Source organism: Actinomadura sp. CNU-125, from assembly GCF_001942465.1.
Taxonomy (GTDB): domain Bacteria; phylum Actinomycetota; class Actinomycetes; order Streptosporangiales; family Streptosporangiaceae; genus Spirillospora.
The window spans coordinates 1-57,671 of the sequence record NZ_MKJY01000144.1; the positions used below are offsets into that span (position 1 = coordinate 1).

General features: G+C 65.0%; 42 protein-coding genes and 2 pseudogenes. 13 read left to right on the forward strand and 31 right to left on the reverse strand.

Annotated elements, in window-relative coordinates; all coding sequences use genetic code 11:
* Window positions 1-345: 345 nt before the first annotated feature.
* A complete protein-coding gene (locus BJF79_RS18150; RefSeq protein WP_075898982.1) occupies window positions 346-1,158 on the forward strand; it encodes a hypothetical protein in 813 nt (270 codons plus the stop codon).
* Between the two features lie 17 nt (window positions 1,159-1,175).
* Window positions 1,176-1,460: a hypothetical protein gene (locus tag BJF79_RS18155; RefSeq protein WP_075898984.1), complete on the forward strand. Its 285-nt coding sequence runs from the start codon at window positions 1,176-1,178 to the stop codon at window positions 1,458-1,460.
* A 459-nt stretch (window positions 1,461-1,919) separates the two neighbouring features.
* Here the strand turns inward: BJF79_RS18155 and BJF79_RS18160 are convergent, their stop codons facing one another.
* The 3 genes from BJF79_RS18160 to BJF79_RS18170 all read right to left on the reverse strand — a co-directional run bounded on the left by BJF79_RS18160 (window position 1,920) and on the right by BJF79_RS18170 (window position 6,800).
* Window positions 1,920-3,221 (reverse strand): hypothetical protein, encoded by a 1,302-nt coding sequence (locus tag BJF79_RS18160; RefSeq protein WP_143220013.1) that lies wholly within the window; start codon window positions 3,219-3,221, stop codon window positions 1,920-1,922.
* A gap of 259 nt (window positions 3,222-3,480) precedes the next feature.
* Entirely contained in the window at window positions 3,481-4,638 is a 1,158-nt protein-coding gene (locus BJF79_RS18165; protein WP_075898988.1) for an McrC family protein, read from the reverse strand.
* Window positions 4,635-6,800, reverse strand: a complete 2,166-nt coding sequence (locus BJF79_RS18170) for an McrB family protein (RefSeq protein WP_083733551.1) — start codon at window positions 6,798-6,800, stop codon at window positions 4,635-4,637. Before BJF79_RS18170 ends, BJF79_RS18165 begins: the two co-directional genes overlap by 4 nt.
* Window positions 6,801-7,328: 528 nt before the next feature.
* Here BJF79_RS18170 and BJF79_RS18175 point away from each other — a divergent pair.
* Window positions 7,329-8,504, forward strand: a complete 1,176-nt coding sequence (locus tag BJF79_RS18175; RefSeq protein WP_075898992.1) for a tyrosine-type recombinase/integrase — start codon at window positions 7,329-7,331, stop codon at window positions 8,502-8,504.
* A 165-nt stretch (window positions 8,505-8,669) separates the two neighbouring features.
* Here the strand turns inward: BJF79_RS18175 and BJF79_RS18180 are convergent, their stop codons facing one another.
* A complete protein-coding gene (locus tag BJF79_RS18180) occupies window positions 8,670-9,638 on the reverse strand; it encodes an NYN domain-containing protein (RefSeq protein ID WP_262402226.1) in 969 nt (322 codons plus the stop codon).
* Window positions 9,639-10,774: 1,136 nt separating this feature from the next.
* On the opposite strand from BJF79_RS18180, the gene BJF79_RS18185 reads away from it, so the two are divergent.
* The 4 genes from BJF79_RS18185 (at window position 10,775) to BJF79_RS18200 (ending at window position 17,648) form a co-directional block, all read left to right on the forward strand.
* On the forward strand, window positions 10,775-11,161 hold the full coding sequence (locus BJF79_RS18185; protein WP_075898994.1) for a helix-turn-helix domain-containing protein: 387 nt from the start codon (window positions 10,775-10,777) through the stop codon (window positions 11,159-11,161).
* Between the two features lie 42 nt (window positions 11,162-11,203).
* Window positions 11,204-13,210: a class I SAM-dependent DNA methyltransferase gene (locus tag BJF79_RS18190; RefSeq protein WP_075898996.1), complete on the forward strand. Its 2,007-nt coding sequence runs from the start codon at window positions 11,204-11,206 to the stop codon at window positions 13,208-13,210.
* A gap of 77 nt (window positions 13,211-13,287) precedes the next feature.
* A complete protein-coding gene (locus BJF79_RS18195; RefSeq protein WP_158079215.1) occupies window positions 13,288-14,409 on the forward strand; it encodes a restriction endonuclease subunit S in 1,122 nt (373 codons plus the stop codon).
* Window positions 14,406-17,648, forward strand: coding sequence for a type I restriction endonuclease subunit R (locus tag BJF79_RS18200; RefSeq protein WP_262402227.1), 3,243 nt, complete (start codon window positions 14,406-14,408; stop codon window positions 17,646-17,648). The genes BJF79_RS18195 and BJF79_RS18200 overlap by 4 nt, the downstream gene beginning before the upstream one ends.
* 283 nt (window positions 17,649-17,931) lie before the next feature.
* On the opposite strand, the gene BJF79_RS60610 is transcribed toward BJF79_RS18200, so the two are convergent.
* From BJF79_RS60610 to BJF79_RS18225, 5 genes are all read right to left on the reverse strand, one after another.
* The gene (locus tag BJF79_RS60610) at window positions 17,932-18,363 is read right to left on the reverse strand and encodes an ATP-binding cassette domain-containing protein (RefSeq protein WP_262402228.1); all 432 of its coding nucleotides are present in this window, start codon (window positions 18,361-18,363) and stop codon (window positions 17,932-17,934) included.
* Window positions 18,364-18,606: 243 nt separating this feature from the next.
* Complete coding sequence (locus BJF79_RS18210) at window positions 18,607-20,397, reverse strand: IS481 family transposase (RefSeq protein WP_075899002.1); 1,791 nt, start codon at window positions 20,395-20,397, stop codon at window positions 18,607-18,609.
* Between the two features lie 389 nt (window positions 20,398-20,786).
* Entirely contained in the window at window positions 20,787-22,532 is a 1,746-nt protein-coding gene (locus BJF79_RS18215) for an ADP-ribosylglycohydrolase family protein (RefSeq protein ID WP_143220015.1), read from the reverse strand.
* Window positions 22,533-22,545: 13 nt separating this feature from the next.
* Complete coding sequence (locus BJF79_RS18220) at window positions 22,546-23,238, reverse strand: DarT ssDNA thymidine ADP-ribosyltransferase family protein (protein ID WP_075899006.1); 693 nt, start codon at window positions 23,236-23,238, stop codon at window positions 22,546-22,548.
* Window positions 23,235-24,620: a 3'-5' exonuclease gene (locus tag BJF79_RS18225; RefSeq protein WP_143220016.1), complete on the reverse strand. Its 1,386-nt coding sequence runs from the start codon at window positions 24,618-24,620 to the stop codon at window positions 23,235-23,237. The genes BJF79_RS18220 and BJF79_RS18225 overlap by 4 nt, the downstream gene beginning before the upstream one ends.
* 679 nt (window positions 24,621-25,299) lie before the next feature.
* Here BJF79_RS18225 and BJF79_RS18235 point away from each other — a divergent pair.
* From BJF79_RS18235 to BJF79_RS18250, 4 genes and pseudogenes are all read left to right on the forward strand, one after another.
* Complete coding sequence (locus BJF79_RS18235; protein ID WP_075899010.1) at window positions 25,300-25,881, forward strand: tyrosine-type recombinase/integrase; 582 nt, start codon at window positions 25,300-25,302, stop codon at window positions 25,879-25,881.
* A 338-nt stretch (window positions 25,882-26,219) separates the two neighbouring features.
* Window positions 26,220-26,267: pseudogene (locus BJF79_RS67045) on the forward strand (hypothetical protein); the annotation flags it as partial.
* 1,144 nt (window positions 26,268-27,411) lie between these two features.
* The gene (locus BJF79_RS18245) at window positions 27,412-28,107 is read left to right on the forward strand and encodes a glycosyltransferase family 2 protein (protein WP_262402229.1); all 696 of its coding nucleotides are present in this window, start codon (window positions 27,412-27,414) and stop codon (window positions 28,105-28,107) included.
* 360 nt (window positions 28,108-28,467) lie between these two features.
* Window positions 28,468-29,577, forward strand: a complete 1,110-nt coding sequence (locus BJF79_RS18250; protein ID WP_075899062.1) for an ISAs1 family transposase — start codon at window positions 28,468-28,470, stop codon at window positions 29,575-29,577.
* A gap of 807 nt (window positions 29,578-30,384) precedes the next feature.
* On the opposite strand, the gene BJF79_RS18255 is transcribed toward BJF79_RS18250, so the two are convergent.
* The 19 genes from BJF79_RS18255 to BJF79_RS18335 all read right to left on the reverse strand — a co-directional run bounded on the left by BJF79_RS18255 (window position 30,385) and on the right by BJF79_RS18335 (window position 49,334).
* Entirely contained in the window at window positions 30,385-31,194 is an 810-nt protein-coding gene (locus BJF79_RS18255; protein ID WP_075899014.1) for an aminoglycoside phosphotransferase family protein, read from the reverse strand.
* The gene (locus BJF79_RS51095; protein ID WP_158079217.1) at window positions 31,191-32,753 is read right to left on the reverse strand and encodes an AMP-binding protein; all 1,563 of its coding nucleotides are present in this window, start codon (window positions 32,751-32,753) and stop codon (window positions 31,191-31,193) included. Before BJF79_RS51095 ends, BJF79_RS18255 begins: the two co-directional genes overlap by 4 nt.
* Window position 32,754: 1 nt before the next feature.
* Window positions 32,755-34,656: an ATP-binding cassette domain-containing protein gene (locus BJF79_RS18265; protein WP_075899018.1), complete on the reverse strand. Its 1,902-nt coding sequence runs from the start codon at window positions 34,654-34,656 to the stop codon at window positions 32,755-32,757.
* A complete protein-coding gene (locus BJF79_RS18270) occupies window positions 34,653-35,414 on the reverse strand; it encodes an ATP-binding cassette domain-containing protein (RefSeq protein WP_075899020.1) in 762 nt (253 codons plus the stop codon). Before BJF79_RS18270 ends, BJF79_RS18265 begins: the two co-directional genes overlap by 4 nt.
* Window positions 35,411-36,559 carry an ABC transporter ATP-binding protein gene (locus tag BJF79_RS55535; protein WP_075899022.1) on the reverse strand — a complete coding sequence of 383 codons (1,149 nt, stop codon included), beginning with the start codon at window positions 36,557-36,559 and terminating at the stop codon, window positions 35,411-35,413. The genes BJF79_RS18270 and BJF79_RS55535 overlap by 4 nt, the downstream gene beginning before the upstream one ends.
* A gap of 103 nt (window positions 36,560-36,662) precedes the next feature.
* Window positions 36,663-36,860 (reverse strand): hypothetical protein, encoded by a 198-nt coding sequence (locus BJF79_RS60620; protein WP_262402230.1) that lies wholly within the window; start codon window positions 36,858-36,860, stop codon window positions 36,663-36,665.
* A gap of 26 nt (window positions 36,861-36,886) precedes the next feature.
* A complete protein-coding gene (locus BJF79_RS18280; protein ID WP_262402231.1) occupies window positions 36,887-37,828 on the reverse strand; it encodes a DegT/DnrJ/EryC1/StrS family aminotransferase in 942 nt (313 codons plus the stop codon).
* Window positions 37,829-37,874: 46 nt separating this feature from the next.
* The gene (locus BJF79_RS18285) at window positions 37,875-39,110 is read right to left on the reverse strand and encodes a Gfo/Idh/MocA family protein (protein WP_075899024.1); all 1,236 of its coding nucleotides are present in this window, start codon (window positions 39,108-39,110) and stop codon (window positions 37,875-37,877) included.
* Window positions 39,107-39,979, reverse strand: a complete 873-nt coding sequence (locus tag BJF79_RS18290; RefSeq protein WP_075899026.1) for a sugar phosphate isomerase/epimerase family protein — start codon at window positions 39,977-39,979, stop codon at window positions 39,107-39,109. Before BJF79_RS18290 ends, BJF79_RS18285 begins: the two co-directional genes overlap by 4 nt.
* Window positions 39,980-40,154: 175 nt before the next feature.
* Window positions 40,155-41,084, reverse strand: coding sequence for a phytanoyl-CoA dioxygenase family protein (locus BJF79_RS18295; RefSeq protein WP_075899028.1), 930 nt, complete (start codon window positions 41,082-41,084; stop codon window positions 40,155-40,157).
* A complete protein-coding gene (locus BJF79_RS18300; RefSeq protein WP_075899030.1) occupies window positions 41,084-41,827 on the reverse strand; it encodes a hypothetical protein in 744 nt (247 codons plus the stop codon). The genes BJF79_RS18295 and BJF79_RS18300 overlap by 1 nt, the downstream gene beginning before the upstream one ends.
* Window positions 41,824-43,641, reverse strand: a complete 1,818-nt coding sequence (locus BJF79_RS18305) for a B12-binding domain-containing radical SAM protein (RefSeq protein WP_075899032.1) — start codon at window positions 43,639-43,641, stop codon at window positions 41,824-41,826. The genes BJF79_RS18300 and BJF79_RS18305 overlap by 4 nt, the downstream gene beginning before the upstream one ends.
* 155 nt (window positions 43,642-43,796) lie before the next feature.
* Window positions 43,797-44,579 (reverse strand): nucleoside phosphorylase, encoded by a 783-nt coding sequence (locus BJF79_RS18310; protein ID WP_075899064.1) that lies wholly within the window; start codon window positions 44,577-44,579, stop codon window positions 43,797-43,799.
* Between the two features lie 32 nt (window positions 44,580-44,611).
* A complete protein-coding gene (locus BJF79_RS65660; RefSeq protein WP_316043379.1) occupies window positions 44,612-45,106 on the reverse strand; it encodes an aldo/keto reductase in 495 nt (164 codons plus the stop codon).
* Complete coding sequence (locus BJF79_RS65665; protein WP_316043377.1) at window positions 45,049-45,573, reverse strand: aldo/keto reductase; 525 nt, start codon at window positions 45,571-45,573, stop codon at window positions 45,049-45,051. Before BJF79_RS65665 ends, BJF79_RS65660 begins: the two co-directional genes overlap by 58 nt.
* Window positions 45,574-45,589: 16 nt before the next feature.
* On the reverse strand, window positions 45,590-46,399 hold the full coding sequence (locus BJF79_RS18320; RefSeq protein ID WP_075899034.1) for a phosphotransferase: 810 nt from the start codon (window positions 46,397-46,399) through the stop codon (window positions 45,590-45,592).
* Window positions 46,400-46,469: 70 nt separating this feature from the next.
* On the reverse strand, window positions 46,470-47,024 hold the full coding sequence (locus BJF79_RS18325) for a disulfide bond formation protein DsbA (protein ID WP_316043378.1): 555 nt from the start codon (window positions 47,022-47,024) through the stop codon (window positions 46,470-46,472).
* A gap of 156 nt (window positions 47,025-47,180) precedes the next feature.
* Window positions 47,181-48,287, reverse strand: a complete 1,107-nt coding sequence (locus BJF79_RS18330; RefSeq protein WP_075899036.1) for a nucleotidyltransferase family protein — start codon at window positions 48,285-48,287, stop codon at window positions 47,181-47,183.
* Window positions 48,288-48,332: 45 nt separating this feature from the next.
* Window positions 48,333-49,334, reverse strand: coding sequence for a thymidylate synthase (locus BJF79_RS18335; RefSeq protein WP_083733560.1), 1,002 nt, complete (start codon window positions 49,332-49,334; stop codon window positions 48,333-48,335).
* Window positions 49,335-50,132: 798 nt separating this feature from the next.
* Between BJF79_RS18335 and BJF79_RS18340 the strand changes: the two genes are divergently transcribed.
* Window positions 50,133-50,975: a thioesterase family protein gene (locus BJF79_RS18340; protein WP_075899040.1), complete on the forward strand. Its 843-nt coding sequence runs from the start codon at window positions 50,133-50,135 to the stop codon at window positions 50,973-50,975.
* 108 nt (window positions 50,976-51,083) lie between these two features.
* Complete coding sequence (locus BJF79_RS51105) at window positions 51,084-52,172, forward strand: class I SAM-dependent methyltransferase (protein ID WP_083733561.1); 1,089 nt, start codon at window positions 51,084-51,086, stop codon at window positions 52,170-52,172.
* A 110-nt stretch (window positions 52,173-52,282) separates the two neighbouring features.
* Here BJF79_RS51105 and BJF79_RS18350 read toward each other — a convergent pair whose 3' ends face one another.
* The 3 genes and pseudogenes from BJF79_RS18350 to BJF79_RS67050 all read right to left on the reverse strand — a co-directional run bounded on the left by BJF79_RS18350 (window position 52,283) and on the right by BJF79_RS67050 (window position 54,953).
* Window positions 52,283-53,920 carry an IS1634 family transposase gene (locus BJF79_RS18350; RefSeq protein WP_075899044.1) on the reverse strand — a complete coding sequence of 546 codons (1,638 nt, stop codon included), beginning with the start codon at window positions 53,918-53,920 and terminating at the stop codon, window positions 52,283-52,285.
* A gap of 211 nt (window positions 53,921-54,131) precedes the next feature.
* A pseudogene (locus BJF79_RS18355) lies at window positions 54,132-54,592 on the reverse strand (transposase); the annotation flags it as partial.
* Window positions 54,486-54,953, reverse strand: coding sequence for a reverse transcriptase N-terminal domain-containing protein (locus BJF79_RS67050; RefSeq protein WP_410050106.1), 468 nt, complete (start codon window positions 54,951-54,953; stop codon window positions 54,486-54,488). The pseudogene BJF79_RS18355 and the gene BJF79_RS67050, both read right to left, overlap by 107 nt.
* Window positions 54,954-57,671 lie beyond the last annotated feature (2,718 nt).

A 57,671-nucleotide genomic window follows, 5' to 3' on the forward strand; every position in this document is an offset into this window, starting at 1 on the left:
AAACGCGAGCAAGGCGACAAAAACGCCTTCCAGCCCGCACGCCTCGTCGAAGGACAACGCGCCGCCGGATGGCGCGAGGCGCTCAACGAACTCGCCGTCGCCTATCCGGGACGCATCAGATAAAGCCGACTTCACCTTCTACCTGCAAGGTCATTCCACACCTGAGGTTACAAGCTCCGGCCACCCACGAGCGATGCGGCGGCTCAGCCGTTGGTCGGAGACGGCGGCTGTGTCAACCGGTGAGGGCGGTGCGGCGTCTTCACCGAATAGGGACCAGTGCTTTTGGTGGGGTGTAGCGGGGGTTGTGTCGTGTACGGATGGCCAGTTATCGATCCTCCTGCTGAGATGCCTGAACGGTTGCCCCGGCTGGTTGCCGCGCCGGCATGGCTTGCGGGGAATGTTGAGGTCGAGGTCGTCGGGGAGGCCTTTTACCAGGACGCGGTGTATGCCGCTGCGGCCGACTCTGGCGCTGAGGGGTTGCGGACGGCGGTGCTGGTACCGGCGCCCCCGTTCTCGAAATTTCCGACCGCGGTGGCCGTCTACGTTCAGACGCACTTGGTCGGGCACCTGCCGGCCGATGTCAGCGAGCAGGTGCATCGTGCGGTGCTGAACTGCGCGGGCGCTTGGGGCGGACGACTACCGTCGTGCCCGGCGGAGTTCTATGACTACGAGCATGGTCGGCAGGTGGTTCTCCTGCTCGATCCGCAGCCGTTGGGTCTGCCGCATGAGTTGCTGGTTAAGGTGCCGGAGATGGCCAAGACCGTCGCTGGCCTGTTCTGGCTGCTCGACCAGCCCGCGCCGCTCCTGAACGGCCATCACCCGACGGCGCGAGGCCAACTTGAGGCCGTCGAGACCGAATGCGCTGCCGAGACCGCGACGCGCTTCGAAGACCGGTCGCCTCGCGTCTGGCCGAGTCTGGAACGCAGGGCCGGCAGGCTGGTCGGCGACTTGGGTGCGGCGGCGGACCCGTGGGCGGCGCGCGCGTGGCTGGCACTGGCGCGCTGCACCCGGTTCCAGAAGGGACGGCGCGACGACACGCTGCGGGCCTACTTCAACGCGCTGCACCTGGACCGTACCAATACCGACGCCAGGGAGGCGGCAACCTGCGCGCCTTCAGTAGACCGACCCTGCGGGCGGCCCTGGAGAACATGGCGATAAGTCGGAACGATCGGGGATTGGTCGCCGCTCTGGCCGCTGACGCGGGACTGCGCGAGGAGAAGGAGGGCGACCTGGAGAAGGCGATCGTCTCCTACCGCAGAGCCGTCGCCGCTGGCAGCACCGACGCGAAGGTCATCGACCGGCTCACCATCTGGCTTGTCAAGCAAGACCTCTACGCCGAAGCGGCCGCAGCGCTCACCCAAGCCTTGCGCAATCCGGCCGAGGCCGCGACCAGACAAGACCGGCTCCGCAAACGCCTCGAGCGATGCCAGCGCGAACTTTCACGGTCGAGTAAGCCCTGAGCCCCTCTGGTAACGACGATGCCAGTGCGTTGAAAGAACTGCACCCTTTTTCGCATCAGGCTTCAGGCTGAGCGGCGGCTGGCCGAGGCGAAGGAAGGGCCGCTCTTCAGGAACTGCCTCAGGACTCGCCCCGGTTCCACCAACGGCCGGTACAAAACACTCGGCGCGAGTATCCCACCGAGTCGGGTAAAAGCGTGCGCGCTCGGCCGACAGGGCTGCCGGGCAGTAACCGTCGACGTCGCTGATCGGCGTATCGCCGGTGTCCGGGTGATGGCCACTGACGACGTGGGCTGAATCGGCCTACCAGGTGAACATCACCCGGCTCCTGCGCCCTGCTCGTCCTGACCACCAGCCACGTTACCCGGTGACGAATGATCAAAACCTCGAAACCGCCGGCCAAGCAACACGAGCACCCCCGGCCACACCAGCCTCTGACCAGCATTTCAGGATGGCGCTACTTCAGCGAACAGACTCGCCGGGCCCGGCAAGCTCTTCGGTCAGGGTCCGGAGCGATTGAAGACTCGTGGCCGCCTGGTCCATAATTCGGGAGATCCTGTTGGTAGCTGCCGTGAGTTGCCCCAGGCGGTCGTCCAGCTTCTTCTCCGCGTGGGACTGAACCCGAGCGTCGACACCTCCGGCAACGGACGGGATCAGGGTGGCAACAGCGGCGACAGTAGCCACGGGGATCGGGGCGGGGACTCCAGGGACCCGAATCATCCTCGTTCCTGCCAGTTGGCGCGCGGTGCAAAAGGCTCCCGGGGTGGCTCTTACCGCAGGAAGTACCCAGTTCCCGCGCTCGGGCCGGAACAGGGCACGGAGACTCTCCTCAAGCCGGCCGAGCTGGTTATGTACGTCTTCGATCTCAGTGCGGAACCGGTCTGCATACTTGGTGGTCAACTCGGTGTGGGTACAGGCGCCGTCAGGGTCGTTCTCATGATGGGCGAGGGCGACCCGGGCGAGTCCTAGTTGGACCGAAGCCGCATAGACTTTTCCCAGCAGGTCAAGGTACAGCATCGCCCCCTCCACCGCCCCTTCGCTCACCCTCTGCGCCTGGTGTGGGTTTCCCTGCTGCGCGGCATGCTCCAACTTCCTCACCGCATCCGAGAGATGTTCCATGCACTTGTGCCTTGCGTCACCCAGGCTGTTCGTGATGATCGCGAACCTGCTTGCCTCGATGTCGCCTTTGCCGTATTCACGAAGCTGCGCAACCAGATCCTCGACCTGCTCGACTACATTCTTGACAGCCCCCTTCTGGTCGGACTGCAGGTGATCGAAGATGTCGTTCACCGCCTGCCGGATGGCTTTGATGTCCCGGGCCATCTCGGCTGCCTGAACTTGAGTCGCGATCGCACCCAAGATGGCTGCCCCATTCGTCATCACGGCAACACTCGTTGCTGGGCGAATCCGCATCAGACGTGCGAACTGGCCTCCATCGCGGAGATTGGCCTGCACCCATCCCCCTTCCTCGGTGACCGCCTTGAAACCGCTCTTCCACATCGCGTGAGAGGTCGGGTCGAGTTCGACCAGACGGCCGGTCAGACGCTGAGCCTCGATAAACGCCTTGGTGCCAACATCCAGTGTTCGCAGGAGAGACGCCGATTCACTGTGGGTGAGGTCGGAGATCCAGCGCCCCCAGCGTGAACGCTCCGGCCTGGAAGGAGCACCGAAGATGACTGCTTGATCGTCAGTCAATCGGACGACAATCTCTTCGGGCTCTTCCTCGGCGCCATCGCGCCCATCCCACTCGACTGGCTTCGACATGCGGTCGAGTGTAGGCCTATATCCCTATAGGGCAAAGCAAATCAGCATCACCACCTGGCGCGCTGCCGCCGGAAGGGCGATCGGGGTCGCCGGTTGTGGAGATGGCCTGCCCCGCGCCCTGGCGTTGACCTACACCAGCGTGATACGAGGTTTTCCGTCCGTCCCAGGGCGGGTTCACCTAAGAGGGGAAGTATCCCCCGTACAGGCGTAGAAGGGGGCACAATCCTGCAAAGACGACTTTTTTGCAGGTGCCCCCTCATTAGTGTTCGTTCCACATCCTGTGGGCCAGTGCCGCGAGTTGGGCGAGGAGGTCGGCGGGGGATGCGGTGAGGTTGAGGGCTACGGGAGTGATCGTGATGTCGCTGTTGCGGATGTGGCGAGGGGCGAGAGGCGTGGAGCCACTGGCGTACACGAGCCAGCCGCGTTTCAGGGCGAAGATGGTGCAGTAGGCAAGCATCTGCTGGTGGTCGTTGGAGCGGGCGTCGGTCTTGTACTTCGCGTCGGCGACCAGGACGGGGCGGTCGCCGACGAGGTGCAGAAGGTCAGGGCGGAGGGGGACTCGGCGTTCTTCGTCCAGGTAGGTCGGGTATTGGGCCTCGGTGCGGCCGGGGCGGTCACGAAGAGCTTCGATCAGCGCGGTCGTCACGAAGTCCTCGAAGACCGTTGGCATGTTCGCCACGAACGCCGCGATGGGTGTCCGGCCGGGAAGAGTTTCGACGGATTGGTTGCGTAGGACCAGTTCGGCGAGCCGCAGCGCCGCGATGTAGCGGCGGTTCAGCCGTGTCTCGCGCCACGGTGAAATCGGCGCGCTGGGGACTGGCAAGGTGACACCGTCGAGCCGGGAGTCGAGGTGGAGTAGACGTGACCTGGTCTCCCACCGCAGACGGGGTATCGCCGCAGCTCGTCGCAGCGCCGCCCGCAGGATCCGGTTCTCGGTGATGTCCGGAGAGTAGTCGTCGTGTGTGACTTCTATCGGGATCGGCAGCAGCGGTCGCCGGGACCACTGGTCGGCGAGCCGGGGCCGTCCGCGGATGACCGTCAGCGACTCCTCGCGGGTCACGTACCCCTGAAGGATTCCGTCCCGCAATACTCGCGCGGCCTGCCTGCTCAGCGCTTCGGCGACAGCCGCCAGCGGATCGAGGTCGGCGGTGCCCTCGACGTGCTCAATGCGGAAACCGGGGTTCGCGGCGTGGCCCAAGAGGAACAGGAGGCGCGCGACTCCCGTTTTGGGTTCGACGACGACATCGGTTCCGCCCACCCTGACCGCACCGACCATCATCGGCACCGGCCGTATCGACCAGCGGCCGGGACCTGCGGGAGTCGCCTCGACGAGTCCGGACCGGTGGAGGGCACCGGCCGTTTCCGCGTCGAGAGCGGCCGCCACGGCACTGCCGTTCTCGGTCAGGCGTAGTGTCATGGTGTCTCGGCGGCGTTCGCGCGGATCGCGGCCAGCCCGAACCGCTCCCGGACCTGTCGGCGGTCCAAGGTCCCGTAGTAGTGCTCTTCCAAAAGCGGCAGGATTGAGTGCTCCCAGATCCGCTCCAGCCCGCCGGGGCGGTCGGCGCCGGGCGTCATGAGGTAGGACGGGCCGATCCGGTGGTCGCGATCTTCAATCTCGCCGTTGAGCGCGGTCAGGAGGGCCTCCCGGTCGTCTCGGTCGCGCCCGGTTGCCTTCTGCCAGCGGGCGAGAAGCCCGGAGACGGGATCGGTGTCGGGATGCAGTTCGAAGAACGCGAACCGTCTGCGCATGGCCGCGTCGACCAGTGCGATCGACCGGTCGGCCGTGTTCATCGTGGCGATGACGAAGACATTCTCGGGCAGCGTGAACGGCTCGTCCGGGGAGTACTGGAGGTGAATTGCCTCTTCGCGGTACTCCAGCAAGAAGTACAGCTCACCGAAGATCTTCGCCAGATTGCCCCGGTTGATCTCATCGATGATCAGGAAGTGCGCGCCACCGGGATTCTTGCGCGCGTCGACCGCCAGACGGCGCAGCGGGCCGGGCGTCAACGTGAACGCCACGCCCCCGTCCGGGCTCTCGATAGGCCGAAACCCCTCGACGAAGTCCTCGTAAGAGTAGGACGGATGGAACTGCACGAGCCGGATCGCGTCGACCTCGGCGAGGTGCTCGGCGAGTTTCCGGGCGAGGAAGGTCTTGCCGGTCCCGGGCGGGCCGTGCAGGACGATCTGCTGCCGCTCAGCGAGGACCTCGACGAGCTCGGTGATCCAGCCGGGATCGTAAAGGACGTCTTCGGCCAGCCGCGCCGCGGCTTTCTCCGCATCGAGCAGCGGGGCGGTGCCGGCGCCGGACGCAGGGGCCGGGTCGTCGGCGGCGCCTTCGACGAGGTCAAGGAGATGCGCCTCGAAGGAGGTCAGGTCGATGATCGTGCCTGGACGGGACGCGGAGGCAACAAGGTCGCGCCGCACCTCTGTGACGATCTTGGGCGACCATGCGACCGTGCGCGCGAACACGCCACCATGGACCTCGGACGCGATGGTCTCGCCGGTGATCTGTCCGACGTGCAGGACGCCGTGCTCGTAGGTCACGATGAGGTCGTCGACCTTCATGCGATTGCAGAAGATGTCGAACTCGGTCACGAGTTCCAGGCGCTCAACGTAGTTTTCATGCCGGTAAGCCTCTTCGACCGCCGTGCGGATCTCCGCCTTGCCCGTGCCCCGCTCGGGGAGGGCCAGATGTGTGGCGGGGATCGAGACCAGCCCGTCCTCCTGCCATCGCTCGCCGGCTCCGGTGGGCCTGGGGCGGACAAGCCAGGCACGGCGGCCTTCGTCGCGGTGCCGTTGCCACTGCGACCGGTATGGCTCGTTGTAATAGTCGACCGGCGTGCCCGCCTTCTCGTTCTGTCGGATGCGGATCTTCAGCAGGTCGCGGTCGAGGGATACGGCGTCACGACCTGCAGACTCCCCGATCTCGTGCAGGAACGCCTCGCGGATCCACCGCTTGTGGTCCTGATTGGCGATCGGGAAGAACGTGCGAGGGAAAGCCAGGTAGAGCAGCGCGTTGCGGATGCCCGGCTGGTCGATGGGCATCGCGGCGACGACCTCGCGAAACCGCCAGGGCTCGTCCAACGCGGCCTGACGGACTTCTTCCGGCTGCTCCCACCAGTGCGCCAAAAACGACAGCAGCCAGCCGACCTGATTCCAGATCTGGATGAGGAACCCGACACCGCCGTTGAACACCCCGGGCTGACCGAGCGCTTCGTCCAGGTCCGCAGGAAGCGCAGGGGGCCGCTCGGCCCACCCGAGCACCTCCTCGATCCGTCTGCGCTTGGTGTCAGGCTTGAGGTTCGTCAGCGGCACGGCCTGCAGGAACAGCAGCTCTGCGCAGAGGAGAACGGTGGCCCTGGACGCCCCCTCGAGCTGTGCCTTCAGCTTCACCATGAACGAACCGCTGCCCTCATCCGCCTTGTCGATGATCCGGTGCCGCAGGTCAGCGGCCGCCTCCGGTGACCAGGCCGGCTCAGCGATGTCCAGGGCCGACAGCCCCGAGGCCAGCCCGTTCCGAAGAACATGGCGGGCTGCCCGTTCGACCACTGGATCGCCCCACGCCTGCTCGTCGTCCACCGTGCCTCCCACGCGTTGTTAGACCCCCTCCTCGGGATCCAACCACCCCGTCCGATGCGGTGCGGGGAAGACGAGAACTGAGCCTTCGACCGGAGCGCGGGCGCCCACGGTGGCCTCATTCGAGCACGCCGCAGGACGTCGCCCTTGGTGCCCTTCCAAAGCACCACCTTGTCACCGCCCGGCGAGACATGCCAGCGCCGACGCGCCACTCGATCGCGGTGATGCCATGCCCTATGAAGGCTTCACTGGCTTCGCCGCCACTCATTTATGGCGGCAGTTCGTCGCCTCATTGGAGCGGACCATCCTGGGGCGCATGGGACCTTCGAGGAGTGCTGGTGGGGTGTACCGGCGATGCGGTTGCGAGGATCCGCGGACCGGCCGGACGGCAGGGCGCGGCTGCCTGCGGCTGGCGGCGGAGAGCAGCCACGGCAGTTGGTATCTGCGGCTGGAACTCGGCGCCGGGTTGGATGGGCGGCGCCGAAGGGTGCGGCGGGGCGGCTTCCGAACCCGAAAGCCGCCGAGGAGGCGTTGGCGCGGCTGCGCGGCCCGACCGGGAACGCGGTGACGGTGGAGGAGTGGCTGGCGTGGTGGCTGCGGGAGCATCCGGGCGCGGCCTCGACCGTGACCGGGTACGCCGGCCACGTCCGCCTGTACCTGACTCCGCACTTGGGCGAGCTGCTGCTGGGCGAGTTGACCGTGGAGCACGTGCGCGAGATGTTCGCCCGGATCGTCCACGACCACCAGGCGGAAGGACGTCCGATCCGGCAGGCGACGCTGAACCGGATCCGCGCCACGCTGCGCAGCGCACTGAACACCGCCCTGCGGGACGGCCTCATCACCGAGAACCCGGCAGCGTTGCTTGTGCTGCCGACGGCGCGGCGGCCGCGGGCGGTGGTGTGGACGGCCACGCGCGTCGAGCACCGGGAACGCCCCGGAGAGCGTCCGGCGGTCGCGGTCTGGACCGCCGAGCAGACCGCCGCGTTCCTGCACGCCATCGGCGGCCACCGTCTCTACGCCGCCTACCACCTGATCGCACTGTGCGGCCTGCGGCGCGGCGAGGCGGCCGGGCTGCGCTGCGTAGACGTCGACCTCGAACACGGCACCGCGACCATCGCCCAGCAGTTGCAGCGGCGGAACGGCCGCCTGCAGGCGTGCCCGCCCAAGACCGCGCACAGCGCCCGCGTCATCGCGCTGGACCGCACCACCATCGCCGCACTGCGGGCGCACCGCGACCTGCAGCAAGCCGAGGCCGCCGCCTACGGCGACCGATACCGCGACAGCGGGTATGTGTTCACCAACCTCAACGGCGATCTGGTCTCCCCGGGGCGGCTCACGCACGTGTTCCAGCGGATGTTGGCCAAGAACCGGTTGCCCCCGGTCCGGCTGCACGACCTGCGCCACGGCGCGGCCACCCTCGCACTGGCGGCGGGGGTGGAGTTGAAGGTGGTGCAAGAAATGCTCGGGCATTCCAGCATCGTGCTGACCGCCGACACCTACACCTCGGTGCTGCCCAAGGGCGCGCACACCGCTGCCGAGCAGGCGTGCCTGGCCTGCCGCCGCGGCGCCGCGCCAAGCGGGTGCCGGCATCAACCACGGTCACCGACCTCGTCAATCGGGACTTCCGCCGCGACGCCCCGAAGGAGTTGTGGTTCGCCGACATCACCGCATGTGATGACAAGTAACCCCCTCGGACGGGCGCGATGACCAACGCTCGTGAGCCAGTACGCACACGGAGCCACCCCGCCTGCGGGGGAGCAGCGGACCGGCCTCGCTAAGAACAGTCGCGAGGCGGGGGGCCATCCCGCGTGCAGGTGGACCGGAGCCCCGCTTATCGGCGCGCTGCCGTGGACCTTCAGACCCGCTCTGCGCTCAGTACCCCTGCTCCGGGACGCTTGCCACATGGTCCACCGGCGCGTCCAGCCATACCCGGACGACGGCGAGGTCCTCCTCGGAGAACACCGTCTCGCTGGAATCAATGCGCTCCAGGACGTTGCGTACGAACGCCTCCCCGATCTCCTCTGCGGTCGGCGGGGGATTCTGGTGGAGCGGGGAACCACCTCTGGCCGCGCCGTTCATGACGAATCCGATGTGCTGGCGGCTCACCCGCAGGCCGTACTCCGAGAGTCTGTCCCGTGACCAGGCAGTGCACTCGGTCATGTTGAATGTGTGCTCGGATGCGTAATCGGAGAGCGCACCGTAGACAGCGGGCCACCAGTCCTGTGGAAGTCGGGGCAGATTTATCAGGTCGCCGAGACGCTCGATGGGCTCCGGCACCGGCACTTTCTGTGTGCCGCCCTCGGGCGGCTGGTGTCGGCCCGCGTCCCACAGCAGATGCTGGGACATAGTCAGGCCCGGCAGGTTCAGGCTCGACAGCGCCCTGGCGAAGCCGCCGAGACCGAACCAGGTCGGACCGACCGCAGCGGCGCCCAGTTCAGCGCGCACCTGCTGCGCCAGCGACGCGAGGTTGAGCGGTTCGGCGGCGCCGTTGTACTCCCGTGAAACGATCGACCTGAAAGCCTCGTAGGCTCCGGAACTATGGGCGGGAACGGGTTCCGAATGCCCGGTGCTGTCCCCATCCGACGTGAACTCTCCGCTCGGATCGTCGTCGAGGTCAATGGATTCGCCTTGGACGAGCGCTAGGATCTGATGACCATTGAGCACCTGGTCGGCGATCGAGGTGTACGCCGCGGCTGCGTCCAGCGGCGACATGATAAGCGTACGCCGGTCTGCGCGGCGCAGGCGTTGGAGCAGCGGTGTCATGTCGGAGTCGCCCGAGGCGATGATGAACTCGTCACACACTGGCTCCGTCGACAGCGCATCGATCGCGTCGACGACCACCCTGATGTCTGCTCCGTTCTTCGTAGCGTTGTAACGCGGGCAGTCGACGACCTCGAACCGGCCCGCACGAACGCGGCCCGGTAACGGGAGAAGTACCTACGCTCGGTACCCATCGGCACGTAACCACTGGGATTCAGGTAGCACCGCAGCACAAGCCACCGCCGCCGCACTCCAGAACCCGGAATCTCTGATAGCTGCCGCAGCCACGTTCCGGGGTCCGTCGCGAACTGCTCAGCCGCCAGCGGATCCAACTCACGCAGACCGCTGAAAACGTTGTCGAAATCCAAATACAGTGCAGTCCGCATGTGATGCATGGCAGTACCCTAGCGCCCCCTCATCTCCCCAGGGGTGGATTTGTCAAGTTAATTACGTTCTTGAATGGTTTGGTGTGCAGTGGGCGATCGGATGAGGGACCTTCAAAGGTGATCTGGATGGCGTTCATGGTTGCTTTCCGCTGGATCCCTGCATGTGCTGCCCTTGTCGGTGGGCTCCAGACGGGACTACCCCGGCGATGTTGGAGGCCCAGATCGTTGGTTCTCAGCCGGCCTGGAGCGCTGTGCCGCGTGACCGGTGGAACGCTTCCTCGTACTCGCGCGGGGGAGTGAGGCGGCCCGGATCTTCCGGACAAGGATCCTTGGGCCTCTGTCTGGAAGATCCGGGGCACCTCAGTGGCCCCACTAGAATGTTGTCATGGCATGCACGACGGTGTGTGGACTCGGTGGGGCACAACAGCCGCACTTGTCAGGGTGAGCACCCGACGTGTCCGAATTGCGGTAAGCCGACCGCCAACATGAACGACTACTCCGAGCGACACGACAGCGGTTACTGCTCTCCTGTCGCCTCCCCTGATTGCTGAGGTGGCCCGCTATGACGCTTGTTTGTACGTCTTGCGACGAGGTCGTCGAGGACGAGGCTGACTGGCACGACGAATCCGAGTTGTGCAACGCTTGTTTTGAGGTCAGCGGCGGTCCCATGTACTGCTGCGGCATCATGTATGACAACGGCGAGGACACCTGCAGGAGTTGCGGCGACCCGCTCTAACCAGGGTTATTGGGTGATGGCGGTCGGGTAAGTCGAGGGACCCGTCGGTGTGGGCGTATGCCGGTGACATGGCCAGATACCCCCAGGGCGGCGGGATGACCGCCGCCGGCCGTGACAAACGAGAACAAGTACGGATGCAGGCCGCGCAGTGGTTCACCGAAGGGCGGCCCAACGCCCGGATCGCCGCCGACCTGCGGGTCGGACTGCGGCAGGTGGAGAAATGGCGCCGGGCCTGGCACGAGGGCGGGGCCGGGGCGCTGCGGTCCAAGGGCCCGCACGGGCGCCCGCGGTTGGACCAGGCGGCCTTCGCTCGGCTGGAGGCCGAGCTGAACCGCGGCCCCGCCGCGCACGGCTGGGCCCACGACCAGCGGTGGACGCTGGACCGGGTCGCCGAGGTGATCCGCCGGCTGTTCGGCATCGACTACACCCGGCCCGGGGCGGTTCATTCTCCCCAGATATGTCGGAGCCCGCCGATAGAATGACGCGAGTTACTCAGCCTCTTCCCAGACCAGGAGAACTATCAGTTGTCAGTCCTGTCCAGCTTCGTATGGAGCGTCGCCGACACTCTGCGAGGACCCTACGCCGAGGCCGAGTACGGCTCGGTCATCCTCCCCTTCACGGTGCTGCGTCGCCTCGAGTGCGTGATGGCCCCGCACCGCGAGGCGATGGCCGAGATCGTGGCGCAGTACCCCGGGGAGCAGCAGCGGCGCACGCACTTGAAGCTCAAGACCCGCACCGCGGACAGCACGGGGTTGTCGTTCTGGACGACGAGCGACTACACGCTGAAGAAGGCGCTGCAGGACCCGGACAACCTGGCCGAGAACCTCATCGACTACGTCGGCGGGTTCTCCTCGAACCTTGACGTGTTCAAGGCCTTCGACTTCGAGAACGTGATCCGCACGCTCGATGCCCGCGACCGCCTCGCCCAGGTGGCCCGTCACTTCGAGAAGCTCGATCTGTCACCGGACGCAGTGTCCAACGCCGACATGGGCGACCTGTTCGAGAATCTCATCTACCGGTTCGCGGAGTCTGCCAACGACGGTGCCGGCCAGTTCTACACGCCGCGTGACGTCGTCCGCTTGCTCGTTGACCTGGTCTACGCGGAAGACACCGAGGCCCTGCGCGGACGAGGTACGGTGCGGTCCATCTACGACCCCACTGTGGGCACCGGTGGTATGCTCACCGTCGCCGATGAGCACCTGCGCGGCCTCAACCCCGATGCCTCCACCGCCTTGTTCGGCCAGGAGATCAACCCGCGCACCTATGCCATCTGCAAGGCGGACCTCCTCATCACCGGGCAGGATGCGTCAAACGTCCGCCAGGGAGACACGCTCGTCGTCGACCGCTTCGAGGACCGCCGCTTCGACTACGTCCTGTCTAACCCACCGTTTGGGACCGACTGGAAAGCTGTCGAGTCAGAGGTCCGCGACGAACACGTCCGTGGCGGGCAAGGCCGGTTCGCGCCGGGGCTGCCAGCAGTCGGCGACGCGGCAATGCTGTTCCTGCTGCACGTCGCATCAAAGATGCGCGACGTCGATGAGAGCGGCCGAGGCGGCAAGGCTGGCATCGTCCTCAACGGTTCCCCGCTGTTCAACGGTGGTGCGGGCTCTGGTCCCTCGGACATCCGTGGCCACATGCTGGAGAACGATCTGGTCGAGGCCATCGTCGCGCTGCCCAACGACATGTTCTACAACACCGGCATCGCCACCTACCTGTGGGTCCTGTCGAATGCCAAGCCAGCCGAGCGCAAGGGCCGCGTCCAGCTGATCGACGCGTCGGGCCTAGGCTCGAAGCTACGCAAGTCGATCGGCTCCAAGCGCGTCGAGATCGCTGACAAGGACCGCAAGGCGATCGTGCGTGCGTTCGCTGGGACACGCAGCGATGACGACGACGTTACCGTGCCGACCAAGATCTTCGATAACCGGGACTTCGCATACTGGACCGTCACGGTCGAGCGTCCACTTCAGCTCCGCTTCGAGTGCACACCGGAGATCATCGAGGCCGTCGCTCAGCACAAGAAGCTCGGCCAGATCGCTGGCCTGACCAAGGCTTTGGAGTCGTTCAGCGACCAGCCGTACCTTAACCGCGAGAAGTTCAACCGCGAACTCGGTAAGCATCTCGGCGATCACGGCGTCAAGCTGACTACCGCACAGCGCAAGACGCTGTGGCAGACCATCGGAGTCCACGACGAGACCGCCGATATCTGTCTGCACACCTCGGGTACACGCAAGGGCGAGCCAGAACCCGACCCCGCACTGCGCGACACTGAGAACGTTCCGTTCGGCTGGGGCGGGCATCCAAAGACTCACGAAGCGCTTGAAGAGACGGTGCAGGCCTACTTCGATGCCGAGGTGAAACCACACGTCGACAATGCGTGGATCGACTGGGGCAAGACTAAGACCGGCTACGAGATCCCCTTCACCCGGCACTTTTACACCTACGACCCGCCCAGACCACTCAGCGAGATCGACGCCGATCTCGATCGGGTGGTCGGTGAGATCATGATTTTGTTGCGGCAGGTGGAGGCATGATGACAACTCACCGGTCCGTCGTCCGCGAGACTCAGAGGGTTGGGCAACGGTGGCTGACGGACGTTCCCGCCGAGTGGTTGGCGACCAGGCTGCGATTTGTCTGTGACATTGCGACTGGATCAGGTGACACACAGGATGCAGAGCCCGAGGGCGAGTATCACTTCTATGTCCGATCGCCACACCCGCTGCGCAGTACAGGCTTCACCTTCGATACCGAGGCCGTGCTGACTGCAGGTGACGGCGCAGTCGGTGAGGTGTTTCACCACGTCCGCGGCAAGTTCCACGCTCATCAACGTGTTTACGTGCTTTCAAATTTCCGCCATATCCTACCGCGGTACTTCTACTATTATTTCTCCTCGTTCTTTCGGCTAATGGCCCAAGACGGCTCCGCCCGCACCACTGTTGACTCGGTGCGCCGATGGATGCTAACTGACATGCCATTCGTGCTTCCGCCGCTCGACGAGCAGCGCGCCATCGCCGACTACCTGGACAACGAGACGGCCCAGATCGACGCGCTCGTGGCGAAACAGGAGGGGTTCATCGGGCTGCTGCGTGAACGGCAAGAGGCATTCGCTGACGCTGAGTTTCAGCAGCGCGGGGACAGACGCAGCGCCACTGTTCGACAGACTCTGGTTCGTCTCGACCGGTCACCACTACCTGGCTCAGGCGTGGTAACTGCCTACCGCGATGGCGTAGTTACCCTCAGGGCGAACCGTCGCGCGGACGGATACACAATGTCCGAAGCTGAGGCCGGATACCAGGGCGTCCTCCCTGGAGACATCGTGTTCCATGCCCTCGACGGCTTCGCTGGCGCTGTCGGCATTTCGGACAGCGAGGGGCAGTGCTCACCCGTCTACCACGTGTGCCGACCTCGGTATGCTGACGATGCCGAGTACCTTGCGCTACTCATCCGATACATGGGCACCTCCGGCTTTCTCAGCACTCAGGCCCCCAGCACCCGGCAACGCAGCGTGGACTTCAGGAACTGGGGCACCTTCGCACGTGTCCCACTTGTGCTTCCAACGGTGGACCACCAGAAGAAGTTTGTTGCTGAGTATCAAGCTCACTCAGCCCGCTTCGATGGCCTGATCGCGAAAGCGCAAGAGCACATCGCGCTCGCCAAGGAACGTCGGTCGGCATTGATCACGGCGGCGGTGACAGGGCAGATCGACGTACGCACTGCACGAATGGCGGGGTGAAAGCCGTGACGGCACCAGATGGGACCCGTGAGGCGGCGTTCGAGACCGAGATCGCCGAGTACCTCGCCGCGCACGGCTGGGACTACAGCAAGAGCGACGAAGGCTATGACGTCAACCGGGCGATCTGGCCCGAGGACGTGCACTGGTGGCTGTCCGAGACGCAGCCGACGGAGTACGCCAAGGTCGTCCGCCTCGGCACGGCCACAGAGGCCGCGGACCGTGAGGCGTTACTGGCCTCTCTCGTGTCTCGCCTGGACACGCCGATGAGATCGGGTGGAGGCACGCTCAACGTGTTGCGGCGGAAGTTCTCCCACACCCGCGGTGCGACGGCGCATCTGCGTATGTGCCAGTTCAAGCCGGCCACGACGCTGAACCGTGAGGTAATCGAGCAGTACCGGAAGGTGCGGCTGCGGGTGGTTCGGCAGGTGCACTTTTCCCCGAAGCGTGGGGACACACGGTCGATCGACTTGGTGTTCTTCGTTAACGGCCTGCCGGTGGCCACCTGCGAGCTGAAGTCGTTCTTTAAACAGAAGTGGCACTCTGCAGTCAGCCAGTACCGCAACGACCGGAACCCGGCGGGGCAGCCGCTGCTCGGGTTCGGCACCCGCGCCCTGGTCCACTTCGCCGTCGACGACGACCAGATCCACATGACCACGAAGCTGGCCGGCGAGAAGACCTATTTCCTGCCCTTCAACCGTGGCCACGAGGACATCGGCGCGGCGGGGAATCCGCCGAACCCGGATGGTTCGGCGACGTCGTACCTGTGGGAGCAGGTCCTGCAGCGCGACAACTGGCTGGCCATCCTCGGGTCGCAGATGTTCCTCAAGACCGAGGCCGACGAAGACCCGGCCACCGGCAAGATCAAGCGGTCCACGGAACTGATGTTCCCGCGCTACCACCAGTGGCGGGCGGTGACGAAGCTCATCGACTCGGTCACCGAGGAAGGGCCCGGTCGCCGGTACTTGATCGAACACTCGGCGGGATCGGGCAAGACGAACACGATTGCTTGGACGGCGCACCGGCTGGCTCGGCTTCATAACCAGTCGAACGAGAAGGTGTTCGACAAGGTCCTGATCGTCTCCGACCGCAGGGTCCTTGACGCACAATTGCAGCAGGCGGTCGAGCAGGTCGATGACACGGTTGGCACCGTCGCGGTCATCGACTCCGCGGCCGTGCGCCGCTCGGGTGGTTCGAAGTCTCGCGCGCTGCTGGACGCGCTGACCGGGTCGGCTCTGATTGTGGTCGTCACGATACAGACGTTCCCCTATGTCAAGGGTCTGCTGGAGACGACCCTGGGTGATCGGAACTTCGCGGTGATTGTCGACGAAGCACACACATCCCAGTCGGGTAAGACCGCTGCCGACCTGAAGAAGGTCCTCACCGAGGGTGGCCAGGTCACCGACGATGACGAGGTCGACAGCCAGGACGTCGTCAACCAGGTCGTCGAAGCCGATGCTGCTCGCGAGCGTCAGATCTCTGCGGAGACCGCGGCGCGCGCCGGGGCTCAGAACGTGTCCCTGTTGGCGTTCACGGCGACGCCCAAGGAGAAGACGAAGATGCTCTTCGGGCGAGAGAACGAGGAGGGGAAGCCGGTCTCGTTCGACGTTTACCCGATGCGGCAGGCGATCGAGGAGGGCTTCATCCTCGATGTGCTGCGCGGCTACCAGACCTACAAGACCGCCTTCGAGATCGAACAGCGTGGCGAGGGCGGCGTCGTCACCGGCATCACCGCAGGTGCAGGAGCCGATGATGATGCGGACCGTCTCGTCGATCCCAAGGTCGCCTCGCGCAAGATCATGCGGTTCGCGAACCTACACCCGACGAATGTGGGGCAAAAGGTCGAGCTCATCGTCGAGCACTTCCGCGCCAACGTCGCCCACCTCCTCGACGGGCACGCGAAGGCCATGGTCGTGACCGACTCGCGCCAGGCCGCGGTTCGCTACAAGATCGAGACGGATAAGTACCTTGCCCAGAAGCGGTACGGGTACCAGGCCATCGTGGCGTTCAGCGACAAGATCAGCGATGACGAGTACGGGCTTACCGATGTCACCGAGGCCTCGATGAATCCTGGCCTCGGGTCTGATCTGGTGAGGGAGTTTCGGCGACCCGAATACCGGCTCATGCTGGTCGCTGACAAGTTCCAGACCGGCTTTGATCAGCCTCTGCTGTGCGCCATGTACGTGGACAAGCGGCTGCCCGACGTGCACGCGGTGCAGACGTTGTCCCGGCTTAACCGCACATACCGAGCGCCTTCGGGTGAGGCGAAGGACCGCACGTTCGTGCTCGACTTTGTCAACGACCCCGAAGAGATTCGCGAGGCGTTCCTGACCTACTACCTCGAGGCACACGTCGAAACGGCGACGGACCCGAACCTCGTTCACCGGCTCGCGACCAAGCTGGCCCAGGCCAGGATCTACACGCCGGCGGACGTGGAGCGCTACGCACAGGCGTGGTGGGCCCCGACCCAGTCCCATGGCGCTCTCGCTGCCGCGGTGACTCCGGCGCGCGATGAGTTCGTGAACCGATGGACGGACGCGGCCTCGCAGCAGGACAGCCAGGCGCTCGACGAGTTGCGGACCTTCCGGAAAGACTGCGGCTCCTACGTGCGCCTATACGACTTCATGTCCCAGGTCGTCGACTACGGCACCACCGATCTGGAGAAGCTCTCGGAGTTCCTGCGCCAGCTGACGCGTCTGCTTCCCTCAGAGGAGTCAGGCGGCGACGTCGACGTGTCAGGGCTTGAGCTGCGACGGGTTCGCCAGATCGACCAAGGGAAGGCCGACATCGCTCTGTCCGATAGCCAGGACACACCTGGCCTGCGCGGCATCATCGGGGTCGGGTCCGGCGTTTCACGCCAGGACCCTCAGCAGGAGCTGCTCTCGGAGGTCGTCGCCCGGATCAACGCCTTGTTCGGTGCGGAGTTCGCCGACCCGCAGATCGAGGGGTTCGTCATCGCCGCCGCCGGCATGGCCGAGGAGAATCCCCGCATCGCCGAGCAGATCGACCACAACGCTGTCGATCAGTTCCTGGCGTCTCCCGATCTGCGAGAGACACTCACCGACGCGGCAGTTCTGAACGAGGGAGCCTTCGGCAAGCTCACCGGCGCACTCACCGGCGAGAACGAGCGCGCCGACGAGTTCATCCGCCTTATCGGCGCGTATCTGTACCAGTCGCGCAGACTGCGCACGATCGACGACGCGGAGCCCGAGGACGGCGGCTCGGGACCTGAGCTGCCGTGAGTGAGAGGTCAGTCAGCACGAGCGGGAACCCGACATCGGCCGTTCTGCGCCCGCCGCGACCGCCCCGTGCCGCGGCATGCGTGGGCTGCGCCATCAGGTGGTCGTGGTCGGCGTGTTCGGTGACGCGTCCGCCGGCCAGGACGTAGATCCGGTCGGCGTGGCGGACGTTGGCCAATCTGTACGTGATCAAAAGGCCGGTGCGGCCGCGGCTGGTGGCGTGCCCGCGGATCGGGTCGAACAGGCGGTGCTCGGCGCGGGCGTCGAGGGCAGCAGTGGGCTCGTCTCAGATCAGCACCGGCGCGTCCCGGTAGAAGCCGCGGGAGGCGGCCAGGCGCTGCCACTGCCCGCCCGACAGTTCCCGGCCGTCGGCGAAGCGCTTGTCCAGCAGCGTGTCCAACCCGCGCGGCAGCGTCGCCCTGACCTCGTCGGCGCCGGACGCGGCAGCGGCCTGCCGCACCGCCGGTAGTACTCCGGGTTCGGTGAGGTCGTCACCCAGTGCGATGTTCTCGGCGGCGGTCATCGGCCAGTGCGTGTGGTCCTGGGCGACCACGACGATCGCGTGGCGTAGCTCCTCGGGGTCGAGGTCGGTGACGCTGCGGCCGTCCCACCGCTCCTGGCCCTGCTGCGGCCGGTACAGCCCGGCCAGGAGCTTGGCCAGCGTGGTCTTGCCGGAGCTGTTCTCCCCGACGAGCGCGATTACCTCCCCGCGCCGCATCCGCACCGACACCTACCGCAGCGAGGGCGCGTCGCCGCCGGGATAGGTGAAGGCGGTGATCTCCTCGAACCCCTTCAACGTCGCGACCGTCGCCGCGTCCTTGCCGGGGCTGACGGCGGCCATGGAAGGCTCCCCGTATGTGCGGCTCCAGGAGATCTTGGACAGAGTGGTTCCAGTAGTTGTTTGACGGGTCCGGGAGATCTTTGACGGTCGCAAAGATCGTGAGTGGGGGCCCTTGATCGTTCAGTGCCGGTACTTCTTGATGGGCCCGGTGCTCTTACGCGGGTGGACGCTGAGCTCGATGTCGTTGTGCAGGACGCGGAACACGGTGTCGTCGATGACGACCGTGACGGTCTTACCGGCGTGTGCCCGCCCGACACGGAGTCGCTGGCCCGCGACCATGGTGATGCCGTCGGCGGGGACCTTTCGGATGGCCTGCAGCGGTGGCGCCGGCGGTGGAGGCAGCGGCTGCCGGGTCGTGCGAGCACCGTTCAGCTTGGCGGCCTGGTCGGGGACGAGCGGGACGGGCAGCGTCTTGACCAGCAGGCCGGACGCGATGACATGCATCAGGCGCTGGTCCAGGCGGAGGATGACGCGCTGTCCGGCCAGGTTCACCTCGAGTTTGATGCGATGCCCGGCAAGCTGGACATCGCCGTCCCGGCCGACGGTGCGGTCGACCTCGATGGCGGTCGCCGTCGGCAGCGGGCCACGTGGCGCCGCCGAGGCTGCGGGTTCGGAACCTGCGGGCCGACCTCCGCGGAGCCGGAGCTGGGCCAGGTCTTGCGGGGACAGCCGGGACGCACGGGTGCGGATGAGTTCGCCGCCGAGCAGCACGTGGATGCTGCGCAGATCGGCCCAGATGGTGACGGGATGACCGCCGAGCGCGGCGTTGAACTTGATCTGCTGGTTGCCGGGCAGGCACAGCCGTCCGCTGGGTGTGATGACCATGTCGAACTCGACGGCCTCATGCGCCCGATCAGGCTCTTGAGGCTGCGGTACCGGTGACCGGGCTGACTGATCCGATCGGGTGGCGGGGATGCCGAGCGGCGGGTCGATGGCCTTCGGCGCGGGTTCACTTGCGGGTGTCGGCCTGAACACCGACACCGGCGTGGCCATGTTGAGCGACTGATGCGGCCGACCGTGGTTATAGGCGTGCACCCAGGCCTCGATGCCGGCCTGCGCCGTGGCCATCGACTCGAACGCCCCGGCACCGTCGAGCAGCTCGCGGCGCAGCGAGCCGTGCCAGCGTTCGATCTTCCCGGTCGTCGTCGGTGAGCGCGGCTTGGTCAGCCGCGCGGTGATGCCGTTCTCCCGGCAGATCCGCTCGAACATCACCTCGGCCGGGAAGGGCTTGGTGAACCGCCCCGTGAACTGCTTGCCGTTGTCGGTCAGCACCTCCGATGGGACCCCGTAGCGTCCCATCGCCTCGGTGAACGCCTGGCAGACCGCCCGCCCCGACGGCTCGGCCACAACCTGGGCGACCACCACGAACCGGGAATGGTCGTCGATCCCGGTGACCAGCTTGCACTCGCGTCCACCGGCCAAGAAGATCCCGCCCATGATGTCGAGCTGCCACAGCTGCATGGGAGCGTCCCGCTGCCAGCGCCGGTAGCTGCGACGATGCGTCTGCTGCTGGGGCTGGACAAGACCGTTACGCGTCAACACCCGATACACCGTCGTGCGCCCCGGGGCCGGATCCACGCCCCGCAGGCCGAGCTCATGCGCGATCCGTCGTGGCCCCCACCGCGGATAGGCCCGCCGCAACTCGCAGATCAACGCCTCGACCTCGGCGGGGAGCCGGGCCGGCGAGTTCTTCGGGCGGCGGGATTGCTCCACCAGCCCGTCCATGCCTTCGGCCTCGAACCGCCGCAGCCAGTTGTGCACCGACTGACGGGACGCCCCGAACTGCCGGGCGACCTGCGCGACCGGGACCCCGTCCAGGACCTCCAACACCGCCCGATACCTATGCTCGACCCGCCACGCCCGCTCGTCGAACCCCTCGTCTCCATCAGCCACCTGAAGATCATCGAGCATCCGATGTCAACCATGTGCCGGAACCGTCAAAGATCACCAGGAGTCACTACGTCCAAGATGTCCTGGACCAATACACCAGCGGGGCATTCTCACGGCCGCCAACGGGGAGAGCTGAGTGGCCATTGACACGGGGCGCGGCCGTTCACCGAGCCGGCCGGGCTGGAGTTGTTGCTCGTTTACCTGTACCTGGCTCTGAACTGAGGCTCGTACACCGACAACGATGCCTCCGACGAGGGCACCGGTGGAGAAAAACGCCTGAAACGACGCTGTGAACAGCACGGACGCGGCCGCCGGCGCGTGCGGGGCCGCCTAACGAACTACGTCTGCGAACAAATCGGAACGGCGCCATAGCCGACGCCCTACGCTGCAGGAATCTGCAGCTCGACTTGTCATCGATGAGTCACCAGCGCGAGTACGCCCGGGGCAAGCTCAATCTCAAAAGCCTCTCCTTCATCCCGTTGAAGTTTGTGTGGGGTGAGGCCCGCAGACTCGGCACGCGATCTAACCTCGGCGGGCAGGCGGCTTCGGATCTGAATGCGAGCGACTGGTGTATCAACTATCCTCTTGGAACTCCCCACGGCGACAAAGAGGCCACGATATCGCACCCAGCCAGCCCCGATATCGATTGGGAAAAAATCAAGAATTTGCTCCAGGACGAACCTGGTCCGCTTTAGATCCGTAGTTTGAATGTCAATGCCAGTCACTTCTGGGGAGAAATGGCCCGAGGTCGTTTCCGTGTGTCGCGACGACGGAGTGGTTCCTTCGCCCGGTGATGCCGGCTTGTCTCTCTCGCCCCGGGGCTCGGCGTGGATGAAGTAAAGAGTTTGGCCATCTTTGGTTCGTAGCCGAAGGCGTTGCATGGGTCGTGCCTCAGAACGAAGCTCCGCGATATCCTCCACCCGGGCCTCGTGCCCGTTAGGCAGCGTGATTTTATTTCCGGGATTGAGTTGGGAAAAAATATCGGTAAGTTTGTTTTTGGTCGGGATCTGATGTTCAAGGGGGAGTGTCAACTGGCTACTTGGATGCATCGGGCGGATGAGCTCCGAAGCCAAGCGACGCAGCAACGACGAGTCTTGAACCTCTTGGCCTGCCGCACCAAGCCAATCACCACCCAGGGCTGCCCCAAGCAAACCACCGGTCATGGACGCGATGGTGTCGGTGTCTGCACCCTTAAGAGTTGCTGCTGTTCGCAGGCCTCGTTGGGGATCTGCTGCACTCCAGGCTGCTAGGAAGACCGCTAGTACGGCACTAACGGTCCCGGAGCCGTTGAACTTCGTAGTGGTGCCTCCGACGGCATCGGCGAAGGATTTTGGCGTGCCGACCGCGCCGAGTCTCAGGGTTTGTGAAGCCTGCTCAAGCATCACAGTAGTTTCTTCAACTGCCTTGGTCCATGCTTTCCGGTAGCTCCCCGCATGATGCTGATCAGCTAGCTGTAGCCAACGCCTGTCCAGTACAGACTCGTCCAGGACCGACCACGCATTGACGCCCGAAACCAGTTCTTCAATCAACCAGCCGTATCGGATCGGTTGTGCTGGTCGCATGCTCACCCAAAGGGCGTAGGCGTAGGCCATCGCTCCTACGAGCGCACGAGGGTGGCCATGAGTGAGCACTGCGTCCCGCGTAATGTCGCCCGCCAGTGCTGCGAAGTCGGTGTCCGCATGGTGAACCAGTACATGCGGAGCGATGCGCATGGCAACGCCGTTTGCTCCCGCCGCGAAGTACTTCGCCGTGTCGTCTTGAGTACCCTTCCACGGATACTTCCGGCGTGTCCAAGCGCGGCACGAACGTTTTACCGAGGCGCCTGCTCCACGCTCATACTGCAGGAAGAAGGGCAGTTCGATGTCTGTTAGTCGCTCAACCCAACGGCCATCTGCAGCGAGTCGAGCGCGCGCAGTGGCGATCACTAGTTGAGTATCGTCACTGTACTCACCCGCTCCGATCTCCTCGAAAAGCGGGTGGAAACGGCTGCCGGCTCTGCGGGTCCAGGAGAAGAACACCCCGGTTCGCTCGCCATCCGCGGTGGGCGCTGCGCTCAAGACCCGGTCGCGACGCTCGTGGGGCCAGCCGAGGGCATCCCCCACCGCACCAGCAACGAGCACGGCCTGTGCTCGCGTGGTGACTTCATCCTTGGTCATCCTGTCCACAACATCACTCTGCCAGAGAGATAGCAGCCTGCTCAGGCGGTCGCCGCCCACGCCGGACAGAACCGCTCAGCTGGTACTTGTCGAACAGGGTCGGGGCCACAATGAGCGGGGGGAGGAGGTGATCTTGATAGTTGTGTGTAGCCCGGGCAACCTCCCGCTCGGCTTGAGCATTATTTCGTACGATGATGCTGCGGACACTGGAGAGGGAGACAGGCGAGGCAAGGAGTACTTCTGCCTGGTCGTCCGTTGGCCACCATGGCGGATGGCCCGGTTGTCTATGAAAAACCTGCTGACCACGTACCGTCGGAGCAAACATGGCATTATAGCCGTTCCAGCCTGGGCGGATGACGGCACCGTTCGCGCGTGCGGCGTTGCAAGGGCTGAACTTGGTTTGGTCGTGCCATAGCGGCCACGGATCGATGGTCATGATGACCCAGTCCAGGAAGTTGGGATCTTCCTTGCGGACCTTGTCGAGATACCACGCGTTCGGATATTCGATGGTGCAGCAAATGCGGTCGGGATGCCCGTCTCTGCGCTGGGTGTCGGTGGGACGAAAGCCCTCTACCTCCCGCTCAAGCTGGGTCACGCTACGGATCTCGCCTGCGCCGATGATATGCGAGAGGTTGGAGGACTTGGTGAAGTGGCACAGTCTAGTGATGCCACGCTGACGAACGTCCCCCTCGATTGGGTTGCTCATGTTCCTACCCTCTCGTACAGGTCTGACGTTTCTGGGGGCATGAGAGGGGTGAGCTTGCTTGAGTGCATCAGGACCAGGTTCGTTCTGGCTCTCGTCGCCGCTACGTAGAGCAGGCGGGCCTCTCGGGCCATGGCCTCTTCCATGCCGTGTCCATCGACCTCGGACGGAAGCGGCAGTTGATCGGTATCGCACCAGGGAAGTACCACAGCATCGAATTCCAAGCCCTTTGCCGCATGGTAGGTACCATAGAAAACGCCCGGACCGGTTGGCCACCTCGTCATTTCCTTGTGTAGGCGAGTTGCCGGCTGTCCCAGCAGGTCGCTGAGTTGTTTCTCCTCGTCGCGTGTGCGCAAGAGCACCGCTACTCGATGGCTTGACCTGAGTTCGCGAGCCCACTTAGCGGCGGAGCGCAGCTGGGCAGCCGGAGAGTCGTGTACCCAGACGGTTGGCTTGGGCCCATCAGCGCGGGGTGCCTTGGGCACGACCAAGTCCACGTCATCGCGAAAGTGCGGCATCTCCGACATGGCGACGGCGAGTCGGGCGATCTGCTGGGTATTGCGATAGTTCTGTTGAAATTCCACCGGGCGAGAGACCCTCAGGCCTAGGCTCTTCCAAGACATGCGGCTGCCGTACATTTGCTGGGCATAGTCGCCGAAGAAGGTCAACGACCCATTCGGTGGCACCGCAGCCGCCAATGCACGGATCATCTCCGGTGTAAAATCCTGCCCCTCGTCAACGACGATATGTCGATACAAACGCGGGCTGGTGTCGTGGGTAAGTTCCTGCCGCACGGCCGAGGCCAGATCGTCCCAGTCGTATCGAAACCCTTGTGCCCGACGCCGTCTATGGTAGGCCTCGCGAACCTCGAAGACCAGAGCCTTGTCCGCCTGTGACAAGGGGCGGATACGACCGACCCGTGGTTCCCTGTTGTAAGCGCCGAGGTCGTTTACCCCATGGCCTGAAATCCAGTGAAGCTCGTCTTCGAAGAACCGCAAGCTTTGTCCCATCAGTGGCCGATCGGGGTGTCGGTTCCTAACTTCACTTAGAGCCGCTGGCAGGAAAGAGGTGGCCTCGCATATTTGCCGCCCTCGCAGTTGCTTCCTGGACGCAAGGTACCCTCGAGCGAAGGTGTGAACATTCTCAACAGTCAGTGCTGGCGCCCGTGCGCCGGTCCTAAGATAGGTGACAAGCGCACGGTTGAAGGTGACCAGCAGCGTTCTGCCCTTGCTCTGCGGTGCCTCGGAGGCCAGGTAGACGGCTCGATGGATCGCCATGGTGGTCTTGCCGCTGCCGGCTGTTCCCAGAACCACGAGGTGCCCGTGGTCCCTCATGTAGACGACTTCGCGCTGCAGCCCGACAGCTTCAGGAAGTTCATGACCCACGGTCGTTGATTCTGTCAGAGTTGCGCAGGATCCGTTGGGTTTTGGGGTTATCTGCGGCGGTCTGTCGCTTGACAGCTACTGATCTGGAGCTCGTGCATGCTGGTTCAGCTGCTTCGATAACCGGCCGTGTGAGGCGCCGAGCCAGGGCGGTTCCGGCGGGGACGGTGGGTCACGACCTCACCCTGCGCGCCAAAGTCAAGGGGCGCCGGGTCGTCGGGGCGGCCACCAAGCAGCGAATCCGTGCCCCTCTGCGGTCCGCGCTGAACCGGGCGATCCGCGAACAGCTCATCGAGGTCAACGTCGCCTCCCTCGTCGAACTGCCGTCGGGGAAGGCGCCCAAGGCGCTGGTGTGGACCGACGAACGCATCACCCAGTGGACAGACGACCTCGCCGCCCACACCGAGAAGATGGACGCCCGGCGTAAACGCCAGGCCCGCCTCGAACCCCACAAACGGATCGGCGAACGCATCAACCGGCTCGACGCCTACATCGGCGCCCCACGCCCGTCCCGCGTCATGGTCTGGACACCCGCCCTCACCCGACGCTTCCTGGAACGGGCCCGGCGGCACCGGCTGTACGCCCAGTACCACCTCATCGCGTTCCGCGGGTTGCGGCGCGGTGAATCGTGCGGGCTGCGCTGGGCCGACCTCGACCTGGACACCGGGACGGCGACGATCCGGTGGCAGATCACCCAGATCGGCGACGACACCTTCGAAGGCAAACCCAAAACCGAAGCCGGCGAGCCACCATCACCCTGGACTCCACCACCATCAAAGTCCTGCGCTCCCACAAGGCCCAGCAGAACACCGAACGCCTCGCCGCCGGCGACGCCTGGGGCGAGACCGGCTACGTCTTCACCACCCCGGACGGTCGGCCGCTGCGGCCCAACGAGGTCACCGAACAGTTCGAGCAACTGTCCATGGAGACCGGGCTACCGCCGATCCGGCTGCACGACCTACGGCACGGCGCCGCCACCTTCCTGCTCGCAGCCGGACACGACATGAAAGTCGTCCAGGAAACCCTCAGGTTGTCCTCCCTGGCGATCGCCTCCGACATCTACACCAGCGTCCTGCCCCAGCTCGCGCGCCAGTCCGCCGAAGACGCCGCCGCCATCGTTCTGACCGCCGACACCGGCCGCCCCCGCCAACGCGGAGCGGCCATCACCGGCCTTCCGGACCGGCAGAAACGAGCAACCAGCCCGGCCCGCCGGACCGGCACGCCACCGGGGAACCCGAGCCGACCGGCCCTGTCTCCGCAGTGAACGACGACAAGGGATGCACGATGCCGGGGCTCGCCAGGAAGCACGCCGCAACCGGCACCGATCCCGGTCACCAACCCAAACCTGCCGTGCGTGCCTGCCGAGGACCGCGACACAGCCGAGAAAGAAGGAGCGGGAACGAATGGACATCAAGACCACATCCCTCGATGGGGCCCGGCGACAGTCGCTGACCGACCTGATCGAGCTGGAAGGCGATGAACAGCTCACCCTCGAAGAACACCGGTTGAAGGCCGAACTGCTCGCCGCCGTCGCGCTCGACCAGGACGACCCGGCGACGGTCATGGCGGTCGCGCACATCGCCCGTCTGCACGCCGCGCTCGCCAGCCCACTGGCAATGCCCGTTCCCTCATAGCGCGGACGCTGGCTGACACACGCCTCACGCCGCGCCGGTCGCGTCGGGGCGCCACCACGGCCACCGTGGTGGCGCCGCCATTCGCGGGTTCCGCACGGCGTTCGCCCAGCGGCCCGAGGCTTGACCCCGGTGCCCGGGCACCCCATGATCGGCACCTGTCGCCGCGATGCCTTCGGCAACCGGGACCCGACGCGACACCGTCGAGTGTGGCGACCGGCGCCGGCCCAGGCCCGAACAAGGGAGCAGATGGAAGGTCGCCATCAGGTGCTCGACATCGAAAGCACCCTGATTGGCGGCTCGCCGGGCGAACGAGCACGGCCGCGCCAGCATGGATCTCTTTCGCAACCACCCATTGACACCGGCCGAGCACATGGCCGCGACCGCCTACGGCGGTCGCGGCCGCCGCCATGGAATTCCTTGGCGCCGCCTGCGAGTACGACCTCCGCCACGACCGCGGCACTGAGACACTCCAGCTACTGGACATCGGACGTGACGGAATGCGGCGATGCGCGACGGCGAACAGCAGACGACCACGGCACAGGCCACCGCGCAGACCAACCGGCTCGGCTGGGCCGACCTTTCCCAGGACCTGCGGGAGGCGTTCACCGACGCGATGAGCGCCGCCGTCACCGGCGAGCACCGCCAGAACGGCGGGTTTTCCCCCGGATTGGCCGGTCAGCCGTTTCCCGGCCACCACCAGCCACGGAAACCCGCCCGGCCGCAGATGGAGCAGACCCCACACGTTCGGGCGGACCCGCGCCCGCGCTCAAGCGACCTTGGACAGGAGGTCGCCGTCGACCGCGCGGCCAAGGTCCGGCCGATCGTGGAGTCTGAGGGCGGGGCACCGAACACCGCGGCCTGCTGCGCCCAGAGCCGCTCGACGTCGGACAAGTTCGCCGCCCCCAAGCACGACCGTCCTGGCCGGTTACTGGTGAGTGTGAGGTCGTCCAGCCGACGAGCTGCAGAGCGCAGACAGCCGACCAGAACGCCGAGGGCGTCTCCCCACTGCAGGGGGCCGGGGCGGCTGGCATCGCGACATCTGAACCGGCACGACCCCAGCCGACCTGGGCCCGTTAGTATGATTCAACAACGGCCTGACGGTGTGATGACCATCAGGCGAATATCCGCGACGCTAGATCTGCGCAAAGGAACCGGCCTCGGTGAGCAGCACTCCCCCACGCCCCACCATCGGCGCGGTCGTGTTGACCATGAACGACCGCCCGGCCGAGTTTGCCCTGGCCATGGCCTCACTACTGGGTCAGCAGGACGTCGACCTGGACGTGGTGGTGGTCGGCAACGGCTGCGCACCGGTGCAGGTACCACCGGGGGCGCGCACTGTCGAGCTGCCCGACAACGTCGGTATCCCCGAAGGCCGTAACGTCGGCGCCGCCGAGGCCAGGGGTGAGCTGCTGTTCTTTTTCGACAACGACGCCTACCTCCCCGACCCGCGTGTCTTGGCGCGGCTCGCAGGTGAGCTCAGCGACGCCCCTGCCCGCGCCTACGTCCAGCCCCGCATCGCTGACCCCGACACCGGCGTCACCCTGCGGCGGTGGGTGCCGCGGCTACGCGCCTCCGACTCCACCCGACCCGGTCCTGTCACCGTGATGGCCGAGGGAGTCGTGATGGTCCGCCGCGCCGCATTCGAGGCTGTGGGCGGCTGGCCAGGGCATTTCTTCCTCTTCCACGAGGGCGTCGACCTTGCGTGGCGGCTTTACGATCGCGGCTACACCGGCTACTACGCCCCCGGCATCATCGTGCACCACCCGTCCACCGACCCGGCCCGGCATGTCACCTTCTACCGCCTCACGCCCGCAACCGCGTCTGGCTCGCCTACCGCAATCTCCCGGCCCCGCTGATCCCCGCCAACCTCACCGCCTGGGCGCTGTTGACGCTGTGGCGCTTCCGAGGCCCTGCCGCGCTTCGCTCCTCTCTCATCGGTCTCGCCGAAGGATTGCGCGGAGGCCACGGCACCCGCGAACCAATGAGTTGGACCACCGTTGCCCGACTCACCAGGGCTGGCCGGCCCCCCATCCTCTGACACGCCGACGTCTGGGGCGGGGTATCAGGGATCCGGCAAGGTCGTGAAGTGAGACTGTGACCTGCTGGTTCGCAGGCCCAGTAGGCGGGTTTGGGTGTTCGCGAGTGGCGGGTGGGCCCCGCGCGGTTCGATGGAAGTTCTGACGCTCACCATCGCCGCTGACAGGACCCACCCGCCGATGACATCTTCCCCTGTTTCCGCCGCCCGCGGCCAGTATCTGCTGGATCTGCTCGCGCAGGTTCCCGATCCCCGCAAGCGCCGCGGCCGGCGCCACACCCTGGTCGGCGTGCTCGCGGTGGGGATCGTGGCAGTGGTGGCCGGATCGCGGTCGTTCGCCGCGATCGGGCAGTGGGCCGCCGACGCCGGTGACCAGGTGTTGGACGCGCTGGGCGCGACCCGCGGGCCGGCGGACGAATCGACGTTCCGGCGGGCGTTCGCCGCCCTGGATGCCGGAACGCTGGACGCGGTCCTGGGCGCCTGGCTGTGGACCCGGGCCGCCCGCGTGGGCGGCCGGATGGTGATCGCGGTCGACGGCAAGACCGTCCGGGGCGCCAAGCGCAAGGGCGGCAAAGCGCCGCATCTGGTCGCGGCCCTGGCGCACGGCGCCGGTGCGGTGCTCGGACAGGTCCAGGTCGCGGCGAAGTCCAACGAGATCCCCGCCGTCCGGGACCTGCTGCGGGCCCTCCCCGACCTGACCGGAGCAGTGATCACCATGGACGCGCAGCACACGCAGACCGACACCGCCGAACCGGTCGTCGGCCGGGACGCGGACTACGTGATGACGGTGAAGGGCAACATGCCCGGGCTGTACCGGCGGCTGAAGAGGCTGCCCTGGGCCCAGGTGCCGGCGGTCTCGACGGTGACCACGGGCCGGGGCCGCCGGACCCGCCGCACGATCAAGGTCGCCGCCGCCCCGGCATGGACCGGGTTCACCGGCGCGGCGCAGGTCGCCCAGCTGCGCAGGACCGTCACCCGGCGCGGCAAGAAGACGGTCGAGGTGGTCTACCTGGTCACCAGCGCCGACGGCCGGGCCGCCGGCCCGGCGACGCTCGCGTCGTGGGTGCGAGGGCATTGGCACATCGAGAACCGGCTGCACTGGGTCCGGGACGTCACCTACCAGGAGGACAAGTCGCTGGTCAGGACCGCGAACGCGCCCCGCGTGATGGCCACGCTGCGCAGCCTGGCGATCAGGCTGCTCCGCCTGGCCGGGCACGGCTACATCGCCGCCGCCAACCGGCACCACGCCCGCGACCCGCAACGCGCCGTCACACTGCTCCAGACAACATGAACGACAGCCCCAGGTCACACCCTCATTTCACGACTTTGCCGGGGCCCTGGGCGGGGTATGAGGCCCTTTTCTCGGCATTCGATCGCCATCATTTTCCAGTTCCTGTCCGGCAGGCTGGCGGTAAAGTTCTCGCCCGTGCGGTTCAGCGGGACTGATCGCCTGTAAGTTTGCGGACCCGCGCTGGATGATGCCCAACCACCCAGCCCGAGAGACAAACGGACATCAACCGGACCGACTGTCGACGATCAAGCGAACACCACTGTGAATGTGGGGCTCCAAGACATCGTTGACACTCTGGCTTCAGGGCTTTCTTGACGGGCTCAGCCGTGACTTGACGGTTTCAGGAGATCTTCGGCGGGCGCGCACCGGCCGAGTTGACGTGCGTGACACGACACCGTCCTCGGCTTCGGTAACGGCATCGACCTGCATGTCCTTGAGGCGCGGGAAGAGTAGATCGACGCAGCAGCAGGGGTTCTCGCTCGTGCGGGCATGCAGCACAATGCCCTCGCGGCCGCTCGTGGGGATCAGTTCCGGGACGAACCAGATCCTGGCGATGCGGCCGCTCTCCTACGCGGAGTGTTACTCAACTGCGATCGGCCCGTCCCGGCCTCCAGGACGCACACTCTGTGACCGCTTCACGGAATTGAGTCAGATCCGCTTCTCGCGGTCACAACCATCACGGTCATGCAAATGACGAAGACTGTGATCTCGGGCTGCGAAGCCGCAAGGGGCTGGTCGCCACTCGGGCCCTAATTCTCTTCCACGGTGCCGGTTGGGCTATTTGGTGGCGCCGAGAAAAAGCCGGGACTAACTGAGGAGGTCGAGAGCCCTTCGAGCTTGTCGCTGCACCGTTCCTGGTGGATTGCGATTATGGCCGGGACTGTCGGGCAGCAGCGCTAGGAGCCAGTACAATGCCAGGAGTCGGCGACAGTCGTGCAGGCGCCGGGCCTGGGCCGGCGAAGGTTCAAAACAAGACATAACCCATTCGGCGTCTATCCCCGCGCCGACCCATACTGACACGTGCTCCACCACTTCCGCCAACTCGAACCATCGATCGCTGCGGCCGGCGTACTCGAAGTCGATGGCCCGTACCTTTTCCCCATCCCACAGATAATTTGCCGCATTGCCGTCACCACTGCCGAGAACCGGCTCAACCTCCACCGCCAGCCGGTCCAACTGTGGTTGCGCTAGCCAGTGCGAACCTACCCTTAATGCGTCGACCACTAAGGCGTCGGAGCCGAGTCGTGGTTCCTGTCCGTACGCGTTGCGCAGCCCCGCGATGAACTCCGGCGCGGTTCCCGCCCTGGCCGGCACGCTGGCAAGAACATTCTGCGGCACCGAATCCTGCATTCTGCGGAGCGCCCCGGCCATCGCCTCGGCTTGCTCCCGCGTTGCCAGCGCCTGCAACGGCACGCCAGGAAGCCTGCTCATCACCACGTATGGCGGATCGGCCGCCAAGTCGGCCTCCAGCGGTCGTGGAGCGAGATCGGGAGCGTACCTTTCCAGCAAATTCAGTGTTCGCCACTCCCGTATCGACGCATCTTGTGCCCGAACCTGGTAGGTTTTCACGACCACATTGGCCTTGAGGGTGACGTCATGCGTGTTCGGTGCGCTCACCCGCGTTCCTCCGTTTCGCTGTCCGCGAGCATGCTCGCGAGCTGAGTCCTGGTTATTCTGCGGCGGATCTTTCCTATGTCTGACCGCGGGATCCGTTCGGTGAGCGAAAAGGACCCAGGTATCTCGTCGGCTGCGAGTGCAGCCGCACAGTGTCGCCGGAATTCGGGGATGCTGATGACTCTGCCTGGCGTCGGCACCACCATGGCGTGCAAACTGGGACGGGCTGCGGGATCCTCGACGATGAACGTGAGGCAGTCATTTACATCCGGGTGGCCGTGTATGACGGAGTCGACCTTCGCCGGGGTGACGATTGTCCCGTCGACCGTGACCTGGTCTTTTTCTCGACCGGCGAGGAAAAGGTACCCCTCGTCATTCATCCAGCCCAGGTCGCCAAGGCTCTGATCCCCACTGGCCAGCCGGTCGAGCCAAGGGCGCGTAAGTTCCTCGTTTTCCGTGGAGGCGAAGAATACTCGGCCCACTTCGCCGGGCTCGCAGACCGTGCCGTCCTTCTTGCGGATCGTGATAGCGGGATAAAAAGCACGGCCAACGGTCCCGGGGTACTTTAGCCATTCGTTGCCGTCAACGAATGTCGAGCCCACCAACTCGGTTGCAGAGTACGTTTCGAAGACCCGGTCGGGTGAAAGTAGATCGATCCACGCCCGCTTGACATATGCGGGACAGGGACCCGCACCGTGCAATAGCCCACGGAGAGAGCGAAGGGAGGATGTAAGGTCGGTCTCCACATCGAGCATTTCCCGCATGTGCATGGGTGTGGTCATCAGCCACTCTATGACATGATGCTTGATGATCGCCAGGGTTTGCCTCGGCTCGAAGCTCTTCTGCAACACCGTCGTGCAACCGCCGAGCACACCCTCGAGCAATGTGAAGAACGAAGGCAGATGGTAGATGGAGGAGATGATGAGTTGTCGTTGACCGGAACGCCACCCCGCCTTCGCAAACATCAGATTGGGTACGTTGTTGTTCACGTCTCCGAGAGGGTGGGAGTGTGTTATAACCTTAGCGCTTCCGGTCGAGCCGGACGAGGTGAGAATGAACATGGGCCGTCCCCCGGACGGGTCGGCGATGTGTCCGCTGTTCGCGGTGCTGCCCGGGGTCCGGCACTCCTCCACCGGTCCCCTCTTCGCTGAAGCGGTGACCTTCATCGATTTTTCCAGGTCCGCCGCACATACCGGTTCTCCGTACCGTTCCCGCACTGTCCGCAAGATCGGCGTCTGAAATTCTCGGTCACCGTGGATGCTTAGCGCTAGCACCGGAATATTAGCATAGATACACGAAATGATCACTATTGCTGTTGGCGTGTCGGCGGCTGCTTTGAGATAGACCACCGGATCTTTGGTGTGACGCGCCACCCGTGAAATCGAATCGGCCTTCGCTTCGACGGCCGATTTCAAGTCACGCCAGTTCACACGGTCCTCGCTACCGAACTCGTCGATGCCGATAAGGGCATCGCCCTCGGGGCGACTCGACGCCATCTGTATCAGCTTCTCTTTCAGCATACGGGCCGTAACGCCTGTGTCACTGATGGTGGGCTCTTTCATTTTACGGTCCTCTCTTGTCTGTTGCATCATCGGAAGCGTCTCGTCCGGTTTGTGGGGATGGAAGATCTCCCGTATCCGGGCCTGTCCCGCCGGATCGTGGTGGCCTGCCGTTCGATCCTTCCTCCTCGACGCGGTACCCCTCCGCTTGGGCTCGGTACAGGCCTGCGTACAGTCCACCGGCATCGAGGAGCTGGCTGTGGCTGCCCTCCTCCACTACCCGGCCGGCGTCGAGGACGACGATGCGGTCGGCCATGTGCACTGTTGAGAAACGGTGCGATACAAGCAAGGTGATAGCGCCGGTGCGTGCCGCGGTGCGGCGGGCCTGTGCCGCGAAACGCCCGAAGACATCGTGTTCGGCATGCGGGTCGAGGGCGGAGGTCGGCTCGTCGAAGACGAGCAGGAGCGGCTGCTCGCGCATGCTGCCGCGAGCGAGCGCCATTTTCTGCCATTGCCCGTGGGACAGTTCGACTCCGTCGAAGAGTTCGCCGAGTTGGGTGTCCGGTCCGTCGGGGAGTGCCTCGAGCAGGTCCGCGGCGCCCGCGTGCTCGCTCGCCCTGGCTACCGCGGCGAGATCATCGAGGTGCGGCAGGTCGCCGACGCCAACGGTATGGCGAGCAACGAGCTCGAGTTTCGCGAAATCCTGAAAAGTTCCGCTGCAACGCGCGGCCCAGGAATCGGGAGCTAGTTCGGACAGTCGTTCTTCGTCGATATGGATTTCTCCGTGTGCCGGCTGATACAAGCCCGTTATCAGCTTGACCAGCGTGGACTTGCCGGCTCCGTTGGGACCGACCAGGCCGATGACCGAACCGGCCGGGAAGAACAGGTCGACGTCGCGCAGAGCGGGCCTTTCCGCGCCGTGGTGGCGAAACGTTAGTTGTTCGACGCGAAGGCCCGAGCGCAGGCGCTCCGGCGGTAGTCGGCTGCCCCGGGGCCGGTGATCCGCGTAGTCTCGCAGCCACAGATAGTGGTCGATGATGTGACGGGCCGCCCCCATGCGTCGCATTCCGTTCAGGGTGGCGGCGATCTGCTGGCGGAGCTGTGTGCCGAGGGTGACGATCATGACGACATCGCCAGCGGTGGCGCGTCCCTGCTTCACCAGATGCGCCGTCACGGTGAGCGCCGCCGCGAGACCGGCTGCGAAGCACACCCAGCCAAGCATCTGTAGGACGGTGCCGCGCACCCGGGCGGCGGCCTCGCGCTCGGTAAGTTCGTCCCACAGACGCCCAGCCCGGCGGCTGAGATCCTCGTCGGATCCGGCGATCCTCAGTTCCATAGCCGGTTCCGGCTCGAGGCACAGCTCATGAAGGCTGATTTCAAGGCGATGCTGCTCAGCCGTCAGGTCCTTGACGCGATTCACGATCTGTTCGGCTCGGTTGCCGAACCACAGCGGGGGCACCGCGCAGAGTGCCAGCAACGCCAGTACCGGGTGAACGGTGCCGAGCAACCACAAGCTCAGTGCCAAGCTCAGCACCGAGGTCGCCGTTTCGGCGACCGTCCAGCAGAAGGCTGCGAGGCCGTGTGCCCCGTTCAGGGTTAGCGAGAGGCGGTTGAGGTACTCGGGGTTCTCCAAGTGCTCGATGGACGCGATGCGTCCGGTGCGGCGCAGCAGATTGTGGCTGAGCACGAGCACGACCTGGTCGTTGAGCAGGTGGCTGAGATTCGCTCGATATCGGTTGAGTACCACGGCCGTGGTGTGCGAAAGCACCCCGACGATCACCGCGGCGGCAATTCCGGAGGTCGAACGCATTCCGGCGGAATCCACGAGCCAGCGCTGGCTCAGCCCTACACCCGCCACCCCGCCAGGGAGGACGACCGACACCACCGCGATCTTCCAGACCGCGGCCCGATCCGCCTGACAGGCCAGCGCCAGTAGTTCGCGGGCCGCCCCGAGTAGTCGTCTCACCGCGCCGCCCCTCGCCGATCTTCCATCCCTGCGTCGAACCGGGACGCCTGCAGCCGGAACAACTCGGCGTAATCGCCGTTTCGCCGCATCAGTTCCGGATGGGTGCCGCTTTCGGTGATGCGGCCGGCACTCAGGACCGCGATGCGGTCGGCATTCCGGACGGTCGACAACCGGTGCGATATCAGGATGACCGTGGTCCCGCGTACGGCTCTGACGACGCGGTCATAGAACTCGGCTTCCGCCTCCACGTCCAACTGGGCCGTGGGTTCGTCGAGGACGATCACCGAGCGCCCGCGGCGCACTGCGTACAGAGCGCGTGCGATCGCCGTCCTCTGCCATTGGCCGCCCGAGAGGTCGGCGGCCCCTTCCCACAGGACGGTGTCGAGCCGGCCGGGGAGGGAGTCGACCTGAGGCCGCATGCCGGAGATGTCGAGGACGTCCGCGACAGCCTGATCGCTTGCGGGCAGTTCCGGTGCCGACAAGGTGATGTTGTCCCGGACGGTGGCCGGATACCGGACGAAGTCCTGCAGGACCACCGTGACTTGGCGCCGCCAGTCCTTGATATCGATGTCCGGCAATGCCCTGCCGGCGATGGTGATTCGTCCGCGGTCGGGTTCGTGCATGCCGGCGAGGAGCCGGATCAGCGTCGATTTGCCGGCCCCGTTGACGCCCACGATGGCCAGCACCTCTCCTGGCCCGACCTCCAACGAGAGCCGGTCGAGCACCGGCGATCCGACGCCCGGATAGGCGAAGCTCACATCCTCGAACCGGACGAGCGGTGGCCGGGAGCCCGCGCCCGGGAATACCCCACTGGTCGCACGGCCTCGGGAGGTGCACCGGTGCTCCCCGTCCCGTACTCCGCCTCGAGCCGGTGCAGGGCGCGGGCCGCGCCCGCGCCGTACTCGATGTCGAACGCTTCGAAGCCCATGCTCCCGATCTGGAAGATGCCCCATGCCGCCGTCAGGCAGGTGGCCACGCCACTCGGATCGAGGTTTCCGAAACCTGCGGCCATGCCAGGGATGAGCAGCGCGCCCAGTGCGGACCCCGTGACCAGGACCACCGTGAGCCCCTGGCTGCGGGTCACGAACCGCCGGGCGGAGGCGTTCTGGTCGACCCAGCCCCTGTGCAGGCTCAGCCTGCGCCGCAGCACCCATTCCACAAGACCGAAGAGGCGGACCTCCTTGGCACCCTCCTTCCCGCGGGCCAGCGCCGCCCAGTACTCGGCCTGCCGTTGCTGGAGTGCTCCGCTGTCACCGACGTGGGCTAGATACAGCAGGTGACGACGGATGATCGCGCGAACCAGCAGCGAGGCGACCAGCAGGCACAGGGCGAGGGCGGGGAACCAGGCGGCGAGCACGAGCGTTGAGGCCACCGCCGCGCAGACACGTGAGAGCAGGAGCAGTTGCCCGGCCACGGCCGTCCCGGCGGAGCGGACCCGCCAGGTGAACGCCGCGTCGCTGGAGCGGGTGGCATCGGCACGGAAACCCTGCGCACCGAGGTGCGCCACGCCGCGGGGCAGGAACGCGAGGTGACGGACTCTGCGCCGTACCGCGCCGTCGATGTCCCGGGCCACCAGGATGCTGCAGTGGGCGGACAGTGCCTCGGCCAACTGCTGCCCGAGCAGGGTCGCCACCACCAGCAGCAGGGGACCGGCCACCGCACCCGTATCGGCGGCCGCGCTCACCGCGTGGACGAGCTCTCCGGTGGCCAGGGCTGTGGCGGGCGGAGCGGCCGCCGCGGCGGCCAGTGTCGCGATCAGGCATCCCGCGCGCCATCTCCCGGCCGCGGGCAGGAGGGACAGCAGCTGGCGACGTTCCGCCAGTAGCGCGCGGACCGCCGACCAGCTGGCCGAACTCGCGATACTCTCCGCTTTCAGGGCCGCGTGATAGGGGCTCTTCCGCACTACATATCACTCCCCGGGGGCCGGCACGGGCGGCGTTGCCATCGGCCGGAGGGTTCCGTGGGCGCAGTCCCATCGGGAGAAAAACCGCGCCGCGCCAAGATATTCAACTGACCTTGCGGACGGCGGAGTCGATGGCCTCGGCGATCATCTGGTTTTCGGTCGTGCTCATGAGGGGATGAAGCGATGGGCACAGAAGCCGTTCGGCCACTTCGTCGGTCAGTGGGGCATCCTGACCCAGGGTGGCTTCCCGCACCATCGGGTGCGTGACGTATGTCTGGGGATCGGCCACGATGCAGCCCACACCATATTCTCTTTCCAGGATTTCAATCAATCGGTCCCGGCGGCGCCGCGCCACTCCGGCGGAACCAGGACCGAATAGCGGTAGTACACGTGCTGCCGGTCCGCGTGCTCGTACGGCAAGGAAAGTGGAACCGTGTTATCCAGCCATTCATTGCGCTGCCGGGCGAGATGAATTCTTCGCTCGTTCATGGCATCGAGACGGCGCAGTTGCACGAGTCCCACCGCGGCCTGCGCCTTGGACATCTTGAGATTGGTGCCCCAGTGAATGTTCTTGCCGAACGACCGAAGCCTCCGCAGTCGCGCCGCCAGCGAAGCGTCATCGGTGGTCACCATGCCGCCCTCGCCGAGGGTCGTCATGAGCTTCTTGCTCTGAAAGCTGAAGACGGTCGCCCATCCGAGGCTCCCGACTCTGCGCCCGTTGTACGTCGCTCCGCAGGCGCGTGCGGCGTCTTCGATGACCAGCGGCGGCCCGAACTCGGGATGGGGATTGCGCGCGGCGATGTCGAGCAGTGCGTCGATATCGGCAGCCAGCCCGTTCATATGGGTGGCCAGGATGGCCCTGGTCTTGGATGTGATTACCCTTTCCACATCCTGTGGATCGAGGTTGAGGGTGGCGGGGTCGGGTTCGCACAGGACGAGTCGTCCACCGCTGCCCAGTACGCTGACATGTGCACCGACGAAGTTGATTCCACAAGAGATGACCTCATCCTCAGCGCCCAGTTCGAGGGCTTTCAGTACCATGTCGAGCGCGCTTCCGGCCCCGTTGTACGCGACCGCGTGCGCCGCGCCGACGAACCGGGCGAAGGCGTCCTCGAACTCCACCTCGCGATGCTTGGCGCGGAAGCCCACGCGCCAGTCCATGGATTCTCTGATGGCCGTGACGGCGGCGCCGATCTCTTCCTCGGTGTACCAGCCGCCGAGCGCGGGATCACGTGGGAAACGCAGTTCGCCTTCATCGGTGCGAATCATTTTTCCTTCTTCGGCTGCGATGTTGAGAGCGTCTTCTCAGCCACTTTCACGGCCAGCGGGTGACCTGCTCCCTGAAGTCGTGCTGAAGGGGGCCGTCGGGGGCGGCGATACTGGCCTGGTATGCGTGAACGCGGCCCGCCATGACATCCGCCACCTGGACTGTTTCTCTGATGACCGCGGACTCATAGAAGGCAAGGGAGGTGGCGAGTGTCTCCATGGCCGACAGTCCATCGATTTCCACGGATCCTCCCTGCCTGATTGCCCGGAGGAACTCGGCGCACTCGATGGGGAAATCCTGGCGCAGCCCATGAGGGAATAGGCGGTCACTCTCCTTGCCGGACAGCGACTGCAGGAAGTCGGCGGTGTACTCGTCCAGTTGGCGCGTGTTTCCGCGCTGATCTCGGATCCGCGCCTCCGGTAACGGCGCGTGGAAGAGTTGGCCACCGTCACAGACGAGCGCGCCCGCTGTCCCTTGAATGCTGAAGTGGAAGTATTCGTTCCCAGGCAGCCCGGAAGTGGACGAAAAGATGCCGGTCATACCGTTCGTGAAATTCAGCAGCCCTGCGAGCAGGTCCTCTCGCTGGTCGACGTTGACAGATCCTCCGTCGAGCGGCTGGTCGACCATCCGCTTGGCGAGAGCGGTGACCGATTCCACCGGCCCGAACAGGTACCGCATCACGTCCAGGAGATGTGCTCCGTTGTCGATGGCCCATCCGCCGCCGCTCAGCCGGCGATCAGCACGCCAATGCCACTGTTGGGGCAGCGGGGCCCGGTAGCGGCTCCGTTGGGCATGGAAGATCTGCGGCTCTCCGAGGGCCCTCTGCTTCTGGATAAGCCAGTGGGCCGTTCTGATGGACGGCGACCGTCGGTGGTTCTCTGCCAGAGAGAGGACAAGGCCAGCCGCCCGAGCGGTCTCCACCATGCGCCGAGCCGCGGGAATGGTCTGCGCCAAGGGCTTCTCCACCAGGACGTGGACGCCTTGGGCGAGCGCCGTGCACGCCGCCTGTTCGTGGAGATGGACGGGCAGGCAGATGTCCAGGCCGTCCAGAGCCGCGCTCCCGATCAGGGCCTCTGCGTCCGTGAAGACCAACGGGTGGCGATCCTGCCAACTCGTCACGTGGTCGGCTGCGCGTTGGGCGAGGCCCGGGTCGGCGTCGCAGACGGCCACGATCTCGAATGTTCCGGGCGCGGCCGCGGCCACAGCCTGCCAGGCGCGCATATGTTCGAGGCCGATGAGCCCGCATCCGAGCAGGGCCAGACGTGTCCTCGGTGCGCCGGTCATGAGTTGCCGGCCTCGGTGGCCGTTCCGACGTGCGGGCGCGGCTGTTCGAGGACCCGAGCCGCAGCCCGGTGGGCGAGCCGGGCTGCCTCGTACGGCGAGCGGGAGTGCAGCTCCCTATTCTTGAGTTCGACTGAGAGAGGGCCCTCGTAGCCGCGCCATTGCAGGGCGGCCAAGAGAGCGGGAAGGTCGATGCAGCCGTCACCAGGCAGCTGACGCAGCGAGTCGTCCAACAGGTGGCGCCTGATGTCCGGAGCGTCGTTCAGATGAACGAAAATCGGCATATCCGCCGGAATTTCAGCAACTTCGTGAGCGGTTCCACCGGAGGCATGCCAATGATAACTGTCGAGCAGTACCCCCACGTTTGGCGATCCAAGACAACGAATGAGTTCGACGGTCTCTTTCAGCGTTCTACACCCGCGGTCGGAACGGTCGAAGGTGTGCAGTCCGTTGAACTCGAGCATGAGCGACAGGTCAAAAGAGGCGGCCCAAGCCGCGACCCTGCCGATCCGGTCGAGCGTTTCCTCTCTGCCGGGCACGAGGAAGCCGGTATCGGGCCGTTGCCGCGGCAGCACCAACGCTCCGCTGCGGCTACCCAACCGTGCAACCGCCTCCATTTCCGCGATGGCCTCGGGGAGTGCTTGCTCGAAGCGGTCACGCTCCCAGTGCAATCGGATGGACCATCCTCCGTGCACAGGCGTGATGGCACCGCTGGAGACCAGCTCGGCGGCCTGCGGATCGCCGGACACAGCCTCGAGCAGGCGGCGGGCAGACAACTCGACGAAGGGGAAGCCCGCCGCATGCGAGGCGCGCACGACCTCGCCGGCGGACGTGTCACGAGACAGTGTGACGCGATTGAGACACAATTTCACTGCTCTTCTCCTTGGCGCACGATTACGGAACGGACCTGGCATGGATATTGCTCACGTCGAAGCGGAGTCTCACTAGCGTCACAAGAGTCCGAAGCCACCACATGTGGATTGCGACCGACTAGACATCGTTACAGTTTGGAAATCACTTTATCTCGCTTCCGTGATCGGCGCCGTATCACTCCACGTCCTTAGAGCGTTGATGAAAAGCCTTCCGGTAGGGTGCGATGTCCATCCGGGGATAGCGTGCGGCCATACCGCGTAGTGTCACCTCGTCCCAGTAGGGATCTGCAACGGCCGGAAAGCCGATCAGCTCTCTCTCGTGGGGACTCGAAGTCTCTATGAAACGCCGCAGGGCAGCCGCATCCGGATACGGGCGTTCTCCTGAGGGCCAGGCGATGTCTTGCATCCAGGTGACGTGTGCGGAGTGATAGGTAATGAAGTGAACCAGCCGTCGGCCGGTTTCCGCCGTCATGGCCGTGCCGCGGTGAAGAGTGCTTCCAGTGAAGATCAACAGCGATCCGGCCTCTGCGTGCACTGGTGTCTCCTTCGAGTAGAGCTCGGGGAAGAGGTCCGGTGGCCGGACGGTCATGCCGTGCTCGGTGAGAAGGTCCATCCCGCGTGTGTGCTCCTGCGAGACGACGAACGTCGGGGCATGGCCCGCCATGACATTCGTGTAGTAGAGAATCATGAAGGTCTGCCGGAAGAGGCCGTCATCCCGCGGATACGCGAGGGATTTCTTCCCCCACGTGTCGTTGTGTAGATTCTGGTCGTCGCCCGCTCCGAAGCGGGTGCCATATTTGACCTGAAGCGTCGATTCTCCAAGCCGCAGCCGCGTCGTTCCGTACGACCGTTCCAAGAACCGGAGGATCGCCGGATGCACGGTAATCCGGTTCAGCGCGTCGTCGACGAAGGGAAAAGTGGCGACCTTGCGATGATTGGTGTAGCGGTCCGGCGCCGCAGCCAGTTCGTCGTCATCGGGGAAGTAGTACGCCGCCGCTTCGCGGCACCACTGAACCTCCCGTGCCGACAAAAAGCCCGGCACGAGAACATATCCGTGCCTTTCGAGTTCGGCGACGTGTTCGTCGGTGATGCGCTCGCGCTTCATCACACGCCCTCCAGATGCTCATCAATTGCGCGTAGAAGGTCATCGCAGACTTCGTCGATGGTGCGGTCTCGCCCGTTCCGGACCGTGGGCCATCCGCGGGCTCGGCCGAGGCCTCGCAAGACTGCCGCTAGTTCACTGGTGAAGGCCACGAATTCCCGCGGTGCGTAGGTCGTGGCACCGGACGGGTCGTATACCGGATCCGGGCATCCTGCTTGCTCGTACCATCCGCGCCGGTCTTCTTCGCCGGCCTCCACCAGAACCGTGACGCTGTTGGTCCGCGGCAACAGGTCGTCGGGCAGCAGGTTGCGCTGCCACTCGCTGAAGGCTGGCAGGGCATGCTCTGGAAGGGCACCGCGGCGGCACGCCTCGATGCCCAGCCGCGCCCACGTCTTGGCCCACCAGCTTTCTGCGATCACGATCCGGCCTTGCCCGAGGCCGTCCATGACCTGGCTCTCAAGTAGCGCCGCGTACTGGGTGGCTGCTGCCAGAGACAGGACCTGGAAACTCGTGCTCAGGTCACTCGCCGCCCTGAACAGCGAACCGACCGCCGTGATGATGTCGGTGTACTCGGCCGGGCCGAGTGGATCGTCGCGCCGAAGCCGGTCGACGCACCGCCCGTCCTGCTCCAGCCGGCGGACCAGCCGCCCGACTATGGCGCTCTTGCCCGATCCGTCCGCTCCCTCGACCACGAGGAACAGACCGGGGAGCGTGCTCTGCGGCATTGGATCGGCGGCCAGGCTCATTCTCGGCGTCCGGATGCATCGTGGGCCGTACGTTCCTTCAAAGCCCGGATCAGCTCGGCCTCCTGCGCGGTGTCCACGCTGTCGACGACCTCCCAGGGAACGACTTCGTCAATGCTCAACTCGCGCAGGTAATAGGAGTGGTCGAGGTCCTCGGCGTCTAGGACCTTCCGCAGTTGCTCACCCGTGAGGGCGGTCAGGTCCATTCCATCGTCGTAGAGACGCTCCAGTATTCTTCCGATGCGCCGATCACCACGCAGGCAGACGCTCTCCAGAAGCAGTCTGCTGGACTCGCCCCAGAGCACACGGTAGTTGCGCTCGTAGGCCTGGTCGCCGACCAATGCTCGGAGTCGATCCTGGATTTCCTGGACGAATTCTTCGGTATGGTCGGGGTCGCTCATCGGGAGGCGCTGGCTGACCGTGTTCGGTTTGGGCATGAACTGCTGAAGCTTGAGAATTATGGTCCCATCAGGCCGCTCGAATCGGTTGAAGATGTCTACTGCGTAGTCGGCGATCGCCGCACGATCCTCCCGCGTTTCTCCGGGCGCACCTACGATAAAGTAGAGCATGATGTGTGCGAAGTCCTCGTTCTCTTTGAGGAGATTGATCGACTTGTGCACGCGCTGGAGCGTCATGGTCTTGTTGAACATTGCCACGAGGTCCGCGCTGGCGAACTCCGGAGCGATAGTCACAATGCCACGTGTGGAGCTCAGTTTGAGCTCCGTGAAAAGATGTCCAAATTCGCCGAGTTCGGAGACCGCTGAAAGGTAGCGGGCGGAGAGTTCGTCGGCGCGAACGGACCCGATGATGGTGGTCACCTTGTTCGCCGCGCGCCCCGAGTACTCACGCAGTCGATCGAGCAGCCGGTAGCGCTTTCCATACTGTGTGAAGGTGGGAGAGCTGATGATGATCTGGCTCGCCCCGATCTCTTCTAGCTTATCGATGTAGCTCATCAGTAGGTCGAACGGGGCCTGCCGGAACGACGGTACACCCAGGGTGCAGAAATGACATGCCCAGCGGCAGCCCAGAGTCGGGACGATCATTCCGCAAGTGCCGTCGATGATCGGCGCGACCCAGTGCGCGTCGTGGAGGTCCTCCACTCCAAGGTACTGAGCGTGAACCTTCGCTGGAACCGTGAGCCGGCGCGGCTTGACGCTGGAGATACCACCGCTCGGCCGCAACTCATAGGAGTACATGCTCGGCACGTAGAGCCCGGGTACCTGCGACATGCGTTCGAGGACCGCGTCCTTCGGCCGGCCCTCGTCGAGCCCGTCTCGAACGATATCGATGAGCTGGAGCATGGACTGCTCGCCCTCGCCGAGGGCGATGGCGTCCAGGTAGTCACCCAGGATCTCGGGGTTGGCGAACCCGCCGTTTCCGCCCACCACCAGCGGATGCCTTCCCAGTCGCCTTTCCTCGCTGCGCCGTGGAATGCCAGCCAGGTCGAGGAGTCTGAAAAAGGAGGGTAGGTCTCCGGAATTGGTGATGCTCACCCCGATGATGTCGGCTTCGGCAACCGGCGCGGCGCTCTCGATAGATCGATAAGTCTCCCCGGCTGGTGTACGGAGGCGCTGTCCGTCCTCAGTAAGGCAATCGTAGATAATTGCCCTTTCGGCGACCGCGGGGACGTCCTTCCTTCGGTTGATCAGGTCGTAGAGGGCGAGGGGGCCCATGCACAGAAGTGAGTATTCGTGCCCATAGGGAAGCAGGAAGACGACCCTGAGGGGCTTTTTGGGCTTTTCCGTGAAGTCGTACGGCGCCCCGACGATGATCTCACGGTCCTGAATCTTTTGAATTTCTTCCTCGATTGTTTGCATGACTCTCCAAGTTCATGTCGGCGGCGACCGCCGTGGGCGGATTTAGGGTGTGGTCGGCTATGCCACCGGGGGCTGCCTCGGCAGGCTGCCGTAGCGAGAAAACGGGTGAGCCGGGTGGCGGCGGAGTCGATGAGCGGCGGCTACCTAGGGTTCGGTCAGTTGCGCAGTGTCGAGATGGCGGCATGGACGGCGGTGTTCAGGGAGGTGGCAGTGGCGTCCGAGCGGGCGCCGCGCGGGGTTCGGCGACCCGGCATCAATAGATCGGACACCGCGAAGGCGGCCGCGCACTCGATGTCGCGGTACCGGCCGACCGCGAAGAACGCGGCAGCCTCCATTTCAACCACCAAGGCGCCTTGCCGTGCGTATTCATCTGCTTTCTCGCGCGTTTCCCGGTAGAGCGCGTCGGTGGTCCAACTCGTCCCGCGGTGCAGGCGGCAGGCGGTGGTCCTGAGCCGCTCGAGCAATTTATGCGTCAGTCCGGCGGTCGGTCGCGCAGGCTCCCCATGTTCCCAGTAGTGATGGGAAACGCCTTCGGCACGGATGGCGCTCTCGCACAGGATGAGGTCGCCGACGGCGACGCTCGTCCCAAGGCCGCCGGCGGTTCCGACGGCGATGAGACGCTGGGCCCCGAGCGCGATGAGCTGCTCAGCGATCACTGCGGTCGCGGGTCCGCCAATGCCGAACCCGCTGCACACTCCGACCGGCTCACCGGGCCCTCCCAGGATGCGCAGGTCTGCGGACACCCATGGAACGGGGGCGCTTAATGCCGCGGACGCGTGGAGGTTTCGCACCGCCGCGTTCTGATATAGAAGGACGACCCCCCCGAGTTCGCGGAGCCCCACACTGTGGCCATGCGTAGCCCGTATGTACTCGGCATGCTCGCCTGGGTCGACGCATGCCAGCTTGGTCAGTTTCCCTCCAGCCATCACCGTGTCCATCCGGGAGTCCGTGTCCTCTGCATGGTCGGTCCTCACCAGGCGAACGATTCCGGAGCTGGGCCGGGCCCGGGAAATATCTCTTCCAATTCTTTGGTCAGTGAGTCCGGCAGGCGCAGCCGTATCGCGCGCAGGGCGGACTCCAGTTGCTCCACGGTGCGCGGCCCGATCACCGGTGCCGTCACCTCGGGACGGCTGATCAGCCACGCCAGCGACACCTCGGCTGGCGCGAGTCCATGCTGTGCACACACGTGCTCGAAGCGTCGGACCTGGTCGGCGTGGCCGAGCAGGGAGTGGGCCCCGCGTCCGGCGTGCCGCCGTTTTCCCTCGGAGGATCCGGCGGCGAGCACTCCTGCGAGCATGCCGCCGTGGAGGGGCGACCAGGGGAGCACCGCGAGCCCGTAGGCGCGGGCAGCCGGAATCACTTCTTGCTCGGCATTGCGTTCGGCGAGGTTGTACAGGCACTGTTCGCTTACCAGACCGAGCGACCGTGCTTCAAGGCGGACTCCTGCCCTTGGGCCAGCTGCCAGCCCGCATGATTGGAGGTGCCGACATAGAGCACCTTGCCCTGATCGACCAGGACGTCCATGGCCTGCCAGATCTCCTCCCAGGGAGTGCAGCGGTCCACGTGGTGAAGCTGGTAGAGGTCGATGCGATCGGTCCGGAGCCGGCTCAGGCTGCCTTCCACGGCCTGTCGGATATGGCGGGCCGACAGGCGGCCGTCATTGGGCCAATCGCTCATGGCGCCGAAGACCTTCGTGGCGATCACCATGCGGTCGCGGCGGCCGGGATCCGAAGCCAGCCAGTTGCCTATATGGGTCTCGCTGACGCCCCGGCCGTACTTATTCGCAGTGTCGATGACATTGATTCCCGCTTCGTAGGCCCGGTCGAGAAGGGCGTGGGATTCTCGCTCCGTGGTGACCTTGCCGAAGTTCCAGCCACCAAGGAGGACTGCGCTGACCCGCAGTCCCGCCCGGCCTAGCTGCCGATATTCCACATCTGGCTCCCAGGTGTCAGGGCATGAGCGTGAGGAAGCGTTCGGCGCGGACCCGGCGCTCGGTCACCGCGCCGGCGACCGCGGGATCGTCCCTGGCCAGCGATCTGAGCAGCCAGTAGGCGGCCTTCATGCGGCGTGCCATGAGGAGCCGCTCGGTGCTCTGTGGTGAACTGCACGCGGCGCCGATCGCCTCGCTCCAGTCGCTGCTCGGGATGCCGCGCAACGTGACGTGTTCGAGTAGATCGGCCAGTTCGGTGGCCTGATCACTGCGGCCGGAGTCCTCGAAGTCGACAATCTGGAGCGTGCTCCCGTCCTTGATGAAGTTCCGGATGTTGGGATCTGACTGCCCGAAGCACACGTCCCCGGGTTCGGACACCAGACGCCGGGGCTCGGGCCCGGCGAGCCAGTTGCGCGCGGCGTCCAGTGCCCTGCCTGGCTCAGGGGAACGGCTGTCCTGGGCTCTCGCCATGTTCACCGCGGCCAGAGCCTCCCACCGCCGCAGCTTGGGTACCTCAACGCGCGCATGGCTGATGGCGTACGGCATGTCGAGTACGGCGTCGGCGGGGATCGCGGCGTGCATCCGCCGACGGGCGTCTGCGATGAGCGCGACCTCCTCGGCAGGCGGTGGGACCGTTTGCAGCGCGTGTCCCGGCAGCCGACTCATCGTGATGCTGGGGAAAGTACGGCGGATTTCCATCCGAAGGGGACGCGGTGCCAGTCCTGGGACGAATTCATCCAGCAGATGCAACGCGCGCCATTCTCGCAGATGCTCCGAATGTCGGACGGTGCGGAACGTTTTCACCACCGCATCGGAGGTCACCCGCACGCTGTGCGTCTGCCCACGGCACGGCTCGGTGGAACCGCTACTCTCGGAACTCGGGTGTGAACGTGACATCTCAGCGGAACTTCGGTTTGCGGGTGCGCGTGCGCTTCAGTTCAAAGAAGCCATCGGTCTCCGACACCAGCAGTACTCCGTCCCACAGCCTGCCAGCCTTTTCGCCGGCGGGGGCCGGAGTGACCACCGGCCCGAAGAAGGAATTACCGGACACGGATATGATCGGCGTGCCGACCTTCAGGCCGACTCGCCGCATTCCATCGTCATGGCTAGCTTGGAGCACGGACTCCACGTCGGCCGATTCGGCGGCCTCGGCGAGGTCCTCGGGAAGCTGTGCCCCGCGTAGTGCCTCCCGGAACACGTCGTCGTCATAGGGCCTTTCTTGAAGGTGGAATATTCTCCCCAGTTCAGAGTACAGCCGCCCCTGTATCTGATGCGGATCGGCACCGACCTGCCCGCCATACCGGGCGGCGGCGGCGACCACGCGTCCCACTCCAAGCGACTGGTCCATCAGTTTCTGATACCGGTCAGTCTTCACGTTGCCAGCATTCAGAATGGCCAGGCACATGATGTGCCAACGGATGCGGACGGGCCTCACCTGCTCCACCTCCATCATCCAAGCGAGGTGATCCCAGGCCCAGGGCAGACCGGGTCGAACCAGAAGTCCGCAATGACCTGGGACCCACGGGATGATGACACGCCTGCCGACTCGCTCGTTTCAGTATGCTCGGGCAACGAGGTCTCCTGAGGAAGGTGTCTAGTATGGCTGGGATCAGGTAGTAGGCAGGGAGTCGGTGAACATGCGTTCGACGATCCCGATCTGCCAGCTGCATGATCCGGCCGCGGCGTCCATGCCATACCTGTCAGCGAAGTCCGGGGTGACTGCGGCGTCGGACGCGAGGCGATCGGCAACTCCGGGCGAGATTGGGGAATCCGGGTACAGACGGCGAGCGTTCTCGACAGCGAAGTACAGTGATGCGCTGAGGCGATGCCTCCGGGCGGTGGCGATGACGGCGTCCCAGTCGGTTTCTACGGCGATGGCCAGCACATCCACGTACTGCATGATGCGCTGAAATCGACCACGTCGCACATACTCTGTCTGCGTACTTTCTTCGTAAAGATGGGTGCAAAGGTCGATCGCCAGATGGTGGGCTGCCATGACCTGCATCGAACCAGGTTTCGAATCGCCCGAATCTCCGGCAGTGTCGAAGATCTCTTCTGCGGCAAGCCCGTAATTCGAGTCGCCACACACAATGGAGTTTTCCGGATCTACGATGATAAACGGCAGCATCGTGTCTTCGGTTGCCAGCAGGAGCCGCGAAAGATGACTGGAGTAATTCTTTTCTTCGACGATTCGCGCCTTATCTGACGAAAGGGTCCCCGTGAGATATCCCAAACCAGTCATGGTGGTCATGAACGCCTCCTCATGACCCGGCCGCACCAGGAGATCGATGTCGGACATCGGCCGCACACCGATGTCGTCGTAAGCATGGCCGATCAGTGCGGGACCCCGCCTGAGCACTGCCTCCACGTGCGCCTTGCGCAGCGCTTCGGCGATGCGCCGGATCTCGTTCCGCATGACGCGGTTACGATATGTGGTAGCCCGGTACCAGGTCTCGTAAAGGGCGTGTCCGCGAGGGAGCCGCCCGCCGCAGGCCGACCAGGGACCGGTGAGCATCCGCCAGCACAGGCCGAGAAGCCGATGGCGGTAGAGTTGCGTCGTCAGGAAGGACCAGTCGAGGAGATCCTGTCCGGCCAGCAGGTCATCCTGAATATCGAGGTGCTCAGGGTCGCCCGACCAGCCATAGCGGCCGACCTCGAGTACGAACCGGCGTTCTAGAGTCTGACCGCCATGCTGGACGGGCCTTGAAATGCTCATCTGTGTCGATGCTCCCTGTCCATCGTCCTCGTTGGTGGTGACGAGTCACCGGCGGGCTGCGCGCCGTTTTATGAGGGTCTCTCGTGCCGGAACTGCGAAGTACTCCGGCAATTCCTCCGCTTCGGCCAGTGCCTGATCAGGCTCGTTCGCGTGCAGGAGCCACTGCAGTGACAGGACACGGCAGAACGCATACCAATACGGGTGCAGCTTCTCCTGTGCGCCGGCCATGACCGCCTTCAGCTCAGGATCGTTGCTGCACGTGCGGATCCTTTCTTCGAACACTGCCAGCGACTGCGCCTGGTCCAGCGGCGCAGGGGCCGTCGGCATCGGATCCATCTCGAAGCTTTCCCCGGAGGACTGCGATGCGGACATCGCATCGTCCAGTTCGCGTTCGGGCACCTGCAGCACACCCGTGTAGTGCAGGTACCTGCGAAGCGGGCGGCCGAGCTCTGCTGCGACGAGTTCGGCGAGAAGGGAGAACTCGAAGAAGTTCACCGGCATGACGGATGGCTTATTGGACCGCATCATGGTCGTACCGATAACGCCGTCGTCCCGGCAGTGGTACAGCGTACCGAAAGCGCAGGGAATGTCGAACGGGTCCCGCACCGCATCCAGCGGGTTCCAAACGACGGTTGCAGCCTGCCTCGACAACGGCTCTTGACGCAGGCGTTCGATCACACCAGCCAATTGGTCCACACCTGGCTGAGGGCGCCGAATCCGGGCCCCGTAGTTCGACCCGGGTAGGTTCAGGCCATCGGGTGAATAGCTCACAGCGCGCGGCACGTAGTAGGCGACCGGAGGGAGTGCGCTATCACCGCGAAGCATCCAGACGAAACGGCCAACGGCACCGATCAGGTCCAGTCGACGGGCCACGTTGCCCAAAATTCGCTGGTGTGGTCGAGTCATGCCCGTCTGGTATGAGAAAAGTTCTAGGAACATGTCGCCGGTTGCCTTGTCCCTAACAGTGCTACCGAGTTCGAGTACATCCTGCAGGGCGGCGCGCACGGCGTCATCGACCGACTTTGGCGGGTCCACGTGAGGGTTCATCCTGGCACCTCACTGCGCCGATGCTCTGCTGGCTGAGGTGGAGCGAACAACGATTTCGGAGTGAGCAGCCGCAGTGAACGGAGCGGATGACAGACACGTCGTCCTGACACGGGAAACTGCACGAGAACCAACCGATCTACATAGTGCCCTGTTTTCGAGAAAGCCACCTGCGCGCACCGGAACTCACCTCCGACGACTCCTGGCAGCCGATTCGCATCGAGTGGGACCAAGGGGATGCTGACCAGTGATGCAACACATGGGCCGGGACGTTTGCGCAGGTCAAAGCACAGCACCTCCAAAGCGCCAGGGCTCGTGTGGGGCAACGAGCAGGATTTAACCACATGGTAAGTTCCGGCACCATGCCTTGACGCGATCTTGTCGATGTAAACCTCCGGACAGCGCCGCGCAGAGGGCGAGTGACCAGGGGTGAGGCATAGTGTCAGCGCGTACATTGAGCGCCTGTGTCACAACCTCCTGAGAGGCCCGCTCCCACCGTGACGATGGGGAGGCGACACGGCCACGCCGCACAACTGTCGGCACGTTCGCTGTGGAACGTGCGTGCGGCAAGGCCGACCTGCTTAGTTGGGATAGAAGTCGCTTGTGAGCAGGCAAGATGATCTCCCTACGGTCTACGCGTAGCGGTTGAAGCAGGACTGCAGACGGCGCTTGCGTTCAAGATGAGAAGGTGAGCAATCACCGTTACATTCACCTAACCACGTGGTAAGTTGCGGCCTCGCAGGTGTGTGGAGGGCCGTTCGACCCGGTGCCGGCCGCACCTCACGCGATAGGAGGCTCGCTGTGGCAGGTTTGGAAAAGGTGACTGAGGTCGTCGGAGACGCCGGGACTTGGACCGCCATGGTGGACGAGAACCTGCAGCTCTGGGGGCCGAACGGCGGCTACCTGGCTGTCATAGCGATGCGTGCCGCCGCACTTCACGCCGGCGGACGGCGCCCGGCAAGCCTTGAATGTCACTTCCTGGGGTCCGCGAAACCGGGCGAGGTAACCCTTACTACACATACGCTTCGCCAAGCCAAACGTGCGCATTCGGTACAGGTCGTCATGACGCAGAACGGCCAACCCGTTCTGATGGCGCTCGTATGGGCGCTCACAGATGACGTTGACGGCCTGCCGTCGTGGTCACTGCCAAAGCCGGAAGTGCCCGCCCCGCACACCCTCGACCAGGCCGACGAACTGCTGGGCCCCGACCGGGCCCGTCCTGGCCCCTTCTGGAAACTGTTCGATGAACGGCCGATCAATGTAGCAGAACACCGGGCCTGGCCCGACGAACTCTGGGAATCTCCTACCTTTCCCGCCTGGGTGAGGTATCGGCCCGAACCTCGCTTCAGCGATCCATTCGTCGACGCAGGGCGAGCCGTTATCTTGCTCGACGTGTACCCGTACGCGGCAGCAACCGGCGTCCTACGCCCGAATCAGATCACCCATCTGACGCCGACGATATCACTATCAGTTACGTTCCACCACAGGCAGGAACCAGAATCGGAATGGATGCTCCTTCAGGCCCAAAGTCCAGCAAGCGGCGACGGACTCCTCGGTGGCCGTGGAACCGTGTGGGGCGAGACGGGGGAGCTACTGGCCACTGGCAATGTTCAAATGCTGAACCGCCGCTTGCCTGAGCTTTGAACGGTTGCGTACATACAGGCCTCCGCCAATCACTGCGCGTGGCCCGAGTCCGAGCAGAGACGCTGGCGGTCAACTAGACGACACATTGTTCATGTTAGAGGAGTTCGTGTGATTGAAGCCGGTGGTCGATACACCTCGACGGTAGCCCTGTCTTGCCAGGCGAACGGCCCCTTCACCAACTTGGGCTGGGCAGCAGAAGAGCCGGAGTTCCTCTTTACGCCAGACCATCTACTGATCCTGGAGATCCTGCTGCACGAGCATGATCTGGTAGAGGCGGAGAAGGCTTTCGCGGCTCACCGAAACGGTCCGGTCCCCGTCGAGGTGGAGCGTACCTTCGAGGAGTTTAAACAAAAGACCAAAAGGCTGTCTCTGTTCTCTCGAGGGTCGTCGCTTCTCCTGATTGCCGATGAACAGATGGAACCACTTGCAGACTTGACTGAATTGAGTCGCAGCACGCGACAGGTTTTGCGGGGCTTCGGGTCGCTACGCGGTTGTTCCACTTCCAGTACTACGTCCGATTTTCGTCTGCTCCTTCACAACCTGGACGAGCGTGGATACGTTGCACCGGTCCTTGGAAGGATCGACTGGGGCCAACTGCGGCGACTCACTCCCATCTGCCCGGCATTTGGGAAATCTCGCGGCACACCCATTGATCGTCACTACCTTGACCAGTTCATCGCAGAGGTCCGCAGCCAGGTAAGCGGAGAAGTGGTCGAGATCGGCGGCCGTGACGGCAATAGGGACGCCTACGGCTTCACAAAAGCTGCTCGGTATCGAGGCATGGACATCGCGGCGGATCCCGAAGTCTCACTCCTTTGCGACGCAACAGACCCCGCGTCGCTGCCGCCAGAGTGCCTGGATGCCGTCGTTGCCTTCAACGTGCTCGAGCACACCGCCCGCCCTTGGGAGGTCGTTGCCAATATGTGGCGCTGGCTCCGCCCAGGCGGCACCGCCTACTGCATGGTCCCCAATGCTCAGCGCGTCCATGAAGCTCCCAACGACTACTGGCGTCCACTGCCGGCAGCTCTGACAGCCATGTTCCACGACTGGTCCGAGCGGCGCGTGCGCCAGTACGGCAATCCCCTCACCGTCATCGCCTCATACATGGGCGTGCCAGCCGAGGAACTGGATGCTGCTGAACTCGATGCCTACCACCCGGAGTACCCCGTCGCGAGCTGCATTATCGCGCACAAGTAGCGCACGCGCCCACTCACCTAGTGTCCTCCGCCTGAAATTCGCCTATGAAGTTTGTATATTGATGGCTATATCGCATCCAGGTCCGTCTGCCCTGAGCTCGGTCAATCGGCTTAGTGCGTGACGCCGGGGCCTTTCAGGGCGAGGAGGATCTCGCGGTGGCGATCGCTGAGGGTCGGTGGGAAGGTCTGGGTAGCGTCGTTGATCGCGATGGTCGCGCTGCGCAGGGGCCGCAGTTGCCGCACGAGGTTGCGGATCGCGAGTCCGGTCCGGTTCTGGGCCTCGCGGCTGACCGCCAGAGCGGTGAACACGATGGTCAGGTGGGCCTCGATCGCGTCGCGGGTGTGGTGGAACATCGGCCGGGCGCGCAGGTCGGTCTTGGACATCCGGAAGGACCGCTCGACGTGCCACAGGTCGTGGTAAGACGCGATGACCTCGGCGGCCGGCATCGTGGCGGCATCGATGTTGGTGACGTACCCCTTCAGGCCGACCAGTCGGCGGGCACGTTCCAGGGACGCCCGGTCCAGAGTGCGTCCGCCGTTGGTGTTCTTGACGAATCTGGTGGTCTTGGCCTTCTTGTCCCCGGCGATGACGTCCTTGGCGCGGTTCTCCTGGATGGTGAGCGTCCTGGTGTCGCGGACCGCACGCTTGGCCGAGTAGGCCCACACCGCCCGCCACGACCCCGGATGCCGCCGCCGGTCCCAGACCGGTTCGGCCTTCTTGGCCTGGCCGTTCTCGGTGGTGCGGCTGTTCTTGGGGGTGATGGTGTCGATGACCTGCCCGTCTGTGAACGCGTCCCCGTGCCATCGGAAGTGGGAGGCCAGATCGATGGGCGCTTTCGTCGTGCGGGAGCCGACGATGAACCGCAGGTTAGCTTCGTGCAGTGCGGTGAGGTTCTTGGCCGACAGCATGCCCGCGTCGGCGACCACGGCCATGTCGGCCAGGTCGTGACGCTGCGCGAACTGCTCGGTGATCGGCACGATCGTGGTGGTCTCGGCCGTGTCTCCTTCGAAGCAGCCGATCTCCAGCGGGAACCCGTGGCGGTCGACCAGCAGACCGACCACGATCTGGGGGTCGATGCGGCGTTCTTTGGAGTAGCCGACCTTGCGCAGGCCGTCTTCGTTGTCGGCCTCGAAGTAGAGCGTGGTCACGTCGTAGAGGCACAACGACACGTCCCCGGCGGTGACGGCGTGCTCGAAGCAGGCCGCGGCGATCCGATCGCGGTACTTGCCGGCCGTGGCCCGTGCCAGGGTGCGGCGCATCGTCTTCTCGCTGGCCGGTGCCTGTCCCAGGTCGGTCAGAACACGTCCGTTGTCCATGATCGAGGTGGGCTCCACGATCCGGGCGATCACCAGGTCGCGGAAGGTCGCGTCTGCGACCTGGTCGAACCCGAGGTCGGCGTAGACACCGGCCAGTGCGTCGAACAGCAGCTGCGACCCGGTCGCCACGACGCGGTCCGGGCCGTCCCGCCCGGCCGACTGCTGCACTCCGGGCTCGGCGACCAGCACCGGCTCCTCCGGCGGCGGGACCAGATCCGCCACCGGCGGCGACGCCTCGACCTCGAGGTCGAGCATCTGCTGACCGGGGCCGGCCAGCAGGCCACGGGCGCGCTCCAGCAGCACACCGAGTTCGGCCGGGGTATGGGCCGACCCGACATGCTCGATGATCCGCTGCCCCCGGCCCGGCACGTACTCGGCGATCTGCACGGCCGTAGCTCCCGAGGCCGTACGAACCTGCCGGATGAAAGCCACTCCCAGACCCTACGACCCACCCCTTAGTGCGTGAAAACGCACTAAGAACCATGCGTTGCCACAGGTCACAGCCCTATACCCCAGAAGACTCACGAGCCGTGACCGAAGTCAGGTCTGCGGTCGAGGTTCGGCTGTCCGACGCGCAGCGTGCTCGGCTCCTTGCTGTGTCGGTGGAGCCGTCAAGGCGGAACCTGTCAAACCGGATGAGACGTCAGGCTACGTCGGTGGTTTGTGACTCATTGTCGGTCTTGAGTGCTTCGGGTGGCGGGTTGATCCAGACCTTGCGCGGTAGCGGGGCGGGGAGGGCGGTCGGCCGCGGAACCGTTCGGGGTGGGCCTGGAAGGCGGCGTGGAGGGTGGCTGCCCGGCGGGCCTGGATCTGCGCGGCGGTGCCGTCGTGGACCGTCGCAGGGGTGTGCATCCCGATCCCGGAATGGCGGTGTTCGTGGTTGTAATAGGTGAAGAACCGGCCGCAGAACCAGTTGGCGTCCTCGATCGCCCCGAACCGTCCGGGAAACGTCGGACAGTACTTCAAGGTCTTGAACTGCGTTTCGGAGTAGGGGGTGTCATTGGACACGTGCGGGCGGGAATGGGACTGGTCGATGCCCAGCAGGGCGAGCAGGCCGGTGACCGTGTTCGAGGTCATGGACGTGCCGCGATCGGCGTGGATCGAGCGGGGAGCCGCGCCGCCGTTGGAGATGATGGCGTGCTGGATGAACTCGGACCGGCAGCGGATCCCAGGACGAACGCGACCGGTGCGCTCGCACCGCCATTTCTGCCCTGGCCGACGAGGTCAGAGCGACCTCGCCGTCGATCCCCGCCGCCCGGCGCCCGGTGTTGCGTTGCGTGACCTGACGGACGCTGACCAGCGTGTTCGACCAGGACCGCAACATCATCTTCTGCAAGGACCGGACCTTGGCCCAGTCCTGCTCCCGCGTCGCCTTGAAGATCCTTCGCCGCAGTCTGACTACGTTCTGCTCATGATTACGCCAGTCGATGGCGTTCCAATCCACAACGTCCTGGGGTCCGTTCACTATGATGGTGTCCAACTTGCCCCTCGGTTCGGCCCGGCCGTTCGGCTTCGGTGTTCAAAGGCTCACCTGCCCACGTCAGCACCCTTTCGGGTCCGGAAGCTCAGTCCGGCATCCGGCCGGTTCCCCACGACAGGCCGCCTGGAGGAGCGGCCACGTCGTCGCAGGTCCCGTTGCCTTTCGGCCACCGGCATCCGCTTGTTGGGCATCCTGTCCCGCCGAGGGATTCCGCCCCTCTTAGGATCGGCCTACCGAATCGGATCGATCCGGACCTCGACGAGGTTTCCACCTTCCGCGCACACGAGACACGACCGGGGAGGGCGCCCTTCTAAACCCCGAGGCCGGCGGTGTTCCCACGCCCGGCACAGAGGGAGTGGGCGCCGCTTGCCGCCTCTTCCGACGGCCAGGCCCTCACCCCTGGTGTTCGTCCCGTCGTCCAGGGTTCTCTTTGACGAGGTCTCATCGAAGGGTTCACTCGCGTTCACCCGTCCGGTCTTCCCCTTGCCCGGTTGCTCCCCCGGACGGAACAGGGGCCCTTGGGCGTCTTCCCCGAGCTTCACACCCTCGACGGGCAGGACCTGTTGAGCGCGTGTCGGGGCGGGGACCGATCTCGAACACTGATCAGGAACTACGCATCTGGCATAACCGGCCTCCAATCTGCGAATTCACTCGCCATGCGCGACCTCGTGTCGCAGCCCTGAAAAGGAACCACACCCGTGTCCAAATGGGTGTGGTTCCTTTTCAGGGACTTGGTTTGAGAACGCATCAGCCCTGGTGATCGGGTAGAGGAGATTTTGGGGCTTGGCTTGCCGAGGCCTTCGGTGAGTTGACCCCATCCTCGCTCCCTTCGCCACCAGTCACCGCCAGACCAGGTGAGGATGGAACCAGTTCACTGCCTGCCCACATGGAGGGCATGGGTCCCACCGAGGGCGACAGCATGGTACGAGAGGGCGATGTTGTGGCGGGGCACAGGGCGCATGGAACGTCGGGTTTGGGCGCTCACTTGCCGGTTGCGTTGGCGTCGAAGTGTAGTACGTGCAGGTGCTGTCAAGTCATCAACTATGACTAGGGCTGATCATTAGGTGACTTAAAGGCATCGTCAAGCCCCAAGGAGAGGGAGACGGGGCGTGCCTGGAGGGCGGGGCGCGACCAACGAGCGAACACCGAGCGAACAGGGGAACATACCCGGACGAACCGGGCGGGGGGCAAACCGGGGCAATCTCGCGTTTTCCCTGGTCAGGGGTGGTGGGTCGCGTGGGACTCGAACCCACAAGCCTACGGATTAAAAGTCCGGAGCTCTCGTATCAGAGCAGCGCTCTCAGTGTTCGACTCTACCAGTCTGTCCGCATACAGCACCATCTCCATGCCGCCACATCCCGCCACATGCCGCCCCGGTCCAAAACCGCCGAGCGAACAACGAGCGAACACGGTCGGCCCCGCGAATGTGGCGGCTCAACCGTCGAAGCTGCTCCACGGCATGTCGAAGCGGGCGAGCCCTGAGACACGGAGCAGCTGGAGGTGCCACGCTGGGTCCCAACGTTCGTCTTACCCCGCTTCTGGCGGAAGGTCCCGGACCGCGCCTCGCAACGCCTGTCTGCCCCTCGCGAACAATGCGGCTTGGCGCTGATCGAACGCCTCGACGGCGCCGCCAGCGCTGGGTCCGGCCACACCACTACCGCCCGCTGAGTACTCCGTCCTCGCCGCCCGAGTCCTGCACGGCCACACCAAAGAGCCGACCGGTGACTAACACCATACTGACCGCAGCACCCAACCCGGCATCCGAGCCGACGTCGACCTCGGTAGCTGCGCCAGCGCCCGCTACGGCGGGGGGCAAGGCAAGCGCGGCAATGCCGCCTGCGCTGCCGCCGCCAGCCGACCCCCGCGCTGCCCCCTTGGACCGCCCGATCCAGACGCCGTTCTCGCCGAGACGCGCTGGACGTCGCGGGGTCCTATACGTCCGAGCGAGACCAGCCGCCGCTGATCCGGCCGGAGGCCAGTCTCACCGGCAAGGCGCGCACACGCGCGGCCCTCGCCCGTTGCCCGCGTGTGCTCTCTCCCGAGGAAACGCGAGCGGAATTACGGGGACACCGAGCTGAGTCAGCTACCGTCAGGGCTCAGGAGCAACGGGAGGGAGGTGACGGGGACGTGACGACAGACGTGGAGACCGAAACCTTGGAGGCATTGGCGCGGGTGGGGCACCCGCAGAACTCTCTGCTGTCTGAATCACTGTCCTTGTCCTCGTTGTGTGAACACCGCAACGCTAGCGGCATGTTGGCGGTCCTAGCGGCGACGAGAATGTTGAGCCAGGGCGTGTCTCAGCGTGAGTTGCGCGGGCTCCCAGCTCAGCTCGGCCGCGTTAGGTCGAAAGCGGAACAACTCATCGAGAGCATCGTGCCCAGCGAGAACGATGGCCGCACGGTTAAAATTACACTCCTCGCCCCCCGCCAATCCGGCCGGGCCCAGTTTAGGGTGAACGGACGCGCGGCGGTCGAGCAGGTGCACGCCGCTTGGCGCGAGCAGCCAGTCATAGTCTTCGCTACAACCGCTGCGAGCAAGAGTCGCTTGTTGGTCGTTCCCGACGAAGCTCACACCTACCGAGGCGAATCAAAGTTCTATCACGCCATAACGTCCGTCCAGGCGTATTTGAAAGTGGCACGAGGACGAACCTCGTCGCCGTTCCATAGCGTGACCTTGCGCATCCGCGTCAACGTGCTAGTGACG

What these genes read in the sequence shown, in the direction of transcription:
- BJF79_RS18165 (WP_075898988.1), bottom strand. Translation starts at nt 4,638, where the DNA reads ATGACACTACGCCTGACCGAGAACGGCAGTGCCGTGGCGGCCGCTCTC.
- BJF79_RS18210 (WP_075899002.1), bottom strand. Translation starts at nt 20,397, where the DNA reads ATGCTCGATGATCTTCAGGTGGCTGATGGAGACGAGGGGTTCGACGAG.
- BJF79_RS18335 (WP_083733560.1), bottom strand. Translation starts at nt 49,334, where the DNA reads ATGAACCCTCACGTGGACCCGCCAAAGTCGGTCGATGACGCCGTGCGC.
- BJF79_RS18285 (WP_075899024.1), bottom strand. Translation starts at nt 39,110, where the DNA reads ATGACCGGCGCACCGAGGACACGTCTGGCCCTGCTCGGATGCGGGCTC.
- BJF79_RS18150 (WP_075898982.1), top strand. Translation starts at nt 346, where the DNA reads ATGCCTGAACGGTTGCCCCGGCTGGTTGCCGCGCCGGCATGGCTTGCG.
- BJF79_RS18185 (WP_075898994.1), top strand. Translation starts at nt 10,775, where the DNA reads ATGACCGCCGCCGGCCGTGACAAACGAGAACAAGTACGGATGCAGGCC.
- BJF79_RS18330 (WP_075899036.1), bottom strand. Translation starts at nt 48,287, where the DNA reads ATGAGCATTTCAAGGCCCGTCCAGCATGGCGGTCAGACTCTAGAACGC.
- BJF79_RS18305 (WP_075899032.1), bottom strand. Translation starts at nt 43,641, where the DNA reads ATGCAAACAATCGAGGAAGAAATTCAAAAGATTCAGGACCGTGAGATC.
- BJF79_RS18300 (WP_075899030.1), bottom strand. Translation starts at nt 41,827, where the DNA reads ATGAGCCTGGCCGCCGATCCAATGCCGCAGAGCACGCTCCCCGGTCTG.
- BJF79_RS18215 (WP_143220015.1), bottom strand. Translation starts at nt 22,532, where the DNA reads ATGACCAAGGATGAAGTCACCACGCGAGCACAGGCCGTGCTCGTTGCT.
- BJF79_RS18310 (WP_075899064.1), bottom strand. Translation starts at nt 44,579, where the DNA reads ATGGACACGGTGATGGCTGGAGGGAAACTGACCAAGCTGGCATGCGTC.
- BJF79_RS18325 (WP_316043378.1), bottom strand. Translation starts at nt 47,024, where the DNA reads ATGATGGAGGTGGAGCAGGTGAGGCCCGTCCGCATCCGTTGGCACATC.
- BJF79_RS60610 (WP_262402228.1), bottom strand. Translation starts at nt 18,363, where the DNA reads ATGCGGCGCGGGGAGGTAATCGCGCTCGTCGGGGAGAACAGCTCCGGC.
- BJF79_RS18280 (WP_262402231.1), bottom strand. Translation starts at nt 37,828, where the DNA reads ATGATTCGCACCGATGAAGGCGAACTGCGTTTCCCACGTGATCCCGCG.
- BJF79_RS18250 (WP_075899062.1), top strand. Translation starts at nt 28,468, where the DNA reads ATGACATCTTCCCCTGTTTCCGCCGCCCGCGGCCAGTATCTGCTGGAT.
- BJF79_RS18160 (WP_143220013.1), bottom strand. Translation starts at nt 3,221, where the DNA reads ATGTCGAAGCCAGTCGAGTGGGATGGGCGCGATGGCGCCGAGGAAGAG.
- BJF79_RS51095 (WP_158079217.1), bottom strand. Translation starts at nt 32,753, where the DNA reads ATGAAAGAGCCCACCATCAGTGACACAGGCGTTACGGCCCGTATGCTG.
- BJF79_RS18295 (WP_075899028.1), bottom strand. Translation starts at nt 41,084, where the DNA reads ATGAAGCGCGAGCGCATCACCGACGAACACGTCGCCGAACTCGAAAGG.
- BJF79_RS18220 (WP_075899006.1), bottom strand. Translation starts at nt 23,238, where the DNA reads ATGAGCAACCCAATCGAGGGGGACGTTCGTCAGCGTGGCATCACTAGA.